This window comes from Streptomyces sp. NPDC003635 (assembly GCF_053587635.1).
Map to the genome: position 1 here is coordinate 1 of NZ_JBSFOK010000018.1, position 54,909 is coordinate 54,909.

Below are 54,909 nucleotides of genomic sequence, written 5' to 3' on the forward strand. Positions count from 1 at the left end.
TGAGTTCTCAAGGAACGGTCGCTTCCTTTGTACTCACCCTCTCGGGCTTTCCTCCGGGCTTCCCTTCGGTCTTGCGTTTCCGACTCTATCAGATCCTTTCGGCTCCGATTCCCGGTCGGCGGGATTTGCCTTTTGGCCTCGCGGCCTTTTGGCATTCACTACGTTAGCCGATTCCCCGGCCGACTCATAATCGAGTCTCGCGGCTTCCGAATTCAGGCATGCGGGCACGCCGGAATCGTCCCCGCTGAGGGAAGACGTAGGTAGTGGTTTTGGCCGCTCCGGCTGCTGGCGATTGCCGTACCCGGTTCAGCGGCTCGGGCTACGTTACGCGCCTCCCAAGGGCGAGTCAACTTCGGCGCCGCCTGGGGACATGGGCCCGATACGGGCTCACCGTGGGGTCGTTGGCGACCCAGTAGCGCCAAGGGTGGACGTCTCCGTTGCCCCCGTCGCCGGACACCCCGGTGCGCGGTCCGGTCCGCACCTGGTCAGAGGGGACCGGGGTGCCGGTCAGCATCCTCAGTTCGGTGGTGCCGGAGGCGCAGGCGTCCGTGCCGTCGAGGGCTCGGTCCACGCCCAGGGCCGTCGCCAGGCGTGCCGGTCCTTTGGCCAGTTCCTTGTCATTTCGGGCCGAGAGTCGACGTTTGCGAGCCAGCTCGGCGCCCTCGACGATCTCGCCGGCGCGCAGCAGGACCGCGCTCGCGGTGCCGTCAGGGCCGCACACCAGGTTCATGCAGTGCCACATGCCGTACGTGAAGTAGACGTACACGTGCCCGGGCGGACCGAACATCACCCCGTTGCGGGCCGTGCGGCCGCGATAGGCGTGGGAGCCGGGGTCGTTCGGACCGTCGTAGGCCTCGACCTCTGTGAGGCGGAGGGCGATCGGACCGTGCGACGTCGTGCGCACCAGGATGCGGCCCAGGAGGTCGGGGGCGACTTCCAGGACGGGCCGGTCGAAGAAGTCCCTGGGGAGCGGCGTACGGTCAGGGGTCGCGATCATGCCGTCCGAGGGTAGTGCAGACGGGTGGCGGTCACGGGGTGGCCAGGCGCCCATCCCCTTGCGAGGGTGAGGGTGCGGAACCGGCCAGGGCCGGATCGCGTTTGTAGGGATCAAGGATGCAGTCGTAGAGGGAGAGTCATGGGGTTCAAGAAGCTGCTCGCGAGTCTGGGGGCCGGTGGGGCTTCGGTCGAGACGGTGCTGACCGAGGTCAACGTCGTTCCGGGCGGTGTCGTCCAGGGTGAGGTGCGGATCCAGGGTGGTTCCGTCAGCCAGCAGATCGAGGCGCTCTCGGTCGGGCTGCAGGCCAAGGTCGAGGTCGAGAGCGGCGAGGAGGAGTACAAGCAGGACATCGAGTTCACCAAGGTGCGGCTCGGCGGTGCCTTCGAGCTCCAGGCCGAGGCCGTGCACGCGGTGCCGTTCGGTCTCGAGATTCCGTGGGAGACCCCGATCACGACGATCGACGGGCAGACGCTGCGCGGGATGCACATCGGTGTGAGCACCGAGCTGGAGATCGCGCGTGCCGTGGACTCCGGTGACCTGGACCCGATCAACGTGCACCCGCTGCCGGCGCAGAAGGCGATCCTGGACGCGTTCATCCAGCTGGGCTTCCGCTTCAAGAGCGCGGACATGGAGCGCGGCCACATCCGCGGTACGCGCCAGAAGCTGCCCTTCTACCAGGAGATCGAGTTCTTCCCGCCGCAGCAGTACCGGGGCATCAACCAGGTCGAGCTGAGCTTCGTCGCGGACCAGAACGCGATGGACGTCGTGCTGGAGATGGACAAGAAGCCGGGTCTGTTCAGCGAGGGCAGCGACACCTTCCGCTCCTTCCAGGTGGGTCTGAACGACTTCCAGGGCACCGATTGGGCGGCGTACCTCAACCAGTGGCTGTCCGAGGTCGGCAGCAAGCGGAACTGGTTCTAGGCTCGGAACCCACTGAACATCCGATCCAGGAGGTACCGAGGTGACCGAGCTCAAGAGGCGGCCGCTCCCCCACGACTTCCACCCGCCCGTGCCGTCGTTCACGGTCACGAGTGAGGACGTCTCGGAGGGCGCGACCCTCAAGGACGCTCAGGTCCACGCGGCCGGGAACACCTCGCCGCAGCTGCGGTGGGAGGGCTTCCCGTCCGAGACCCAGAGCTTCGCCGTGACCTGCTACGACCCCGACGCCCCCACCGGCAGCGGGTTCTGGCACTGGGTCGTGTTCGACATCCCGGCCTCGGTGACCGAGCTGCCCGCGGGTGCCGGCAGCGGCAGGTTCGAGGGACTGCCCGAGGGCGCGGTGCAGGCCCGCAACGACTACGGGTCGAAGGACTTCGGTGGCGCGGCGCCGCCCCCCGGGGACGGTCCGCACCGCTATGTGTTCACGGTGTACGCCGTGGACCAGGAGAAGCTCGGTCCGGACTCCGACGCCTCGCCGGCGGTGGTCGGGTTCAATCTGCGGTTCCACGCGCTGGCGCGCGCCCAGCTCGTCGGTGAGTACGAGGTGCCCGCCGAAGCCTGACGTTCATTGAACGTTTGCCCGCCCCTGGTCATGGAAGTGATCAGGGGCGGGCACTTTTTATTTCGTTGTCCATCTCGGCGTGCCCGGCCAGAGTTGATCCCAGCCCGCCAGGGGGTGGGCTGCTGCGCATAGGAGGTGGGCTGGTCATGCGGGACACGCTGGTACTGAACGCGAGCTTCGAGCCGCTGTCGACGGTGACGTTGAACCGAGCCGTCGTTCTGGTGCTTCAGGACAAGGCCGTTGTGGAGCAGTCCCACCCCGAACTGCGCATGCGCGGAGCCGCGGTCGACATACCGGCGCCCCGGGTGATCCGGTTGTGCAGGTACGTGCGGGTGCCCTTCCGAAGACGAGCCCCGTGGTCGAGGCGGGGTGTGCTGGTCAGGGACCGGCACCGGTGCGCGTACTGCGGCCGGCGGGCGACGACCGTGGACCACGTGGTGCCGCGGTCGCAGGGTGGGCAGGACACCTGGCTGAACACGGTGGCCTCGTGCGCTGAGGACAATCACCGCAAGGCGAACCGGACTCCGGCGGAGGCGGGGATGCCGTTGCTTCGGGAGCCGTTCGAGCCGACTCCCGCGGACGCCATGCTGCTGTCGTTGGGCCACGAGGACTTCGCGGCTCTGCCGGACTGGCTCGGGGTTGATGCCGCGTAGCGTGTGACGAGTTGGGGGCCGCCCTCTTCCTGGGCGGCCCCCTGTGTCGTACGTCAGTCGATGTTCGGCTTTTCGCGGCGTTCCGTGCCTTGGTTGGGGATCGTTCCGCCTGAACCGGAACCGCCGCCCAGGGGGCCGAAGTTGCCCATCGCGCCCGAGAGGCCCTTGAGGGCGTCGCCGATTTCGCTGGGGACGATCCAGAGCTTGTTCGCGTCGCCCTCGGCGATCTTGGGGAGCATCTGGAGGTACTGGTAGCTGAGGAGCTTCTGGTCCGGGTCGCCGGCGTGGATCGCCTCGAAGACGGTACGGACCGCCTGGGCCTCGCCCTCGGCGCGGAGGGCCGCGGCCTTGGCCTCACCCTCGGCGCGCAGGATCTGGGACTGCTTCTCGCCCTCCGCGGTGAGGATGGCGGCCTGGCGCGTACCTTCGGCGGTGAGGATGGCGGCGCGCTTGTCGCGGTCGGCGCGCATCTGCTTCTCCATCGAGTCCTGGATGGAGGTCGGCGGCTCGATCGCCTTGAGTTCGACGCGGTTGACGCGGATGCCCCACTTGCCCGTGGCCTCGTCGAGGACGCCGCGCAGGGCCGCGTTGATCTCCTCGCGGGAGGTCAGGGTGCGCTCCAGGTCCATGCCGCCGATGATGTTGCGCAGGGTGGTGACCGTGAGCTGCTCGATCGCCTGGATGTAGCTGGCCACTTCGTACGTGGCCGCGCGGGCGTCCGTCACCTGGTAGTAGATGACCGTGTCGATGTTCACGACCAGGTTGTCCTGGGTGATCACCGGCTGGGGCGGGAAGGGCACGACCTGTTCGCGCAGGTCGATGCGGTTGCGGATGGTGTCTATGAACGGGACGACGATGTTGAGTCCCGCGTTCAGGGTCCGCGTGTAGCGGCCGAAGCGCTCGACGATGGCGGCGCTGGCCTGTGGGATGACTTGGATCGTCTTGATCAGGGCGATGAAGACCAACACCACCAGAATGATCAAGACGATGATGACCGGTTCCATCGTCGGCTCCCCGTACCCTTCTCCGCCTCAGCGCGCTGTCGCGGATCCTGCGGATCCTAACTGGTGCAGATCTTATGCTTGTTGAAGATCTTGCCGGTCGAGTCTGACAGAAACGTCGGGGGCCCGGTGGGGTGTTCCCCCAGTTACGTCGCCCGAGGTCACATGACGATCGCCGTGGCCCCCTCGATATCCACGACGTCCACTTCCTCGCCGACTTCGTGGGCCCGGCCGCTGTCGAGGGATCGGGCCGACCAGACCTCCCCGGCGAGCTTGATACGGCCGCCCGAGCCGTCCACACGCTCGAGTACGATGGCCTGCTTGCCCTTCAACGCCTCGACCCCGGAGACGAGTTGGGGTCGCTGGGAGCGGTGCCGGGCGGCCAGGGGGCGTACGGCGAGGGTCAACGCGACCGATACGGCCGCGAATACGAGGACCTGGAGGACAACTCCGCCGCCGAGTCCGGCCACACCCGCGGCGGCCACGGCGCCGAGTGCGAGCATGCCGAGTTCGAGCATCGCGGTCATCACGAGCGGGATTCCGAGCGCGGCCGCGCCGATGAGCCACCACACCCATGCGTCGATGTCGTTCACATGGTCATGGTAGGACCGCACAACCTGCCGCCGACAGGGCGCAGATCAGGTGGATCAGGACAGCGGCAGGCCCTGGGCGGTCCAGCGCTCGCCGACCTGCTCGACGACGAGGGGGAGGCCGAAGCACATGGAGAGGTTGCGGGAGGTGAGTTCGAGCTCCAGCGGTCCCGCGGCGAGGACCTTGCCCTGACGGATCATCAGGACGTGGGTGAAGCCGGGGGCGATCTCCTCGACGTGGTGCGTGACCATGAGCATCGAGGGAGCGATGGGGTCGCGGGCGAGTCGGCCGAGGCGGCGGACGAGGTCCTCGCGGCCCCCGAGGTCGAGGCCGGCGGCGGGCTCGTCGAGCAGGAGCAGCTCGGGGTCGGTCATCAGGGCGCGGGCGATGAGGGTGCGCTTGCGCTCGCCCTCGGAGAGGGTGCCGAACTTGCGGTCGAGGTACTCGCTCATGCCGAGGCGGTCGAGGAAGGCGCGGGCGCGCTGCTCGTCGATCTCCTCGTACTCCTCCTGCCAGCCGGCGGTCATGCCGTATGCGGCGGTCAGCACGGTCTGCAGGACGGTCTGGCTCTTGGGGAGCTTGTCGGCCATGGCGATGCCGGCCATGCCGATGCGCGGGCGCAGTTCGAAGACGTCGACCTTGCCCAGGGTCTCGCCGAGGATCGTGGCGGTGCCCTTGCTGGGGTAGAGGTAGCTGGACGCGACATTGAGGAGGGTGGTCTTGCCGGCGCCGTTGGGGCCGAGGATCACCCAGCGCTCGCCCTCCTTGACCGACCAGGAGACCTGGTCCACCAGAGCCCGGCCCTCACGGACCACGGATACGTCCTGAAGCTCCAGAACATCGCTCATGAGCGCGTTGTCTCCCCTTGCAGTGTGACCGGTCTCGGCGTCTCGGTGGTCGCGTGCGCGTTGTGGGCGCACTCATGGGCGCACCCCTCAACGAAATCTACGCCACCGGTGCGGCGCTTCATTCCATCGGTCCGGTCCTTAGGGTGGAGGCATGCTTTCGGAACCGCGTTCAGGACGCCTTGCCGCTTGGGGAAATGCCCTTTTGGCCGGACTTGTGTCTCCGGATGACTGTGTACTCGCGGTCGTCGGGGACGACGCCGTGCACCGGGTGGAGGGGCTGCCGGGCGAGTCGGGGCCGGTCGGACTGACGCTGGCCCTCGGGCGGCTGCGGGCGCTCGGGGTGTCGGGGATGCGGGTCGCGTTGCCGGCGCCGGGGCATCCGCTGGGGCTCAGCGGACCGCCGGAGTTCAACGCGCGGGCCCTGGAGGCCGAGGAGGCCGTCGTCTGTCATGGGGCGGCGTTCGGGTTGGTGCCCGAGGTGTACGCGGCCGGGCCCGACGGTGATGAGCATGTCGAGGTCGTCTGGCATGTGCTGCCGGTGCGGGAGGCGCCGCCCGCGGACGTGCCCTCGCTAGGGGAGGCGGAGCGGGAGCTGGCGGAGGCCCTGCGGGAGGCGACGGAGGTGTTGTCCCGGCTGGACGTGGCCGGATCGGGGCCGGTGGCCGAGGCGGCCATCGACGCGTACCGGGCCCGGGCCGAGCGGGGCCGGGAGGTGTTGGCGCCGGGGTATCCGCCGCGGGCGGTGCGGGTGCTGGAGCTGGCGCAGCGGGTCGGGATGCTGGTGGCGCTGGCGTCCGGCAACGGGCACGGGGCCGCGGTGACGTCCGGGGAGATGGCGGCGCGGGCCGCCGCGCTGCGGCCGGTGGAGCGGACGGCTCGGCGGGCGCAGGTGGCCGCGTACAACGCGTATGTGGAAGAGCGGGAGCGGGGGGTGCGGTGAGCGCCGGTCCGATGTGAACGCAGTCGGCGTGAACGTGTCTGGGGGGCTTCGCCCCCAGACCCTCCTGTCGGCCCTGGTCGGGCCTCGTCCTCAAACGCCGGACAGGCTGAAGACGCGCCGACGTCATGCCTGTCCCGGCCTCCCGCGTGGGGGTGGAAGGCCGGGTCGGGGCTTGGGGCCCTGGGTCAGTGGTTGAGGCCCAGGTTGCCGAAGGCCGGGTTCAGGACGCCGATGACGTTCACGCTGTTGCCGACGGCGTTGACCGGGATGTGGATCGGGGCCTGGACGAGGTTGCCCGAGATGACACCCGGCGACCCGACGGCCTGGCCATCGGCGTGTGCGTCGGTGGCGGAGGCCATTCCGGCACCCGCGGCGACCAGACCGCCGGCCACCATCGTCACGGCCGCTGCCTTCTTCAGGATCTTCACTTTCTGAGCCCTCCCTGGTGTCCGCCGCGGCACTCGCCGCAGCACGCACTGGAGAACGCCCGAGATCCCCGGAGGATGCGCCATCCGGGGGACATTCCCACTACGGTATGAATCTCAGTCCGGAGTGGGACGCTCCGTATTGCCTCAGGCCAAGGCTATTAGCCCGTCACCCCGTGCCGTACCGCCCAGAGCGCCGCCTGGGTGCGGTCCGCCAGGTCGAGCTTCATCAGGATGTTCGAGACGTGGGTCTTCACCGTCTTCTCGGAGAGGACCAGCGCTCTGGCGATCTCCCGGTTCGAGCGGCCGTCCGCTATCAGGCCCAGCACCTCGCGCTCCCGCTCGGTCAGCGAACCCGCCCTGCCCTGGCCGGGCCCCGTGTCCTCCTGGGACAGCAGCGCGCCGGCGACCTCGGGCTGGAGCAGGATGTGCCCGGCGTGGACGGAACGGATGGCGCCGGCCAGCGCGTCCGGGTCGACGTCCTTGTAGACGTAACCGGCGGCGCCCGCGCGCAGGGCCGGGACCACCGTGCGCTGTTCGGTGAAGCTGGTGACGATCAGCACCCGCGCGGGGTTGCCCAGCTCGCGGAGTTTGCGCAGGGCGTCGACGCCGTCCATGCCCGGCATCTTGACGTCCATGAGGACGACGTCGGGCCGCAGTTCCTCCGCGCGGGCGACTCCCTCGGCTCCGTCGGCCGCCTCGCCCACCACCTCGATGTCGTCCTGCACTTCGAGGAACGTGCGCAGGCCCCGGCGGACGACCTGGTGGTCGTCGACGAGCAGCACCTTGATTGCGTCAGCCACCGGGCACCTCCATCTCGATCATGGTGCCCTTGCCGGGCGCCGATTCCACGGTCAGTGTGCCGCCGACGCCGCTCGCCCGGTCCCGCATGGAGACAAGGCCGAGATGGCGGCCGGCCCGGCGCACGGTCTTCGGGTCGAAACCGCTGCCGTCGTCCGTGACCCGCAGCACCGCCCCACCGCCGCGGCGGTGGAGGGTCACCTCGACGCCTTCCGCGCCCGAGTGGCGCAGGGCGTTGTGCAGGGCCTCCTGGGCGACGCGCAGGAGTGCCTCCTCCTGGGCGGCGGGCAGGGCCCGCACCCCGGATCCGTCGAAGCTCACGCGCGCGCTGTGGGCGCGGTCGAGGACCTGGACGTGGGTGCGCAGGGTGGCGACCAGGCCGTCCTCGTCCAGGGCCGCGGGGCGCAGCTCCACGACGGCGGCGCGCAGTTCGTCGGCCGCCTCCGCGGCGAGCGCCGCGACCTGCTGGAGCTCACCCTTGGCGCGGGACGGGTCGCGATCGACGAGTGCCGCCGCGGCCTGGGCGGTCAGGCGGAGCGAGAACAGCTTCTGGCTGACGGCGTCGTGCAGTTCGTGCGCGAGCCGGGAGCGCTCCTCGGCGATGGTCAGTTCGCGGCTGCGCTCGTAGAGGCGGGCGTTGGTCAGGGCGATCGCGGCGTGCTGGGCGAGGATGGAGAGAAGTTCCTCGTCCTCGGCCGTGAAGCCGCAGCTGCCCTCCGGCTTGGGGCAGTTCTTGTTCGCGAGGAACAGGGCGCCGATGACCTCGTCGCCGTCGCGGATCGGCAGGCCCAGAAAGTCGGACATGTCGGGGTGAGCCGACGGCCAGCCCTCGAAGCGGGGGTCCTTGCGGACGTCGGCCAGGCGCTCGGCCTTGGCCTGCTGGAGCATCGCGGCGAGGATGCCGTGCTGGCGGGGCAGCGGGCCGATCGCCTTCCACTGCTCGTCGCTGACGCCGTCGACCACGAACTGGGCGAAGCCGCCGTGGTCGTCCGGGACGCCGAGGGCGGCGTACTGCGCGTCGAGCAGCTCGCGGGCCGAGGCGACGATCGTCTTGAGGACGTCGCGCACCTCCAGATGCCTGCTCATGGCCAGCAGCGCGGAGCTCACCGCCGCGAGGCCGGACCCTGGACCTTGATTCATGCCCTCACGGTACCGGCGGGGTGTGACAGCGCGGATCGGACCAGTGACCGCCCCAGCCTAGGCCCGTGGGCCTAGGGCTGAGGTCCCCGGGCGCAGGCCCCCCGCCAAAGGGACCCGGTGTTCTGCGGCCCGCGTCCGAGGCGCCGGGGGCGGGCCCGTTCCTAGGTTGAGGGCACATCACCGCGGCACATCACATCGGGTGAGTGAGGGGACGTGTCATGCCGGTAGCGATCATCACGGGGGCCTCGAAGGGGCTGGGACGGGCGTTGGCCGAGGCACTGGCCACGCGCGGCTGGGATCTGGTGCTCGACGCCAGGACCGAGGAGGTACTGAAGGAGACCGCGGCGGCCGTCTCGGCGCACGGCACGCGCGTGGAGGCGCTGCCGGGCGACGTCACGGACGCCGGGCACCGGTCGGCGCTGGTGGCCACCGCCTGGCGGCTGGGCGGGGTCGATCTGCTCGTGCACAACGCGAGCGCGCTGGGCGCCGAGCCGCTCGTACGTCTGGAGGAGTTGCCGCTGGAGGGGCTGCGGCGGGCGCTGGAGGTGAACACCGTGGCCGCGCTGGGCCTGGTCCAGGAGGCGCTGCCGCTGCTGCGGGCGGCCCCGGCCGGGGCCGTCGTCACCGTGAGCTCGGACGCGGCCGCGGAGGCGTACGAGACCTGGGGCGGCTACGGCGCCTCGAAGGCGGCCCTGGACCAGCTGGCGGCCGTGCTGGGTGCGGAGGAGGCCGGGCTGCGGGTCTGGGCGGTGGACCCCGGGGACATGGCCACGGACCTGTACGCGGCGGCCGTACCGGAGGACGACGCGCCGCGTCCGGAGCCGGTGAGTGTGGTGCCGGGGTTCCTGCGGTTGCTGGACGAGCGGCCGGCCAGCGGGCGGTACGCGGCTCCTGCGCTGGCGGAGGGACGGCGATGACGCTGGCGGTCCGGGTGCCCGAGGAACTGTCGGCGCGGGTCCCGGCCGAGCAGCGCGGGCCGGGGCTCGGGCGGGACTCGGTACGGCTGCTCGTGTCGCGGGGGACGCGGGTGACGCACCACGCGTTCCGGGAGCTGGCCGGGCTGCTGCGGGCCGGGGACCTGCTGGTGGTGAACACCTCCCCGACGCTGGCCGCCGCCGTGGACGGGGAGCTCGGGCACGCGCGCGTGGTGGTCCACTTCTCCACGCGCGGGGACGACGGGCGGTGGGCGGTCGAACTACGGGATCCGGACGGCAGGGGCACCACGCGCCCGCGTGCGTGCGGGCCCGCGGGGACGGAGGTACGGCTGCCGGGGGGCCTGCGGCTGGTACTGGAGGAGCCGCTCAGCGCGGACGGCGAGCGCCTGTGGTGGGCCCGGGTGGACGAGGTGGGCGGCCTCCCCGGCATGCTGCGGGAGCACGGGCGGCCCATTCGCTACTCCTATACGGCACGCGATCAGCCGCTGTCCGCGTATCAGACGGTGTTCGCGCTGCCCTCGGTCGACGACGACGGCAGCGCGGAGATGCCGAGTGCCGCGCGGCCCTTCACGGCGGGGACGGTGGCGGAGCTGGTGCGCCGAGGGGTGCAGTTCGCGCCGGTCACGCTGCACACCGGGGTGGCCTCGGCGGAGGCGCACGAGCCGCCGTATCCGGAGCGGTTCGCGGTGCCGGAGGCGTCGGCGCGGCTGATCAACGCGGTCAGGGCCGGGGACGGGCGGGTCATCGCGGTGGGGACGACCGCGGTACGGGCCGTGGAGTCGGCGGCCGACGCGGACGGCGTCGTCCGCGCGCGTGCGGGGTGGACGGATCTCGTGGTGACCCCCGCGCGTGGGGTGCGGGTCGTGGACGGGCTGCTGACCGGGCTGCACGAGCCTGAGGCCTCGCATCTTCTGATGTTGGAGGCGGTGGCGGGACGGGCCGCGATAGAGCGCGGGTACGACGAGGCGCTGCGCGGGCGCTACCTCTGGCACGAGTTCGGGGACGTGCATCTCCTCCTGCCGGCGGAGGCTCCTCACCCAGAGCATTGCTCCAGCAACTGCCGGTGAGACCGGCACCCGGCCCATGTGAGGCCGCGCATAGGACCCACATCACGTACGAGGGTGCATAGGAGATAAAGGGTCCCTGTGTGAGCGGGAAGGACGTTCCTGTCTGTCCTGATTTGCCCTTCCCTGATCCACTATCGGGGATCGTACGTCACACCTTTGCCTGGCCATTTTGCGGCCGCTAAGAATGGCTGCCGTCGCTCAGCGCCGCGGGTTCCCCCGCGGCGTTTGTGCCGGAAGCACCAGTGTCCCCACCGGACAGCGAGCGACCTCCGCGCTATTCGAAGAGGTCCCCCCGCAATGCCCAAGAACACTTTCGCCGGTCATCGTCGTGCGCTGACCAAGCACCACAAGATCGCTGTCGCCGGTGTCGCCACGCTCGGCGCCGCCGCCCTCGCCTTCTCCGCCGTTCCGGGCAACGCGCAGACCACGACGAACGCCGAGCCCGCCGCCGCCCAGGTGGCCTTCAAGTCCGAGCAGATCAAGGACGTCAAGGCCAGCGTCACGGACCAGCTCGCGAGCGCCAGCCTCAAGGCCGAGGCCATCGCCGCCAAGCAGAAGGCCGCCGCCGACGCCGCCGCGAAGAAGAAGGCGGAGGCCGCGAAGAAGGCCGCCGCCGAGGCCGCGGCCAAGAAGAAGGCCGAGCAGGAGCGCAAGGCCAAGGAGGCCGCGAGCCGCTCCGCCAAGCGTGTCCAGGCCAAGCCGGTCGCCGTCAAGAAGACCTACGCCAACAACCTCGACGGCTGGATCCGTGAGGCCCTGGACATCATGAAGAAGCACAACATCCCGGGCACCTACCACGGCCTGCACAAGAACATCATCCGCGAGTCCTCGGGCAACCCGAACGCCATCAACAACTGGGACATCAACGCCCAGAACGGCGTTCCCTCGATCGGTCTGCTCCAGGTCATCAAGCCGACGTTCGACGCGTACCACGTCCCGGGCACCGCCTGGAGCCAGTACGACCCGGTCGCCAACCTGACCGCCGCCGCCAACTACGCGGCCGACCGGTACGGCTCGATCGACAACGTCAACAGCGCGTACTGAGGTCGGCGCGGACCTCGTACGAACGCCGAAGGGCGGCACCTCCTGACGGGTGCCGCCCTTCGGCGTTCGCATGGGACCTGCTACTTGCGCATGACCTCGGGCTCGTGGCGGCGCAGGAAGCGCGCCACGAAGAAGCCGCAGATCACGCCGAGGACGATCAGGGCGGCCATGTCCATGCCCCAGGCGCCGATGGTGTGCTCCCACAGCGGGTCGTCGCTGTCGCCCTTGGCGGGCGGGCTGATGTTGTTGAAGTCGAGCGTGGCGCCCGCGGCGGCGACCGCCCAGCGCGACGGCATCAGGTACGAGAGCTCGTTCACGCCGACCGAGTTGGCCAGCGGGAACAGACAGCCGGTGAAGACGACCTGGACGATCGCGAACATGACCAGCAGCGGCATGGTCTTCTCGGCGGTCTTCACCAGGGCCGAGATGATCAGGCCGAACATCATCGCGGTGAAGCCCAGCGCCATGATCGGGATGCACAGCTCCAGCAGGATCTGGCTGCCGAGGACCAGGCCCTCGTCCGGGATCGTGCGGCTGGAGAAGCCGATGACGCCGACCATCAGGCCCTGGAGCACGGTGATCAGGCCGAGCACGAACACCTTGGACATCAGGTACGCGGACCGGGACAGGCCGGTCGCGCGCTCCCGCTCGTAGATGACCCGTTCCTTGATCAGCTCACGGACGGAGTTCGCGGCGCCGGCGAAGCAGGCGCCCACCGCGAGGATCAGCAGGACCGTCAGGGCCGTGCCGTTGGCGACGGGCTTGCCGGTGCTCGGGTTGATCTCCGTGTTGACCAGCAGGTCCTTGCCGGAGTCGATGAGCAGGCTCACCGAGCCGAGGACGAGCGGCAGGATGATCGACAGGGCCAGGAAGCCCTTGTCCGAGGCGATGACCGAGACATAGCGGCGCACCAGCGTCCCGAACTGGGACGCCCAGCCCTGCGGCTTGGGCGGCTTCATCGCCTGCATCGGCGGCATCTGTACGGACTGCGGCGCGATGGCGTCGATGTCCGCGGCGTACATCTGGTAGTGCTGCGAGCCCTTCCAGCGGCCCGCCCAGTCGTAGTCGCGGTAGTTCTCGAAGGCGGAGAAGACATCGGCCCAGGTGTCGTAGCCGAAGAAGTTCAGCGCCTCCTCCGGCGGACCGAAGTACGCCACCGCGCCACCCGGCGCCATCACCAGGAGCTTGTCGCAGATCGCCAGCTCGGCCACCGAGTGGGTGACGACGAGGACCGTACGGCCGTCGTCGGCGAGGCCGCGCAGCAGCTGCATGACGTCGCGGTCCATGCCCGGGTCGAGGCCCGAGGTGGGCTCGTCGAGGAAGATCAGCGACGGCTTGGTGAGCAGCTCCAGGGCCACCGACACGCGCTTGCGCTGGCCACCGGAGAGGGAGGTGACCTTCTTCTCCTTGTGGATGTCCAGCTTCAGCTCGCGCAGCACCTCGTCTATGCGGGCCTCGCGCTCCTGCGCCGTGGTGTCGGCGGGGAAGCGGAGCTTGGCCGCGTACTTGAGGGCCTTCTTGACGGTCAGTTCCTTGTGCAGGATGTCGTCCTGCGGGACCAGACCGATGCGCTGGCGCAGCTCGGCGAACTGCTTGTACAGGTTCCGGTTGTCGTAGAGGACATCGCCCTGGTTGGCGGGGCGGTAGCCGGTGAGCGCCTTGAGCAGCGTCGACTTGCCGGAGCCGGACGGTCCGATGACCGCGATCAGGGACTTCTCGGGGACGCCGAAGGAGACGTCCTTCAGGATCTGCTTGCCGCCGTCGACCGTGACGGTCAGATGGCGGGCCGAGAAGGAGACCTCACCGGTGTCGACGAACTCCTCGAGACGGTCACCGACGATGCGGAACGTGGAGTGACCGACGCCGACGATGTCGGCGGGGCCGAGCAGTTGGGAGCCGCCCTTGGGAATCGGCTGACCGTTGACGTAGGTGCCGTTGTGCGAGCCGAGGTCGCGGATCTCCATGCGGCCGTCGGGCGTCGAGTGGAACTCGGCGTGGTGCCGGGAGACCTGGAGGTCGGAGACGACCAGCTCGTTCTCCAGGGCACGGCCGATGCGCATCACGCGGCCGATGGAGAACTGGTGGAACGTGGTGGGGCTGCGGTCGCCGTAGACCGGCGGCGCCCCCGCGCCGACGCCGGGGCCCTGCTGCTGGGGGATGTTGGGCGCGGCCTGCTGCGACTGCTGCCAGCCGGCCTGCGGCGCCTGCTGCTGCGGGGCCTGCTGAGCCCAGCCCGGGTTCGCGCCCTGGGCCGCGTACGGCTGCTGCTTGGCGACGGAGGCCGCGGAGCCGGACAGGCTCAGCCGCGGTCCGTCGGTCGCGTTGCCCAGGTGGACGGCCGAGCCGGGGCCGATCTCCAGCCGGTGGATCCGCTGCCCGGCCACGAACGTGCCGTTGGTGGAGCCGTGGTCCTCAATGGCCCAACTGTGGCCGCTCCAGGTGATCGTGGCGTGCCGCCAGGAGACCCTGGCGTCGTCCAGCACGATGTCACCCTGCGGATCACGGCCGAGGGTGTATGTCCTGGACGGGTCGAGCGTCCAGGTTTGTCCGTTCAATTCCAGTACGAGTTCCGGCACTCCATGCCCCACTGAGTAGTCCCCCGAGTAACGCCCCATCACAGGGAGTCTAGGGATGTCGAACATCGTCGGGAACTATTTCAGGCTTGCCCCCTTGACCGAAAGTCGGGCCTTGTGAAGACCACGCGCACACGCATCGACTGGTTCCGTTGACGGGGTTGAAACCGGGCCGGAGAGTGGTAATCCACGCGAGGGGGACATGCGCGGCGAGTGCGCCGCCTGCGGATCGGGGGGTCTGCCATGAGCGCGTCCAGGAACGTCGAGAGCGCCAAGGTGCCATGGGTGGACGTCCTGCTGTCCGCGGTCGCCGCCGTGAGCTGGGCGTTGATCGGGATGGTGGCCACGGCCGCCCTGGGGTTGCATCTGCTGGAGGCGGACTCGGCGGGTTCGCTGGGTCCGATGACCGCTGCCGCCGTGGCGCTCGGGGCGGGTGGTTCGGTCACGCCGTCGGGCGATGTGTCCGCGTTCGGTCTGACCGGGGCGGAGGCGACGACCGCCATCGACATCACGCCATTGGGCGTGAGCCTGGTCGGCGCCCTGCTGCTGTCGTGGTTCTTTCTACGGTCCTTGCGCGCGGCGGGCGTTGTGATCGCACCGGCCGAACTGCTCGCGCGCGCGGGCACGGTGGTCGCGCTGTTCGTGGCGATGCTCGGCGGTCTGGCCTGGGCGGGACACGACGTCATCACGTTCGACGGCGGCGCCCTCGGGCTCGACGACCTGCCCGGCGGTGCGGGCGGGGGCGGCGTCGAGATTCCGGGACTCGGCGACGTCGGGGACATCGGCGGGCTGCTGCCCGACCAGATCGGCGACCTGATCGACGCCGAGGCGGCGGTCGGCTTCACGGTCGACACGGCCCCGACGCTGCTCGGCGGGGCGTGCTGGTCGGCCGGGATCCTGCTGATCGCGCTGCTGGCCTCGCGGCGCACCCCCCTGCCGGCCGGCTGGACGGCCCTGCACCGGGTGGTGCGGCCGGCCGTGTCCGCGCTCGTCGGGGTGCTGCTGATGGCGGTCCTCGCCGGGTTCGCGGCGGCGGCGTACGCGCTGATCGGCGACGCCAACCCGAAGCGGATCGCGGGCGCCGCGCTGCTGGGGGCGCCCAACGGGGTGTGGCTGGGCATCCCGATCGGCCTGTTCGTGCCGTGGGACGGCGAGGCGAGCGGGCCGCTGGCGCGGTTCCTGCCCGATCCGCTGGACGATCTGCTGGTCGACTCCGACCGGGCGGTGACGCTGGCGCGGCTCGCGGAGCTGGACGAACGGGTGTGGCTGCTGGGGGTCGCGGCCGTGATGGCGATGTTGCTGGCCGGGGTGCTCACGGCCGTGCGGACCCCGGTGGAGACGGGCACCCTCGGTTTCGCCGGCCGGTGCGCGCTGCGGCTGGGCATCGTCACCGCGCTGGCGCTGCCGCTGCTGGCATGGCTGACGGAGGTGTCCGTGGACGCGTCCCTGGCGGTGCTCGGCATCGACGCCTTCGACGCCGGGATCGAACTGCACGGGCAGCTAGGAATGGCACTGGTGCTCGGGGCGCTGTGGGGGGCGGCGGCCGGGGGCGCGGGGGCGCTGCTCGCCAGGGCCACGGGGGCCGCGGGGCAGCGGGCGGCGCCGCTGGCACTGGGTGACGGGGCTACGGCGGGGCAGGCGGCCGGGGTTCCTGGGCAAGCCGTCGGATCGGGACAGGCGGCCGGGGTTCCCGGGCAAGCTGTCGGATCGGAGCAGGCCACGGGGTCCGGGCAGGCCGCGGGATCCGGGCCGTACGTGCCGGGTACGCCGTATCGACCGCCGAATCCGGACACCAATCCGTATCTGCGGGTGCCCGAGGGCCTGCGGAAACCGGGCGAGCCCGAGGACGCGCGGCCGGGGCGGCCGGAGGAGACGCGGCCGGGCAGGCCCGACGACACGCGGCTGAGGCGGCCGGAGGACGGGTCTTCGCGGAGGCCGGAGGACGGGTCTGCGCGGGGGCCGGAGTCCCCGCCTCCCGGTGACGCGGGCCGCGGCGGCGATGACGTGTACGGCGCTCCCACCGTGGTGCGGCCGATGGGCCCGCCGCCCAGGTCGTCGCGGTGGTCCCCGCGTGGGCGGGCCGACGGCGGACGACCGCCTTCCCAGGGGCAGGGCGACGGACCGCCCCCTCCCCCACCGCCCCCTCCAGCGCCGCCTCGCGGCCCCAAGGGACGCGGCTGACGGGCGCGCCGCACAGGAAAGGGCCGAGACTTGATCGCCCCGTAAGGCGTGGGCCACCGGGCCGACACCCAGTGTTCCCTGTCCGCTAGGCGGACCACTGGGGCGGAAGGCACTGCGTGCCGGATACGGTGGAAGCACCATGAGCGCTTCGCAGACCTCCGACGTCCCCACCCTTCTCGTCAAGATCTTCGGGAAGGACAGGCCGGGCATCACGGCCGGCCTCTTCGACACCCTCGCCGCCTACTCTGTCGACGTGGTCGACATCGAGCAGGTCGTCACCCGTGGCCGGATCGTGCTGTGCGCGCTCGTGACCGAGCCGCCGCGCGGTCTGGAGGGGGATCTGCGGGCCACCGTCCACAGTTGGGCGGAGTCCATGAAGATGCAGGCCGAGATCATCTCCGGCCTGGGCGACAACCGGCCGCGCGGGCTCGGCCGTTCCCTGGTCACGGTGCTCGGGCATCCGCTCACCGCGGAGGCGACGAGCGCCATCGCCGCGAAGATCACTCATGCGGGCGGCAACATCGACCGCATCTTCCGGCTGGCCAAGTACCCCGTGACGGCGGTCGAGTTCGCGGTCTCCGGCGTGGAGACCGAGCCCTTGCGCACGGCGCTGGTGACCGACGCGGCGAAGCTCGGGGTCGATGTCGCGGTCGTCGCGGCCGGACTCCACCGACGGGCCCAGCGGCTGGTCGTCATGGACGTGGACTCCACGCTGATCCAGGACGAGGTGATCGAGCTCTTCGCCGCGCACGCGGGCTGCGAGGACAAGGTCGCCGAGGTGACGGCGGCGGCGATGCGCGGGGAGCTGGACTTCGAGCAGTCGCTGCACGCGCGCGTGGCGCTCCTGGAGGGCCTGGACGCCTCGGTCGTGGACAAGGTGCGCAGCGAGGTGCGGCTGACGCCGGGCGCGCGCACGCTGATCCGTACGCTGAAGCGGCTCGGCTACCAAGTCGGTGTCGTCTCCGGCGGGTTCACCCAGGTCACCGATGATCTGAAGGAGCGGCTCGGTCTGGACTTCGCCCAGGCCAACACGCTGGAGATCGTGGACGGGAAGCTAACCGGCAAGGTCACCGGCGAGATCGTGGACCGCGCGGGCAAGGCGCGGCTGCTGCGCCGCTTCGCCGCCGAGGCGGGCGTGCCGCTGGCACAGACGGTGGCGATCGGCGACGGCGCCAACGACCTGGACATGCTGAACGCGGCCGGGCTGGGGGTCGCCTTCAACGCCAAGCCGGTGGTCCGGGAGGCCGCGCACACCGCGGTGAACGTGCCCTTCCTCGACACGGTCCTGTATCTGCTGGGCGTCACCCGCGAAGAGGTCGAGGCCGCCGACACCCACGACGAGGAGTGAACGCCCGCATCACGCGGCTGATCCCTCGCGTCACGCGGGACTGAGATCCGGCCCCCCGCAGGGCTGATCCCCCTGCACGCAGGAATGCCATCCGGCGTCACGCCGGGCTGGTCCCCCCGCACGAAGGCCTGAGCTCCGGCGTCACGCAGGGCTGAGCGCACGCACCGCGGAAGGGGGCCCGGTGCGGCACTGGGCCCCTTCCGTGTGCCGGACTCACTCCGAGGGCGCCCAGTATTCGGCCAGCGTGGCCGTGCCGGGCTCCAGGGCCTTCCAGGAGCCGGTGAAGGTCAGCACGGCGAAGGCGGCGGCCGGGAAGCCACGGCGGCTCAGCCGCTCGCGGGCCTCCTCGTCGGCCGCGCCGGAGAGGACCTCGGCAAGGCCCTGGACGCCGGGGTTGTGGCCGATCAGGACGGCGTTCTGCACCTCGTCCGGGGTCTCGTTGAGCAGGGCGATCAGCTCGCCGGGCGAGGCCTCGTAGATCCGCTCCTCGTAGACGGTTTTCGGCCGGTGCGGGAACTCGTGGACGGCGAGCTTCCAGGTCTCCCGGGTCCGGGTCGCGGTGGAGCAGAGGGCCAGGTCGAAGGGGACACCGGTGTCGGCGAGCCTGCGTCCGGCGACGGCCGCGTCCATGCGGCCCCGCTCGGCGAGCGGCCGCTCGTGGTCGGTCACCTGTGGCCAGTCGGCTTTCGCATGCCGGAAGAGGACGATCCTGCGGGGTTCTGCGACGCTCATGCGTCCCAGCTTCGCATGAAACAGGCCATGGGGCGCCAGGAGTTGACGGGCGACCGCACGGCTGCTCAGCGGCCCATCAGCTGCTGGACCCGCTCCAGGAGCTGGGTGATCGCCGGATCGGCGGTCGCGGCATGGGCCTCGGCCGGGTCGAGTATCAGCATCAGCAGGGTGACGAAGGCCAGCACCGGCAGGGCCAGGGCCCACCAGGGCAGCCGGATGTCGGCACGGCCCTTGGACACCGGGTGGGGCGGGGTGTGCGTGGCCGACATGACGCCTCCGTGAGTCCTCGAACGGTCTGTGCCCGCCTCTCGCGGCCACAACTCGAAGCTACGGAATCCGAAGCCGTCAACCCATCCGGTGATCCACCCAGTTGACCCTGACCTACACCCCCTAGGGGATGGTGGTGCTAGCCCCACCATCGGCGCCGCGGCGGGCACCGTCACGGCAAGGCGATCGTCACGGCGAGGCGATCGTCGCGATGACGGCGATGATCACGAAGACGGCGAGGAACGAGCCGAAGACGAGGAGCATCTTCTTCTGGCCGTTCTGCGGGTTCGGGTCGAGCACTGGCGCCATACGGCAAGTCTGACACCCTCCGGCCGGAGGCGGACCCGCGGGGTCCGGCTCAGCGGGCGGCCTCGTCCTCCACCGTGCGGTCGCGCCCGGCCAGGAGGCCCACCGCCATCTGCGGGATCATCAGGGCGGCCATGAGCGCGATCGGCAGGCCCCAGCCCCCGCTGTGCTGGTAGAGCACGCCGACCAGGAGCGGGCCCGGGATGGAGATCAGATAGCCGGTGCTCTGCGCGAAGGCGGACAGCTGGGCCACGCCCGCGCCGGTCCGGGCCCGCATTCCGACCATGGTCAGGGCCAGTGGGAAGGCGCAGTTGGAGACGCCGAGCAGCAGGGCCCAGGCCCAGGCTCCGGCGGCGGGCGCGAAGTACAGACCGGCGTATCCCGCGAGGCCGCAGACGCCGAGCACGAGGGCGATCGGGCCCTGGTGGGGCAGCCGGGTGGCCACGCGCGGGATGACGAAGGCCAGCGGGACGCCCATCACCATGGTGACGGCCAGCAGCAGTCCCGCCGTGCTCGCGGGCACGCCCGCGTCCCGGAAGATCTGCGCCATCCAGCCCATGGTGATGTAGGCGGCGGTCGCCTGAAGGCCGAAGAACACGGCGAGCGCCCAGGCCGTACGGCTGCGGGTGATCCGCAGGGCGGGCGCCTCCTCGCGCCCGGCCGCTCGCCCGCGCGCGGGCTCCCGCTCGGCGGCGGGTTTCTCTCGCCGGTCCCGCGCGAACGGCAGCCAGGGCACTACGGCGGCCGCCGCGAGGCCCGCCCACACGACGAGCCCGGACTGCCAGTTCCCGCCGAGCGCGTCCGTCATCGGCACGGTGACGGCCGCCGCGGCCGAGGTGCCGAGGGCGAGAGCCATCGAGTACAGGCCGGTCATGGAGCCGACGCGGTCGGGGAACCAGCGCTTGACGATGACCGGCATCAGGACGTTGCTCACCGCGATGCCCATCAGGGCGAGGGCGCTGGCGGCCAGGAACGCGGGCGTGCTGCCCGCGTACGGGCGGATCAGCAGCCCCGCGGTGATCGCGGCCATGCCGGCGCAGACGACGGCGCCGGGGCCGAAGCGGCGCGCGAGACGCGGTGCCATGACGCCGAAGACGGCGAAACAGAGCGGGGGCACGGAGGTGAGCAGCCCGGCGACGCTGCCGCTCATCCCGAGGCCGGTGCGGACCTCCTCCAGCAGGGCGCCCAGGCTGGTGATGGCGGGGCGGAGGTTCAGCGCGGCCAGCACGATGCCGACGACGACCAGACGGGTCCGCCACGCGCGCGTGGACGACGTCGCTGACGCCTCGGCCGTCCGGGCCGCCTGGGCCGAACCGGGCAGGGTCGTGGGTGTCGTCGTCCGGGTTTCCTCGCTCGCCATGAGGCCCATCATAGAATCATGGGATGAATGGCTGTCCATCCCCCGGCTGCCTCCGGCCGCCCGTCCCGTGCGAAGGTGTGCCATGCCCCTGAGCCATCAGCGTCGTTCGGCCCTGTCCGAGCAGGTCATCGCCGCGTTGCGGAACCAGATCACGTCGGGCGAGTGGCCCGTCGGCTCCCGGATCCCGACCGAGCCCGAGCTGGTGGAGCAGCTGGGGGTCGCCCGCAACACGGTTCGCGAGGCCGTCCGGGCCCTCGCCCACAACGGCCTGCTGGACATCCGTCAGGGCTCGGGCACCTACGTGGTGGCGACCAGTGAGCTGGCCGGGGTGATGCACCGCCGCTTCGCCGACGCCGACCCGCGGCACATCGCCGAGCTGCGTTCCACGCTGGAGTCGGGCGCCGCGAAGCTGGCCGCCGAGCGACGCACCGAGAAGGACCTCAAGCAGCTGGACGCGCTCCTGGCGCGGCGCGAGGAGACCTGGGCGTCGGGCGACGCGGAGGCGTTCGTGGCGGCCGACGCCACCTTCCACCTGGCGGTGGTGGCCGCGTCCCACAACGACGCGATGACGGCCATGTACGCCGACCTGGGCGAGGTGCTGCGGGACTGGCTGCGCGAGGACGTCGGCGAGGAGCTGACGCCGGAGACGTACATGGACCACACCCGGCTGCTGGACGCGATCCGCGCGGGCGACGCGGTGACGGCCGCCGAGGAGGCGGCCGGCTATCCCTTCCAGTGCCGCCCGGGGAAGTTCAGCGCTTCTGGTGGCTGACCCACGCCGAGCCGACCTCTTTCCAGCACCGGCCGGTCAGCCGTACGGTCACGGCCGGCCCGGCGTCGACCGGGGTGCTGTCGGTGTCCAGGTCCCACCAGCGGGCGCACTCTATGTGCAGGCGCACCCGGTCCACGTCGACGTACGCGTTGTGGCAGTGGGCGACCACGTGGGAGCCGCGGACGCTCGTACGGCACTCGGCGCCGAACGGCGGCGCGCTGCTCTCCACGCGCGCGTGGGCCGTCGCTTCGTACGGTGTGCCGAACGCGAGGGCGAGAGCGAGGGGCACCGGGGCCAGGCTGCGGGACAGGTACACAAGGGGACCTCCTCGGCCGGGCTGGGGAGGGAAATCACGCGGTGAACGCGTAATCCAGAGTGCCCAGTCGTCGTGCCGCTCCGCCCGATCGGCTAGGCCGAACGAGGGACACCCGACAAGAAGACGACTAACGGCGAGAAGAGACGACCGAGGGCCCCGCACCGGCCGGGTGCGGGGCCCTCGAGATCGGCCGGGCCGCGGCCGGGGCCGAGGCCGAGCGGCGGCGTCAGGCGCCGATGGCGTGCAGTCCGCCGTCGACGTGGATGATCTCGCCCGTGGTCTTCGGGAACCAGTCGCTCAGCAGGGCGACGACGCCCTTGCCGGCCGGCTCCGGGTCCTTCAGGTCCCACTCCAGCGGGGCGCGGGTGTCCCACACGGAGGCGAGCTCCGCGAAGCCCGGGATGGACTTGGCGGCCATCGAGCCGATCGGGCCGGCCGAGACGAGGTTGCAGCGGATGTTCTGCTTGCCCAGGTCACGCGCCATGTAGCGGCTGGTGGCCTCCAGGGCGGCCTTGGCCGGGCCCATCCAGTCGTACTGCGGCCAGGCGTACTGCGCGTCGAAGGTGAGACCGACGACCGAGCCGCCGTTCTGCATCAGCGGCAGGCAGGCCATGGTCAGCGACTTCAGGGAGTACGCCGAGACGTGCATGGCCGTGGCGACCGACTCGAACGGGGTGTTCAGGAAGTTGCCGCCGAGCGCGTCCTGGGGCGCGAAGCCGATGGAGTGCACGACGCCGTCCAGGCCGCCCAGCTCCTCGCCGACGACGTCGGCGAGCCGGCCGAGGTGCTCGTCGTTGGTGACGTCCAGCTCGATGACCTTGGTGGGCTTGGGGAGCTTGCGGGCGATGCGCTCGGTCAGCGTGGGGCGCGGGAAGGCGGTCAGGATGATCTCGGCGCCCTGCTCCTGGGCCAGCTTGGCCGTGTGGAAGGCGATGGAGGACTCCATCAGCACGCCGGTGATCAGGACGCGCTTGCCCTCGAGAATTCCGCTCATGGTGATCAGTGACCCATTCCCAGTCCGCCGTCAACGGGAATGACGGCTCCAGTGATGTACGAGGCGTCGTCCGAGGCGAGGAACCGCACCGTCGCGGCGATCTCGTCCGGCTGCGCGTACCGGCCGAGCGGGACCTGCGACACGATGTTCGCGCGCTGCTCGTCGGTGAGCGCCTTGGTCATGTCGGTGTCGACGAAGCCGGGCGCGACGACGTTGAAAGTGATGTTGCGCGACCCGAGCTCACGGGCGAGGGAGCGCGCGAAGCCGACCAGGCCGGCCTTGGAGGCGGCGTAGTTCGCCTGACCGGGACCGCCGAGCAGGCCGACGACCGACGAGATGAGGACGACGCGGCCCTTCTTGGCGCGCAGCATGCCGCGGTTGGCGCGCTTGACCACCCGGAAGGCGCCGGTGAGGTTGGTGTCGACGACCGAGGTGAAGTCCTCCTCGGACATCCGCATCAGGAGCTGGTCCTTGGTGACGCCGGCGTTGGCGACGAGGACCTCGACCGGGCCGTGCTCGGCTTCGATCTCCTTGTAGGCCTGCTCCACCTGCTCGGTGTCGGTGATGTCGCACTTGACGGCGAGGAAGCCGGCCGGCGGCTCACCCGAGCGGTATGTGATGGCGACCTTGTCGCCGGCGTCGGCGAATGCGCGGGCGATGGCGAGGCCGATGCCCCGGTTGCCTCCGGTGACGAGAACCGAGCGGCTCAACGGATCACCCTTTCGATAGCGGTCTGTCTGACCCGCCCGAACACCTGGATGACAGGCGGCTTCCCCGAAAACCTATCGGGCCCGGGGCTCTCGCGGAGAAGCGGGCACCGACAGTGGCGCGCGGGCGTCACTGTCGGGTCCCTACAGAAGGGAACCGGCCGCGGCTCGCAAACGTGTGGTCCGCGGGCCGGGCCTCGCGACATGATCGGGGCGACCACGGTAACGGCGACAGGAAGAGACCCAGGTGCCTCATACCATCGACGAGTCCTTCACGGCACTCCCCCTACGCGCCCTGGCGGACGCCGCGCTGGCACGCGCGCGTGCCCTCGGTGCCGAGCACGCGGACTTCCGGTTCGAGCGAGTGCGCAGCGCGTCCTGGCGGCTCAGGGACGCCAAGCCCGCGGGCTCCTCGGACACCACCGACCTCGGCTACGCGGTGCGTGTCGTGCATGGCGGGACCTGGGGTTTCGCCTCCGGGGTGGATCTGACCATGGACGCGGCGGCGCGGGTCGCCTCGCAGGCCGTGGCGATGGCGAAGCTGTCGGCTCAGGTGATCAAGGCGGCGGGCTCCGAGGAGCGGGTGGAGCTGGCCGACGAGCCCGTGCACGCGGACCGGACGTGGATCTCGTCGTACGAGATCGATCCGTTCACCGTGCCCGACGAGGAGAAGTCGGGGCTGCTCGCCGAGTGGAGCACGCGGCTGCTCGCGGCGAACGGGGTGAACCATGTCGACGCCTCGCTGCTCACCGTGCACGAGAACAAGTTCTACGCCGACACCGCCGGGACCGTGACCACCCAGCAGCGGGTACGGCTGCATCCGCAGTTGACGGCCGTCTCGGTCGACGAGTCCAGCGGCGAGTTCGACTCCATGCGCACCATCGCGCCGCCCGTCGGGCGCGGCTGGGAATACCTCAGGGGCACCGGCTGGGACTGGGACGCGGAGCTCGAGCGGATCCCGGAGCTGCTCGCCGAGAAGATGCGCGCGCCGAGCGTCGAGGCGGGCGTGTACGACCTGGTCGTCGACCCCTCCAACCTGTGGCTGACGATCCACGAGTCCATCGGGCACGCCACCGAGCTGGACCGGGCGCTCGGCTACGAGGCCGCCTACGCGGGCACCTCCTTCGCCACCTTCGACCAGCTCGGCAAGTTGAGGTACGGCTCCGAGCTGATGAACGTCACCGGTGACCGCACCGCCGAGCACGGCCTCGCGACCATCGGCTACGACGACGAGGGCGTCGAGGGCCAGACCTGGGACCTGGTCAAGGACGGCACGCTGGTGGGCTACCAGCTGGACCGGCGGATCGCGAAGCTGACCGGGTTCGAGCGGTCCAACGGCTGCGCGTTCGCCGACTCCCCCGGCCATGTGCCGGTGCAGCGGATGGCCAACGTGTCGTTGCAGCCGGACCCGGCGGGGATGTCGACCGAGGATCTCATCGGGGGCGTCGAGCGCGGGATCTACGTCGTCGGGGACCGGTCCTGGTCCATCGACATGCAGCGCTACAACTTCCAGTTCACCGGCCAGCGGTTCTTCCGGATCGAGAACGGCCGGATCACCGGGCAGCTGCGGGACGTCGCCTACCAGGCGACCACCACCGACTTCTGGGGCTCCATGGCGGCCGTCGGCGGCCCGCAGACGTACGTCCTCGGCGGCGCCTTCAACTGCGGCAAGGCCCAGCCGGGCCAGGTCGCGGCGGTGTCCCACGGCTGCCCGTCGGCCCTGTTCCGGAGCGTCAACATCCTTAACACCACGCAGGAGGCCGGTCGATGAACAAGCCGCACGAGATCGTCGAGCGGGCTCTGGAGCTGTCCCGGGCGGACGGCTGTGTCGTCATCGCCGACGAGCAGTCCACCGCCAACCTGCGCTGGGCGGGCAACGCGCTCACGACCAACGGCGTCACGCGCGGGCGTACGCTCACCGTCGTCGCGACCGTCGACGGCAAGGAGGGCACCGCCTCGGGAGTCGTCACCCGGTCCGCGGTGACCACGGAGGAGCTGGAGCCGCTCGTGCGGGCCGCCGAGGCCGCCGCCCGGGGTGCCGGGCCCGCCGAGGACGCGCAGCCGCTGGTGGCCGACGTACCGGCGTCCCCCGACTTCACGGACGCCCCGGCCGAGACCTCCTCCGCCGTGTTCGCCGACTTCGCCCCGGCACTCGGCGAGGCCTTCGCACGCGCGCGTGCCGGCGGCCGCGAGCTGTACGGCTTCGCCAACCACGAACTCGTCTCGTCCTACGTCGGTACGTCGACCGGGCTGCGCCTGCGTCACGACCAGCCGAACGGGACGCTGGAGCTGAACGCGAAGTCCCCGGACCGCACCCGCTCGGCCTGGGCCGGCCGCTCCACGCGTGACTTCAAGGACGTCGACCCGGCGGCGCTCGACGCCGAACGGGCCGTACGCCTCGGCTGGGCCGAGCGCAAGGTGGCGCTGCCCGCCGGACGATACGAGACGCTGCTGCCGCCGACCGCCGTCGCGGACCTGCTGATCTACCAGATGTGGTCGGCGTCGGGCCGGGACGCGGCCGAGGGACGCACCGTGTTCTCCAAGCCGGGCGGCGGCACCCGCGTCGGCGACAGGCTGACCGAGCTGCCGCTGACCCTGCGCAGCGACCCGAACGAGCCGGGTCTGGAGGCGGCGCCCTTCGTGCTGGCGCACTCCTCCGGGGGCGACTCCTCGGTGTTCGACAACGGCCTGCCGCTCACGCCCACCGAGTGGATCCGCGAGGGCGAGCTGCGACACCTGCTGACCAGCCGGCACAGCGCGGACCTGACCGGGCTGCCGGTGGCGCCGGGCATCGACAACCTGATCCTGGACGGCGGCGGCGAGCGCTCGCTGGAGGAGATGGTGGCGGACACCGAGCGCGGGTTGCTGCTGACCTGCCTGTGGTACATCCGCGAGGTCGACCCGGCGACGCTGCTGCTGACCGGCCTGACCCGGGACGGGGTGTACCTGGTCGAGAACGGCGAGGTGACCGGCGAGGTCAACAACTTCCGGTTCAACGAGTCACCGGTGGACCTGCTGGGCCGGGCCACCGAGGCCGGGCGCACGGAAAAGACGCTGCCCAGGGAGTGGAGCGACTGGTTCACTAGGGCTGCGATGCCGGCCCTGCGGGTGCCGGACTTCAATATGAGCTCTGTCAGTCAGGGCGTATAACCTCGTACCTGACCCGGAGCACTCCTAAGGAGATACGAGAACCGTGACGGACATCGTCGACGAGCTGAAGTGGCGTGGCGTGATCGCCCTGTCCACTGACGAGGACGCTTTGCGCAAGGCGCTCGCGGACGGTCCCGTCACGTTCTATTGCGGTTTCGACCCGACCGCGGCCAGCCTGCACGTCGGCCACCTGGTGCAGGTCCTCACCATGCGCCGGCTCCAGCAGGCGGGCCTGCGTCCGCTGGCCCTGGTCGGCGGCGCCACCGGCCAGATCGGCGACCCGCGCCCGACGGCCGAGCGCACCCTGAACGACCCGGAGACGGTCGCGAACTGGGTGACCCGGCTGCGCGCGCAGATCGAGCCGTTCCTGTCCTTCGAGGGCGCGAACGCCGCGGTGATGGTCAACAACCTGGACTGGACGGCCGGGCTGTCGGCCATCGAGTTCCTGCGGGACATCGGCAAGCACTTCCGCGTCAACAAGATGCTCACCAAGGAGTCGGTCGCCCGGCGCCTGCAGTCCGAAGAGGGCATCAGCTACACGGAGTTCAGCTACCAGCTGCTCCAGGGCATGGACTTCCTGGAGCTGTACCGGCGGCACGGCTGCACCCTCCAGCAGGGCGGCAGCGACCAGTGGGGCAACCTCACGGCGGGTCTCGACCTGATCCACCGGCTGGAGCCGCACGCCCAGGTGCACGCGCTGGCGACCCCGCTGATGACCAAGGCGGACGGCACCAAGTTCGGCAAGACCGAGGGCGGCGCGGTCTGGCTCGACCCGGAGATGACGACGCCGTACGCGTTCTACCAGTTCTGGCTGAACGCGGACGACCGGGACATCTCGACGTACATGCGGATCCTGTCCTTCAAGTCCCGCGAGGAGCTCGAGGAGCTGGAGCGGCAGACCCAGGAGCGGCCGCAGGCCCGGGCGGCGCAGCGGGCGCTGGCCGAGGAGCTGACGACGCTGGTGCACGGCGCGGACCAGACGGCGGCCGTGATCGCCGCGAGCCGCGCCCTGTTCGGGCAGGGTGAGCTGGCGGACCTCGACGACCGCACGCTGGCCGCGGCGCTGTCCGAGGTGCCGCACATCAAGGTCGCGGAGCTGGCTCCGGTCGTCGATCTGTTCGCCGAGGTGGAGCTGGTGGCGAGCAAGTCGGCGGCGCGGCGGACGATCAAGGAGGGCGGGGCCTACGTGAACAACGTGAAGGTCACCGCCGAGGACGCGGTACCGCAGGCCGGGGAACTGCTGCACGGGCGGTGGCTGGTGCTGCGGCGCGGCAAGAAGAACCTGGCCGCGGTCGAGGTCACCGGCGCCTGAGCGCACACGACGGGGGCGGCTCTCCAGCGGAGGGCCGCCCCCGTCGGCGTAGGAACGCCGCTCGAAGCCTCAGGTGCGCTGTTTCCTCTTGCCCAGCGTCGCCATGTACGCCATGTCCCCCACGCCGACGATGATGAGCGCCGCGACGAGCTGGAAGGCGTGCCGGCTCCAGTCGATGCCGGAGGTCTCCTCGACGCCCGCCGCACGGGCGATGGCGTTGCCCACGATGGCGCCGAGCATGCCGAAGATGGTGGTCAGCCAGAGCGGGCTGTGCTGCTTGCCGGGCAGGATCGCCTTGGCGATCAGACCCAGCACGAACCCCACGATGATCGCCCACAACCAGCCCATGGCTGCCTCCTTGTACGGCTCGACGTGAGCATTGCGCCCAGTCTCCGGCCGTGGGCGGTACGCCGCATGTCGGGTGGGGCCGTACGCGGGACGGCCGAGGTCGTTCACCTGTGCGGAAGGTGCCCCGGTCTCGTAGACGGCGCAGGCCAGGCGTAACGTGGACGGCAGGGGAGAGTCCAAGGCCGGCGGATGGTGGAATGTGATGCGGAAGCAGCACGGCGCGGGCAACGGCCAGGTATTCCGGATCACCGGAGCCAGGGCGGGCCTGCAGGAGGACGTACGAGGGCGGCAGCGCCGGTACGTCATCTCGATGTCGATCCGTACGCTGTCGGTGATCCTCGCGGCGACCCTGTGGAACGTCGAACGGCACGTGGCCTTCGTGGCGTTGGTGCTCGGCGCGGTCCTGCCGTACATCGCGGTGGTGATCGCGAACGCGGGGCGGGAGAACGCGCCTTCGCTGCCCTCCACCTTCGTGACCGCGCCGACGCGTCCGATGATCGCGGGGCCGACGGCGGACGCCCCCTTCGCGGAACCCGTCCCGGAGGACGTGGTCGCCGACCAGACGCCGGGTGCGGCCCGCGAAACACATGACCGGAAATGACCTTGGCGGGGGCCTGGCAAACGGAACCCACCTCCGCACCAAGCTCAAGAAAAGCTCAGATCAATAGTGTTGTTCCGGTGCCGGGCGGCGGGTGACCCATGACATACTTCGTAGGCGCTCCGCATCCCCCGTCGGAGCGACGGACCGACGCCGGGCAGCTCCCCCCGTGGCTGCTCGGCGTCGCCATGTGTACGGGCCCTGTGAGACGAAATCCGTGACTGACGAGACGCCGATCTGTTCCGCCAAGGGCTGCCGTGCCGCCGCCGTATGGGTCCTGGCCTGGAACAACCCCAAGATCCATACGCCGGAGCGGCGCAAGACCTGGCTGGCCTGTGAGGAGCACCGGGAGCATCTCTCCCAGTTCCTGGGCGTGCGGGGCTTCCTGAAGGACGTCGTGGCGTTCTCGGAGTGGGAAGAGCCCAGCGCGCCGTAAGATTTCGGCCGCCGATCGCCTCGGCCGCCGGCCCGTTCAGCCGCCGATCGCCTCAGCCGCCGATGGCCGACATCGGGCGGTCCGGCTGGACGAAGGTCGGGTCGTCCAGGCCCGCGCCCGCCTTCTTGCCCCACATCGCCAGCCGCCAGATCCGGGCGATTTCCTCGTCGGGGGCACCGGAGCGAAGGGCGGCGCGCAGGTCGGTCTCCTCGCGGGCGAACAGACAGGTGCGGACCTGGCCGTCAGCCGTGAGGCGGGTGCGGTCGCAGGCCGAGCAGAACGGGCGGGTCACCGAGGCGATCACGCCGACGCGGTGCGGGCCGCCGTCGACCGTCCAGCGCTCGGCGGGGGCCGAGCCGCGCTCCTCGGAACCCTCCTCGGTCAGCTCGAAGCGGGTGCGCAGAGAGGTGAGGATGTCCCCGGCCGTGATCATGCCGTCGCGCTTCCAGCCGTGCTGGGCGTCCAGCGGCATCTGCTCGATGAACCGCAGTTCGTAGTCGTGTTCCACGGCCCAGGCGAGGAGGTCGGGGGCCTCGTCCTCGTTGAGCCCCGGCATCAGCACGGAGTTGACCTTGACGGGGGTCAGGCCCGCGTCGCGGGCGGCCTGAAGGCCCTCGATGACGTCCTTGTGCCGGTCGCGGCGGGTGAGGGTCTTGAAGACGTCCGGGCGCAGGGTGTCCAGGGAGACGTTGACCCGGTCCAGACCGGCCGCCTTCAGGGCCTGCGCGGTGCGCTTGAGACCGATGCCGTTGGTGGTCAGGGACATCTGGGGGCGGGGCTCCAGGGCCGCGACGCGCTCGACGATGCCGACCAGACCGGGGCGCAGCAGGGGCTCGCCGCCGGTGAAGCGGACCTCCTCGATGCCCAGGGAGGTGACCGCTATGTCGATCAGGCGGACGATCTCGTCGTCCGTGAGGAGATCGGGCTTGGCCAGCCACAGCAGGCCCTCCTCGGGCATGCAGTACGTACAGCGCAGGTTGCACCGATCGGTCAGGGAGACCCTCAGGTCGGTGGCAACTCGGCCGTAGGTGTCGATGAGCACGTGGGCCCCCTCCCTCGTCGCGGAGCACTCATTTTTCCGTCCCTTGCGAGCCTACGTGACCGCACTGACATCAACAGAGCCCGATCCCACGAGGTAAGACGCGGCCGCGTCGTAGTTCCCTACGACGCGGCCGCTTGGGGGGCCGTGCTCAGTGGGCGCCGGTGCCGGTCAGGGACCGGACCTCCAGCTCGGCGTACTTGCCCTTGTCCGGCTCCTCCTTCGACAGGTAGGTGCCGATGATGCCCAGGAGGAAGCCGACCGGGATGGAGATGATGCCGGGGTTCTCCAGCGGGAACCAGTCGAAGTTCGCGTCCGGGAACATCGAGGTGGGCTTGCCGGAGACGACCGGGGAGAAGAGCACCAGACCGACCGCCGTGGTCAGACCGCCGTAGATCGACCAGAGGGCGCCCTGGGTGGTGAACCGCTTCCAGAAGAGGCTGTAGAGGATCGTCGGGAGGTTGGCGGAGGCGGCGACCGCGAAGGCGAGGGCGACCAGGCCCGCCACGTTCAGGTCGCGGGCCAGGGCGCCGAGGCCGATGGAGACGACACCGATGCCGACGGTGGCCCAGCGGGCCGCGCTGACCTCCTCCTTCTCCGTGGCCTGGCCCTTGCGGATGACGTTGGCGTAGATGTCGTGGGCGAAGGACGACGAGGAAGCGAGCGTCAGGCCCGCGACCACCGCGAGGATCGTCGCGAAGGCGACCGCGGAGATGGTGGCCAGCAGGATGGCGCCCCAGGTTGAGTCGACGCCGCCCAGATGCAGCGCCAGCAGCGGGGCCGCCGTGTTGCCCGCCTTGTTGGAGGAGGTGATCTCCTCCTGGCTGATCAGCGCCGCGGCGCCGAAGCCCAGCGCGAGGGTCATCAGGTAGAAGGAGCCGATCAGGCCGATCGCCCAGATCACGGACTTACGGGCGGCCTTGGCGGTGGGCACGGTGTAGAAGCGGATCAGGATGTGCGGCAGACCGGCGGTGCCGAGGATCAGCGCGATGCCGAGCGAGAGGAAGTCCAGCTTGCTGGTGCCGGTGGCGCCGTACTTCAGTCCGGGCTCCAGGAAGGCGGCGCCCTTGCCGCTCTGGTCGGAGGCGGCACCGAGCAGGTCGGAGACGTTGAAGTCGAACTTCAGCAGGACCAGGAAGGTCAGCAGCAGGGCGCCGGTCATCAGCAGCACGGCCTTGACCATCTGCACCCAGGTGGTGCCCTTCATGCCGCCGATGCTGACGTACATGATCATCAGCACGCCGACCAGGGCGACGATGCCGATCTTGCCCGCGTCGCTGCTGATGCCGAGCAGCAGCGAGACCAGGACGCCCGCGCCGGCCATCTGGGCCAGCAGGTAGAAGATCGACACGACGATCGTGGAGGTGCCGGCAGCCGTGCGGACCGGGCGCTGGCGCATCCGGTAGGCGAGGACGTCGCCCATCGTGTAGCGACCGGAGTTGCGCAGCGGCTCGGCGACCAGCAGCAGGGCGACGAGCCAGGCGACCAGGAAGCCGATGGAGTACAGGAAGCCGTCGTAGCCGAACAGGGCGATGGCGCCCGCGATGCCGAGGAAGGACGCGGCGGACATGTAGTCGCCGGAGACGGCGAGGCCGTTCTGGAAACCGGTGAACTGCCGTCCGCCCGCGTAGAAGTCGGCGGCGTCCTTGGTCTGGCGACCCGCCCACACGGTGATGACGAGGGTCGCGACGACGAACACCCCGAACAGACTGATGATCAGCGTACGGTGCTCGCTCGCGGCGTCCGCCGCGAGCAGCGCGTCGCCTGCCAGAAACGTGTGCGCGCCGCTCATGCGCCGCCCTCCATCCGGGACTTGATCGCTTCGGCCTTGGGGTCGAGCTTGGCGGCGGCGTGCCGCGCGTACCACCAGGCGATGAGGAACGTGGTGAGGAACTGGGCGAGGCCGAGGACGAGGGCGACGTTGATGTTGCCGAACAGCTTGGTGCCCATGAAGTCGCCGGCGTAGTTCGACAGCAGGACGTACAGCAAGTACCAGACGATGAAGCCGACGGTCAGCGGAAAGGCGAAGGAGCGGTAGGAGCGGCGCAGTTCACCGAACTCCGCGCTCTCCTGCACCTCGGTGAACTCCTCGGTGGTCGGGAGTCGGTGTTGCTCTTTCGAGGGGGGCGGTGCGTCGGTAGCCACGGAGTCTCCTCGCGGTGCGGGCGCTGTTGCGACATCGGACGGGTTGGGTACGGACATGTGGCGGCTCTGTTCCTCGCGGTTACCAGGGGGCTCGATCGTGCTCGGGCCTCCTGTCCAACGTCACGGCGCCACGCGAGGACCGGTTCAACCCGGTTCACTTCTTTCCGAACTCACCTGTGGCTGGTCATTGCTGGCCAGCGAGGCGGGGAGATAGCTTCACCCTGCACGCCCGTCATGTACCTGCCCGAGCACCACCTGTGCCTCGGGCAGGTTCCGTTTCCGGATGATGTGGAGATCCCATGGCTCATCTGCCTTCCAGACGCCGACTCGCTCTGGCCGTCCCCGTCGTGCTGTCGCTGACCGCCTCGCTCGGCTTCCTGCCGACCGGTGCGACGGCCGCCCCGCTCGCGGAGACCACCGCGCAGACGGCGGACGCGCCGAAGCTGGCCTACGTCGTGAACACCACGACGGACCGCCGGACGCTCGAGTCGGTGAAGAAGGCCGTCACCACGGCCGGGGGAACCGTCGTGGTGTCGTACGACAAGATCGGGGTGATCGTCGCCCACTCCGCCAACCCCGACTTCGGCAAGCAGATGCGTGCCGTGCGCGGGGTCCAGTCGGCCGGTGCCACGCGTACGGCGCCGCTGACCGCCGCCGGCACCACCGACCAGGGCGCCGCCCAGTTCCTGACCGACGCTCAGGCCGCGCGGGCGGCCGACGCCGCCGCCCCCGACAGCGAGCCCCTCGAGGCCGACCAGTGGGACCTGCGGGCGATCGGCGCCGACAAGGCGGCGAAGATCAACCCGGGCAGCAGCAAGGTGACCGTCGCCGTGATCGACACCGGCGTCGACGACACCCACCCGGACCTCGCGCCGAACTTCTCCAAGTCCCAGTCGGCCAACTGCGTGGGCGGTGTCGCGGACACCAGCGAGGGCGCCTGGCGGCCGTACACCGCGGACGACTACCACGGCACGCACGTGGCCGGTGAGATCGCCGCCGCGCGTAACGGCATCGGTGTCGCGGGTGTGGCCCCGGGCGTCAAGGTGTCCGGCATCAAGGTGAGCGACCCGGACAACGGGCTGTTCTACCCGGAGAGCGTCGTCTGCGCCTTCGTGTTCGCGGCCGACCACGGAGTCGAGATCACGAACAACAGCTACTACGTGGACCCGTGGCTGTACAACTGCATGGACGACCCCGACCAGCGGGCCATCGTCGACGCGGTCAACCGGGCCCAGCTGTACGCGCAGAAGAAGGGTCTGCTCCACCTGGCCTCGGCGGGCAACTCCAACCACGACCTGGACTCGGACGCCATCGTGGACACCACCAGCCCGGACGACTCCACCCCGGTGGAGCGCACGATCGACCCGCACGAGTGCTACGACGTGCCCACCCAGTTGCCGGGCATCGTGACCGTCAGCGCGACGGGCGTGCAGAACCTGAAGTCCTACTACTCCTCGTACGGCAAGGGCGTCGTCGACGTCGCCGCGCCGGGCGGTGACCGGCTGTACCAGATACCCGACACGCCCTCGAAGAACGGGCGCATCCTGTCGACGATGCCGAACGGGCAGTACGCCTTCCTGCAGGGCACCTCGATGGCCTCGCCGCACGCCGCCGGTGTGGCCGCGCTGCTGAAGTCCAAGCACCCGTGGGCGACCGGATCCCAGTTGCAGGCGCTGCTCAAGGCGCAGGCGGACAACCCGGGTTGCCCCGAGTCCTACGACCAGAACGGCGACGGCACGCAGGACGCGGTGTGCGAGGGCGGCTCGCGCGTGAACGGCTTCTACGGGTTCGGCATCGTCAACGCGCTGCGCGCGGTCAAGTGACCCACCGGACAGGAGTGAAGGACACCATGACAGCGCACTTCCCGCGCTCTCGCCGTGCACTGGCCGTCCCCGCCGGGATGGTCATGGCCACGGCGCTCGCCCTCCTGCCGAACGTGTCGGTGGCGGCCGAGCCGGAGGCTGACGCGACCGCGCTCAGCTATGTCGTCAACCTCCGCTCCGGACACGGCCCTTCGCCGCGTGTGGAGCGGGCCATCGCCGAGGCCGGCGGCACGATCGTGTCGTCGTACGACCAGATCGGCGTGATCGTGGTCCACTCGGCGAACCCGGACTTCGCCAAGACGCTGCGCGAGGTGCCCGGGGTGGCCTCGGCGGGCAACACGCGGCACGCGCCGCTGCCCGCGCAGTCGACGACGGACGTCGGTACGCCGAAGGTGATCAGTGCGGCCGAGGCCGCGGCCGTCGAGGCCGTCGACGGCGAGGACCCGTTGCAGCCCCTGCAGTGGGACCTGCCCGCCATCAAGGCGGACCAGGCCCATGAGAAGTCGCTGGGCAGCAAGGACGTGACCGTCGCGGTGATCGACACCGGCGTCGACGACACCCACCCCGACCTGGCGCCGAACTTCGACCGTGAGGCGTCGGTCAACTGCGTGACGGGCAAGCCGGACACCTCCGAGGGCGCCTGGCGGCCGGGACCGACGGAGAGCGCGCACGGCACGCATGTGGCCGGGGAGATCGCGGCCGCCAAGAACGGCGTCGGCATGACCGGGGTCGCGCCCGGCGTGAAGGTCTCCGGGATCAAGGTGTCGACGACGGCCGGGTACTTCTACACGGAGGCCGTGGTGTGCGGCTTCGTGTGGGCGGCCGAGCACGGCGTCGACGTGACGAACAACAGCTATTACACCGACCCTTGGTACTTCAACTGCACGGACGACCCGGACCAGCGCGCGCTCGTCGACGCCGTCGCCCGGGCCTCGCGCTACGCGGAGAAGAAGGGCGCGGTCAACGTCGCCGCGGCCGGCAACGAGAACTACGACCTCGCGGCCGACGAGATCACCGACCCGGTGTCCCCGAACGACGGCACGCCCTCGGACCGGGTCGTCGACCCCTCCGAGTGCCTCGACATACCGACCCAGTTGCCGGGCGTCGTGACGGTGGCGTCGACCGGCGCGAAGGGCATCAAGTCGTCCTTCTCCAACCATGGCCTGGGCGTGATCGACATCGCCGCACCCGGCGGCGACTCGACCCGCTTCCAGACCCCGGCCCCACCGGCCACCAGCGGCCTGATCCTCGGCACGCTGCCCGGCGGCAAGTGGGGTTACATGGCCGGCACGTCGATGGCGTCCCCGCATGTCGCGGGTGTGGCTGCGCTGATCAAGTCGACGCACCCGAAGGCCCCTCCGGCCCTGGTCAAGGCCCTCCTGTACGCCGAGGCGGACGCCACGCCGTGCACGGACCCGTACGACATCGACGGCGACGGCAAGATCGACGCCGTGTGCGAGGGCACGAAGAACCGGAACGGGTTCTACGGGTGGGGCACGGCGGACGCGCTGGACGCGGTGACCAAGTAGCCGGTCCATACGTTGATTCGGTCAATACTGCATAGTGCAGTCATGACCGACGTCGCGTACGCCTGGTCCGCGCTGGGCGGTGACCCCGCTCTTCTCGCGCGGATCTCCACCGTGGTGCGGGGAGGCGCTCTTCAGGGGCGCCTCCCCGTACGTCAATTGGCCCGCGCGTGTGTGGGAGCGTGCGCGCTGGCCGCCGCCGAGCTGGGGGCACGGCGGGCCGGGCTCGCCGAAGTGCCGCACGTGCGCGTGGATGACGGGGCCGTCGCCACGGCGTTCCTGAGCGAGCGCCATCTGTTGATCAACGGGCGGGCGCCGGTCAACTTCGCCCCGCTGTCGCGGTTCTGGCGTACGGCGGACGGGTGGGTGCGCACGCACGCCAACTACCCGCATCACCGGGAGCGGCTGCTGGCGGTGACGGGGCACCCGGAGTCTGTGGCGGAGCGGTCCGCGCTGGAGGTCGAGGAGGCCGTGAACGCGGCCGGAGGGCTCGCCGTCGCCGTGCGTACGCCCGAGGAGTGGGCCGGACATCCGCAGGCGGCCGTGGTGGGCGGGCTGCCGTTGGTGGAACGGCAACGGCTGGACTCGGCACGCGCGCGTGCGCTTCCGGCGGGCGGTGCGGCGCTCCCGCTCGACGGGGTGCGCGTGCTGGACCTGACGCGGGTCGTCGCGGGACCCGTCGCCACCCGCACCCTGGCCCTGCTGGGCGCGGACGTGCTGCGCGTCGACTCGCCCCGGTGCCCCGAACTGCCCGACCAGCACGCCGACACAGGGTTCGGGAAGCGGTCCGCGGTGCTGGATCTCGTCGCGGACCGGCAGGCCTTCGAGGAACTGCTGGCGGCCGCGGACGTGGTCGTCACCGGGTATCGGCCGGGCGCCCTGGACCGGTTCGGGCTCGCTCCCGACGCCCTCGCGGAGCGTCGGCCGGGGGTGGTCGTGGCGCAGGTGTCGGCGTGGGGCGCCCACGGGCCCTGGGGTGGCCGGCGGGGCTTCGACAGCCTGGTGCAGGCGGCCACCGGGATCTCCCTCCTGGAGGGGGCGGGAGAGGCGCCGGGCGCGCTGCCCGCGCAGGCGCTCGACCACGGCACCGGGTACCTGCTGGCGGCGGCCGTCCTGCGCGCCCTGACCGAGCGGCACGAGGAGGGCGGCGGCAGGCTCGTACGGCTGGCGCTGGCGCGCACCGCGCACTGGCTCATGACCGGGATCGAGGCGGGGGACGCGGACGGGCCGGCTTACGGCGGGCCCGGACCCTGGCTGAGCGAGACCGACAGTGCGCTCGGGCGGCTGCGGTACGCCCTGCCGCCGGTGGCGTTCGAGGGCGGGCCGGCGGACTGGGCACGGCCGCCCGGGGTGTGGGGAACCGATCCCGCGCGGTGGACGTGAGTCGTAGCGGAGCCCGAAAACGTACTCATGGCCGGAATGCCGTACCGCCAGTTGTTTTCCTGCGCTTGCCCGGTTCTGGGACAACTGGTGAAGATCATGAGGTGACCTTGATACGACCCACGTCGGGGGCGGCCGACCCCGGCGAACGCCCGCGGCGCCCCGGTACGGGCCGGGCCGTCGCCGTCCTCGTCCTGGTGGCGCTCGGGGCGCTGATCCCGCTGCTCGGCCCGTCCGCCGCCCTGCACGACACCGGGGAGGCCGCCGCGCCCGGCACCCGCGGCATCACGCTGCTGCGGACGGTGCTGTTCGCCGCGCTGTGCGTTCAGCTGGGCGAGCTGTTCGTGAACCGGCTGGCCCGCTTCCTGCCCGGCGCTCCCCCGGCCGCGCCTCGCCCTTGGGCGCCGTACGCGGCCGGCGCCGGTTTCCTCGCCGCCCTCGGGCTCGCCTCGGTGGTGTCGACGGGCAATCTGGTGCCGGACAGCCTCTCCGACCTCGACGTGGGCGGCCTGTACGCCACCCGCGACGGCAAGCTGGCCCTGCTGGAGGTCAACGCCTTCGCCGTGGCGGGACTGTGCGCGCTGTCCCGGCGTCCGGGCACCCAGGTCTGGCCCCTGTCCGCGGTGGTCGTGGCCGAGGCGCTGCGCGCGCATCCGCCCACCGAGCACGCCCCGCTCCTCGGTTCCGGACTGACCCTGGTCCATCTGACGTGCGCGGCGCTGTGGGCGGGCGGCCTGCTGCACGTCCTGCGGCGCCTGCGGGCCGGGGCTCCGACGAAGGCGGGCGCGGCACTGCTCGGGCTCTACGCGCGCGTGGCGGCCGTTCTGCTCGCCGCCATCACGGCGACCGGGGTGTGCAGTTCGCTGCGCCGGATGCCGTCGGAGACGATCGTCGAGCAGCTGACGACCACGGCGTACGGGCGCGTGCTGCTGGCCAAGGTGCTGCTGGTGGCGGCCGTCGCGGCGCTCGCCCTGTGGGCGCGGGTCCGGCTGAGCCGGGCCCCCGACCCGCTCACGGCCTGCGCCCCCGCGCGCGTGGAGGTCGTCGCGCTGGGGGTGGTCGTGGCGGTGTCGGGGCTGCTGACGGCGCTGCCGGTGCCGATCAGATGGTGATCGTCGCCCGGGGTTTCAGAGGGTGACCATCACCTTGAGCGCCACCCGCTCGTCCATCGCCTTGTAGCCCTCGGGCACGCCCTCCAGGCCGACGGTCATGTCGAAGACCGGCGAGGGGTCGATGCGGCCCTCCAGCACGTCGGGCAGCAGCTCGGGCAGGTAGGCGCGGACCGGGGCGACGCCGCCACGCAGGGCGATGTTCCGGTCGAACATCACCCCGAGGTCGAGTCCGGTGCCGCTGCCGTGCGGCACGCCGACGAAGCCGATGCCGCCGCCGTCGCGGGCAATGCTCACGGCCGTACGCATGGACTGCTCGGTGCCGACCGCCTCGACGACGGCGTGCGCGCCCTGGCCGCGGGTGAGTGCGCGGACGGCCTCGACGGCGGCCTCTCCTCGCTCGGCGACGACGTCGGTGGCGCCGAAGCGGCGCGCGATGTCGGTGCGGACCTGGTGGCGGCCGAGTGCCACGATCCGCTCGGCGCCGAGCCGCTTGGCGGCCAGCACGGCGCACAGGCCGACGGCGCCGTCGCCGACCACGGCGACCGTGGCGCCGGGACGGGCGCCCGCGGCGAGGGCGGCGTGGTGGCCGGTGCCCATGACGTCGGACAGGGTCAGCAGGGCGGCCAGCAACCGCTCGTCGGAGACGGCGTCCTTGGGCAGCCTGACGAGGGTGCCGTCCGCGAAGGGCACGCGCACGGCCTCGCCCTGGCCGCCGTCGTAGCCGACGGAACCCCAGAAGCCGCCGTGCTCGCAGGAGGTCGTCAGGCCCTCCCGGCAGTAGTCGCACGAGCCGTCGGACCACATGAAGGGCGCGACGACCAGGTCGCCCGTGCGCACCCCGGAGACCTCGGAGCCGGTCTCCTCGACGACCCCGAGGAACTCGTGCCCGATCCGCTGCCCCGACTGCCGGGCCGCCTCTCCGCGGTAGGCCCACAGGTCGCTGCCGCAGATACAGGCGCGCAGCACCCGGACCACGGCGTCGGTGGGCCGCTGGACGACGGGGTCGGGTACGTCCGCCACCCGCATGTCGTACGGGGCGTGGATGGTGGTGGCGCGCATGGGAGGTTCTCCTGCGGTGTCGTGAACTGCGCTCAGGGGATGGTCGAGCGCACCTCACCGTACGTCGCCGCCGGGTAGGGACGCCCGTCGAGAGCTCTGAGTGTGCCCGTGCAGAGCAGGAACTGCGCGGCAATATAGGTGAGCATGATCCACAGGTCGGGCCGGGGCGGCTGCGGCCACTCCGCGACCCCGGTGGCGATGAGGGTGTCGGAGAGCATGAAGAGCGCGCCGCCGAGTCCCGCGACCGTGCCGAACCGGGCACCGGCCCGGTACGCCATGGCCGTGAGCAGCAGGCTGTACCCGGCGACCGGGACGCGCAGATCGGCCGGGAGGTCCGGCCAGAGGGCCGCGACGGTGGTGGTGAGGGCGACGCCGTACGCGGCGAGGAGGAACGGCTGGTGGCCACCGCGCCCCTTGAACAGCAGGAGATAGCAGACGTGCCCGGCGGCGAAGGAGCCCATGCCCGCGAGGAACGCGGGCTCGGCGTCGGACAGCAGCAGGACGTCGCCGCCCCAGCCGCACAGCAGGGCGGCGACCAGCAGCCGGGGCGCCCCCGACCGGGCGGCGTACCCGGCGAGCAGGGGCATGAGCAGCGGCTTGGCGACGAGATGCCCGGGGTCGTAGCCGGCCGCCAGGGAACCGAGGTCGACGACGGCGGCCAGGCCGAAGGCGAGCAGCAGAGCGCGTCGCGACGTCACGCGGAGACACTCTCCCGGGCCGGTTCGGCGGCGGCGGGCTGCCAGCCGGGTCCGCGCAGCAGGTGCCCGACCCGGTGCCGCCAACTGCGCGCCTTCTTCAGGTCCCGGGCGATGGAGACGTACTCGTGCGTGGCGACCTTGATCGGGTTGTACGTGTCGATGTTCTTGGTGAGACCGAAGACGGGACGGTCGGTCTCCGCGACGAAGGAACGGAACAGCCGGTCCCAGACGATGAGGATGCCGCCGAAGTTGCGGTCGAGGTAGCCGCCCTGCGAGGCGTGGTGGACACGGTGGTGGGAGGGCGTGTTGAACACGAACTCGAACCAGCGGGGCATCTTGTCGATGCGCTCGGTGTGGATCCAGAACTGGTAGACGAGGTTCGCCGAGGAGCAGAAGGCGAGCGCGGCCGGGTGCACACCGCAGGCGATGAGGGGGACGTAGAACGGCCAGACGGTCAGCGAGGTCCAGGGCTGGCGCAGCGCGGTGGTGAGGTTGAACTTCCGGCTGGAGTGGTGCACCACGTGGCAGGCCCACAGGATGCGTACGACGTGATGGCCGCGGTGGGACCAGTAGTAGAAGAAGTCCTGCGCGAGCAGCATGAGCAGCACCGTCCACCACAGGACGGGCACGCGCAGTGGTGTGAGCTCGTATATCGCGGTGTAGATCGCGACGATGGGGATCTTCCACAGGAAGTCGAAGAGCAGACTCCCGAGCCCCATGCCGAGGCTGGTCGCGGCGTCCTTCGTCTCGTAGCCCGCCGCCTCCTCGTCGGGATGGATCCGGACGCTGATCATCTCGACCACGGTGAGCAGGACGAAGGCGGGTATCGACCACAGCACGACATCGGGCAGGTTCGGCATGCTAGGCACCGTAGAACCGCTGGTCGGCCACGGCTAGGGGTTGTTACTCACAAGTATTACCGGGGGTACGCGCTTACTTGTTGGTGATCTCCGCCAATCGCCGCCGGCGATGTCAGTGGGCGGACCTACGATGCGGGCAGAGGGGGCGGTGGGATGCAGGGGTTCGAGGTCGTTCTGACGCGGCTGGCGTCGACGGTGGTCCAGACGGTCGTGAAGTCGGCCCTGGCGCCACGGCCGGGCGCGGGCCTGGTCGCGAAGCCGTTACGGCCGCTGCCGAAGCCCGCGGGCCCGGACCGGCTGGCGCGGGTGCTGGGCGAGCGCATCGCGGGGGCGTACGCGTCGCTGCCGGAGCACGAGCGGCTGGCGGCGGTGGCGGCCGTGCAGGACACGTTCGCGGCGGCGGGCCCGCTCGACGCGGACCGGCTGTTCGCGGTGGACCTCGATCCGGCGCGGCTGGCGCAGGAGCTTCGGCGGCCCGTCACCGACCTGGCCGACCGCGCCCGGGACCTGTACGGCGAACTGCTCGTCCTGTGCTGCGAGCACCTGGTCGAACAGCTCACCGCGCAGCCGTCGTTCCCCGCGCGGGCGGCGGTGGAACAGACGCGGCGCACCGGTGACCTGCTCCGCGGGCGCTCGCACGGGGAGACGTCGGACTTCGAGGGGCGGTACGCGCGCTTCGTCGCCGAGACGCACTCCCGGCTGGAGCTCTTCGGGCTCACCCTGGGCGGCCGGCGCCGGGCCGAGTGGGCGCTGGACACCGCCTATCTGAGCCTCGCGGTGAGCGGCGCCCGGCGCCACGAGCCGCAGCGCGACGGCATGCCCCAGGAGCCGCAGACGCCGGTGAAGGTGGAGCAGGCGCTCGCCACGGCGGGCCACCGGCTGCTGCTGCGCGGCCCGGCCGGCTCGGGCAAGTCGACCCTGCTCCAGTGGCTGGCTCTGAACGCCGCCCGGCAGAGCTTCGGTCCGCAGCTCGCGGACTGGAACCGCTGCGTGCCCTTCGTCCTGCGCCTGCGCTCCTTCCACGGGCCGGACGGGCTGCCGATGCCCGAGGACTTCCTCCCCGCCTCGGGCGTACCGCTGCGGGCCCCGGACGGCTGGGCGGAGGAACTCCTCGCCAACGGGCGGGCGTTGGTCCTGGTCGACGGCGTCGACGAAGTCCCCGTACGGCTGCGAGAGCGCACGGAGAAGTGGCTGAAGTCCCTCCTCACCGCGTTCCCCAGAGCGCGGTACGTGATCACCACCCGCCCCGCGGCGGTCCCCGAGGACTGGCTGGCCGCCCAGGGCTTCACGGCACAGACCCTGCTGCCGATGGAACGCGACGACATCAAGGCGTTCGTCCGGCACTGGCACGACGCGGCCCGCCTGGAGTGCGCCCCGGAGGCGGAGCGGGCCGAACTCGACCGGTACGAGGCGGGCCTGAGCGAGGCCCTGACCACTCGGCGCGACCTGGGTCGCCTCGCCACCAACCCGCTCATGTGCGCCCTGCTGTGCGCCCTGCACCGGGACCGACGGATGCACCTGCCCCGCGCGCGCAAGGAGCTGTACGACGCGGCACTGGACATGCTGCTGGTACGGCGGGACACCGAGCGGGAGATCACGTCCGTGGAGGGGGTGTCCCTGTCCCGGGACGAGCAGACGGCCCTGCTGCAGCGGCTCGCCTACTGGATGATCCGCAACCAGCAGGTGGAGGCGGACCGGCAGGACGTCGTCGCGATGCTGGACGAATGGCTGGCGGCCATGCCCCAGGTCCGTGAACAGGGCGACGCCGAGCAGGTCTTCACCCACCTCCTGATCCGCAGCGGACTGCTGCGCGAACCGGTGCCGGGTTATGTGGACTTCGTCCACCGCACCTTCCAGGACTACCTGGGCGCGAAGGCGGCGGTGGAGGCCCGCGACTTCGGCGTCCTGGTCCGCAACGCCCATGACGACCAGTGGGACGACGTGGTGCGCATGGCTGTCGGGCACGCGCGCGTGGAGGAACGGACCCGGTTGCTGAGGCAGTTGCTGCGGCGGGCGGACAAGGTACGGCGGTACCGGGAGCGGCTGGTGCTGTTGGCGGCGGCGAGTCTGGAGCATGCGCCGGAGTTGGATCCTGGGGTTCGGGGGGAGGTGGAGACGCGGACGGCGGAGTTGGTGCCGCCGAAGAGGCTCGAACAGGCGGAGCAGCTCGTCAGAGCCGGGGAGTTGGTACTGGAGCTGCTTCCCGGGCCGGATGGGCTGACGGAACACGAGGCGGCGGCCGTGGTCCGCACCGCCGGTCTGATCGGGGGTGAGGCGGCGCTGGAGGTCATCAGGCGCTTCCGTTCCGACCAGCGGCGGGATGTGCGCACCCAACTGAACGTCGCGTGGCCGTCGTTCGATACAGTCACCTACTTCGAGGCGATCCTCGAAGGCACCGTCCCGTCCGGCCAGTTCCTGACCATGGACGGGGCCGAGAAGCTTGCGCTCCTGCCTCGTCTGCCCGATCTCGCCGGGTTGCACCTGATCGGCGATCACGGAATCCCTTCGGCCGTCCTCGCGCACACGTCCCTGACGTTCCTGGGGCTCATTGATAATGGCCTGGTCAGCGACCTCTCGCCACTGCGAGCGCTGCCGAACCTGCGTGAGGTGACGCTGAACCGCTGCGCGTCCGTCACGGGCCTCGACACACTCGCCGACCTACCGTTGACCCACGTCCATCTCTATGAGCCCGCCAAAAGGCTGTCGCTGGCGCCTTTGTCCGACCTTCCCGGCCTCCGGCACCTCACCGTGGACTTCATACCGCTGGAAACGAGCCTGGACCAATGGGCCTTCGCTCCTCAGCTCACCGGACTTGGCTTCTTCAGTGAGTCCTGCGCCGTGCATCTCGACGGACTTGAGGCTCTGACGTCTCTCGAGTGGCTGAGCATCAACGAGGAGCACCAGTGGCAGGCGCTCATCTCGGCAGGGGCCTTCGCCCCGTTGAGAACACTCCAGATCCTCGACGTGCCCCACGTCGACTTCGCTGCCCTCCTGCCCCACCAAGACCTGACCACGGTCTATCTCGCCAAGCCTCAGCACGTGGACAACGTCGCTGCCCTCACCGAGCTACCGGGACTACGACTCGTCCAACTCTCACGTTGCGGCCCCGTAGACCTGGCGCCCCTGGCTCACCTACCCCACATCCAGGTCGTTCTCTATGACTGCGATCAGGTCACCGGCACAGAGCTCATCCCCCCGGAACGCCTGACCATCGCCTGACCTCACACCCCCGCCGCCCCCAGCAAAGACCCCACCCCATACGTAACCCCCATGGCCAACGCCCCGCCCCCCACATTCCGCAGCACCGCCCGCCCCGGATCCGCCGCCCCCAACCGCGCGCTGCTCCACCCCGTCAGCACCAGTGCGGCGAGAACCGAGACCACCGTCACCGCCACCCGAGCCGAGGCCGGTGGAAGGACCATCGCCAGCAACGGCAGCAGAGCCCCCGCCGTGAACGCCACAAAGCTCGCCCACGCCGCGTGCCACGGGTTCGTCAGCCGGTCCGGGTCGATGCCGAGCTCCACGCGCGCGTGCGCCCGCAGGGCGTCCCGTTCGGTGAGCTGCAGGGCCGCCTCCCGGGCGACGTCCCCGGACAGGCCGCGCCGCCGGAGGAGGTCCGCCAGCTCGGCCAGTTCCTCCTCGGGCCGTTCGCGCAACTCGCGTCTCTCCGCGGCGAGCGCGGCCCGTTCCGAGTCGCGCTGGGTGGAGACGGAGACGTACTCGCCCGCCGCCATGGACATGGACCCGGCGAGCAGCCCGGCCAGGCCCGCCGTCAGCAGGGCCGCCCGGTCGTCGGTCGCGCCCGCGACGCCGACCACGAGCCCGGCGGTGGACACGATGCCGTCGTTGGCGCCGAGGACCGCCGCCCGCAGCCAGTTCAGCCGCTCACCGAGCGATCCGCCGCGGGCCTCGTCATGCGCTGGTTCCGTCACACCTGGAGAATGACATTCCGGACGGCCCGGTACGAGAAGGGACTTGGCGCCCGCTCCCGGTCCGCACTCGAACGGACGGGCGCGACCCGTCACCTGACGGGGTACCGAGCCGGGACCCCGGACGGCACTGTCAGTCCCGGCCCGTATCCTCAGTGACCATGCTCGAAGACCGCACGACCGAAGCGTCCTCCCCCACAGCGTGGCCGGCCGCGTATCCGAAGGGATACGCGGTCGTTGACGTGGAGACCACCGGACTGGCCCGGGACGACCGGATAATCTCGGCGGCCGTGTACCGGCTGGACGCGCGCGGCGAGGTCGAGGACCACTGGTACACGCTGGTCAACCCGGAGCGCGATCCGGGTCCGGTGTGGATCCACGGTCTGACGAGCGACGTACTGGAGGGCGCGCCCCTCTTCCCGGACATCGCCGAGGAGTTCTCCGCCCGTCTCGCGGACCGCGTGCTCGTGGCGCACAACGCCGTCTTCGACTGGCAGATGATCGCGCGCGAGTACGCGCGCGCGAAGCGCGAGGCCCCGGTGCGCCACCGGCTGTGCACCATCGCGCTCTCCAAGGAGCTGCGCCTGCCGCTGCCCAACCACAAGCTGGAGTCGCTGGCCGCGCACTTCGGTGTGGTCCAGCAGCGCGCGCACCACGCGCTGGACGACGCGCGCGTGCTGGCGGAGGCGTTCCGGCCGAGCCTGAAGGCCGCGGCCGCCGGGGGCGTACGGCTGCCGCTGCACGAGTGCCGCCCGCTGACGGAGTGGACGGACCACGCCGTGCCCCGCCAGCAGTCCGGCTACGGCGGCGGTTACCGGCCGACGAGTTGGCGCCCCTCCCGGAAACGGCCCGCATGCCCGTATCCCAACCCAGGTCGGTACGAAGAGGGCAAAAGGCTCAAGCAGGGCATGCGGATCGCCTTCTCCGGTGACACCTCCGTCGAGCGCGACCTCCTGGAGGACCGGGCGATCGAGGCCGGGCTGCATGTGGCGACCAGCATCTCCCGGCTGACCAGCCTCCTCGTCACCAACGACCCGGACTCGGGCACGTCCAAGGTGGTCAAGGCCCGGCAGTACGGCACGCCGGTGGTGGACGAGGCCGGGTTCGGGCAACTGCTCGGGGATGTGGAACCGGCGTCGGAGCAGTGACCGTACGGATGGGTGATTGCCGTGCGACTCGCCCCGCGCGCGCTCGCTCGTTCCGCGCCGACGGCCCACCCTGTGGCGCATGGCGAGATGCGAAGTTTGCGGCAATGACTACGGAATGACCTTCGAGATTCGTGCGCAGGGCGCTGTGCACGTCTTCGACTGCTTCGCGTGTGCGATCCATCGCATGGCACCCATCTGCGAGCACTGCCGCGTCCAGATCATCGGACAGGGCGTCGAGGTCGAGGGCCACTGGTACTGCGGCGCCCACTGCGCCCGCGCGGAGGGAAAGGTGGGAATCGTCGACAAGGTGTGACCCCCGACCCGCCTGACCGCACCCCACGACCGAGATGTACGGTCGTGGGGTGTACCGCTTCCTGTTGTCCCGGCAGTGGGTGATCCTCACGCTGGTCGCCCTGCTGCTCATCCCCACGATGATCAGGCTGGGCATCTGGCAGATGCACCGCTACGACGAGCGCACGGCCCGCAATCAGCTGGTCGCCGACGCGCTGCACGCGAAGCCGGTTCCGGTGGCGGAGCTGACCGCCCCCGGGCACACCGTCACCACCGATGAGCGGTACCGCACCGTCACCGCGAAGGGGCACTTCGACACCGACGACGAGGTCGTCGTCCGCCGTCGCACCAACGCCGACGACGAGGTCGGCTACCACGTCCTGACCCCGTTCGTGCTGAACGACGGCAAGGTGCTGCTGGTCAACCGCGGCTGGATCCCCGCCGACCGGGGCGCGAGCCAGACGGCGTTCCCCAAGGTCCCCGCCCCGCCGAGCGGCGAGCTCACCGTCACCGGCCGGCTGATGCCGGACGAGACGACCGAGGCGAGCGGCATCAAGGACCTCCCGGGGCTGCCGGACCGGCAGATCATGCTGATCAACAGCGAGCAGGAGGCCCGCCGCCTCGACGCCCAGGTGCTCGGCGGCTACATCGCGCAGACCGCGCCGCAGCCGAAGGGCGACACCCCGCAGCAGCTCGGCGAGCCCGGCGACGAGGACGCCGCGCTGAACTACGCCTACGCCATCCAGTGGTGGCTCTTCGCCGCGGGCGTCCCCGTCGGCTGGGTCGTCCTGGTCCGGCGCGAACAGCGCGACCGGCACCGGCGCGAGACCGAACAGACCACGGCGGAGGCCGAACCCGCGACGGTGTGAGCGCCGGGCGCCACCGGTCCCCACCGCGCGCCGGACACCACGCGAACCCACGCTCGCCTGACGTCATGTGAGCCGTACGGCCGGAACGCCCCCGCCCCCGGATTACCCCTCCGTTCTCGCGGGAAGCCGCTCCCCGTGCACCCGCGAATCGAGGACTACGCGCTCATCGGCGACGAGCAGACCGCCGCCCTGGTCGGCAAGGACGGATCCATCGACTGGCTGTGCCTGCCCCGGTTCGACTCGGCCGCCTGCTTCGCCAGGCTGCTCGGCGACGAGGAGAACGGCCACTGGCGCATCGCCCCCACGGGCGCAGACCGGTGTACCCGGCGGGCCTACCGGAAGGACACCCTTGTCCTGGACACCGAATGGGAGACCCCCGATGGGGCGGTACGCGTCACCGATCTGATGCCCCAACGCGACCGCGCGCCGGACGTCGTGCGGATCGTGGAGGGCCTGCGCGGTGAGGTGACCGTGCGCAGCACGCTCCGGCTGCGCTTCGACTACGGCTCGATCACCCCGTGGATACGGCGCTCCGACGGCCACCGGGTCGCCGTGGCGGGCCCGGACGCGACGTGGCTGCGCAGCGAGCCGGAGGTGCCCACCTGGGGCGCGGACCACTGCACGTACTCGGAGTTCACCGTGGCCGAGGGCGAGTCGGTGGCGTTCGTCCTCACCTGGCACCCCTCGCACGAGCCCCGCCCGCCGCTCATCGACCCCCACGAGGCCCTGGCGGCCAGCGTCGGGGACTGGAGGGCCTGGGCGTCCCGTTGCCGCTACGACGGTCCGCACCGGGACGCCGTGGTGCGCTCCCTGATCACGCTCAAGGCACTCACCTACGCCCCCACCGGCGGCATCGTCGCCGCGGCCACCACCTCGCTCCCCGAGGAGCTGGGCGGCGTCCGCAACTGGGACTACCGCTACTGCTGGCTGCGCGACTCCACCCTCACGCTCGGCGCGCTGCTGTCCGCCGGGTACCAGGAGGAGGCCGAGGCCTGGCGCAACTGGCTGCTGCGCGCGGTCGCGGGCGATCCGGCGGACCTGCAGATCATGTACGGCGTGGCCGGTGAGCGGCGGCTGCCCGAGATGGAGCTGCCCTGGCTGCCGGGCTTCGCCGAGACCGGCCCGGTGCGGATCGGCAACGACGCCGTGAACCAGCTGCAGCTCGACGTCTACGGCGAGGTCATGGACTCGCTGTCGCTGGCCCGGAGTTCGGGCCTGCCCTCCGAGCCGAACATGTGGGCGCTCCAGGTCGCGCTGATGGACTTCCTGCGCACGGCGTGGCGGCAGCCGGACGAGGGGCTGTGGGAGGTGCGCGGAGGCCGCAGGCAGTTCGTGCACTCCAAGGTGATGGCGTGGGTGGCCGCTGACCGCGCGGTGCGCGCGGTGGAACGCGACCCGGAGCTGGACGGCGACGTGGACGCCTGGCGCGCGATGCGCGACGAGGTGCACCGGGAGGTGTGCGAGCAGGGCTACGACCCCGAGCGGAACACCTTCACCCAGTACTACGGCTCGCGCGAGCTGGACGCCTCGCTGCTGCTCATCCCGCGCGTGGGCTTCCTGCCCCCGGACGACCCCCGGGTACTCGGCACCGTCGACGCGGTCCACGAGGAGCTGGGCCACAACGGCTTCCTGCGCCGCTACAGCGCCGAGAAGTCGGCCGTCGACGGGCTGCCCGGCGGCGAGGGCACCTTCCTGGTCTGTTCGTTCTGGCTGGCGGACGCGCTGCACATGACGGGCCGCACGAAGGAGGCGCGGGAGCTGTTCGAGCGGCTCGTCGGGCTCTGCAACGACGTCGGGCTGCTCTCCGAGGAGTACGACGCCGCGAGCGGCCGTCAGCTGGGCAACCTCCCGCAGGCGTTCAGCCACATCGGCCTGGTGAACACCGCCCTCGCCCTGTTCGGCCAGGACGATGCAGGATAGGGACCATGGATCTTGGACTGAAGGACCGGGTGTTCGTCGTCACGGGTGCCACGCGGGGTCTGGGCAACGCCACCGCGCGTGAGCTCGTCACCGAGGGCGCCAAAGTGATCATTTCGGGGCGGGAGGAGAAGACGGTCGCCGAGGCCGCGTCCGCGCTGGGCCCCAACGCGGTGGGGGTCGCCGCGGGCAATGCCGACCCGGACACGCCCGAGCGGTTGATCGCCGCCGCGCGCGAGCACTTCGGCGGCTTCGACGGTGTGCTGGTGAGCGTCGGCGGCCCGGCGCCCGGGTTCGTCGCCGACACCACCGACGAGCAGTGGCAGTCGGCGTTCGACTCGGTGTTCCTGGGCGCGGTACGGCTCGCCCGGGCCGCGGCGGCGGAGCTGGAGGCCGGCGGTGTCATCGGGTTCGTGCTGTCCGGTTCGGTGCACGAGCCGATCCCCGGCCTGACGATCTCCAACGGACTGCGGCCCGGCCTCGCCGGCTTCGCCAAGTCCCTCGCGGACGAGCTGGGTCCGCGGGGCATCCGGGTCGTCGGCCTGCTGCCGGGCCGTATCGACACGGACCGGGTCCGCCAGCTGGACGGCATGTCCGCGGACCCCGAGGCCACCCGGGCGGCCAGTGAGTCGCGGATCCCGCTGCGCCGGTACGGCACGCCGGAGGAGTTCGGCCGCGCCGGGGCGTTCCTGCTGTCGCCCGCGGCCTCCTACCTGACCGGCGTCATGGTGCCGGTGGACGGCGGGATGCGGCACGGGTTCTGAGGACCCGGGTCAACTCACGCGCTCCGCGCGGTGCTTGGCCGCCCTCAGCCTGACCTCCGCGGGGAGCGAGGCGAGCCCCGCCGACTCCCGCGCGTGGGTCAGGGCCCCCGCGGTCAGCTCCGCCAGGGCCGTGCCGGGGTCCACATGCGGTTCCAGCAGCAGTCGTACGCGGGCGGCGGGCGCGTTCCTCCGGCCCCTCAGGTGGGTTCGCGCCCGGTGCACGCCCTCCATCGTCGCCGCCTCATCGGTCAATACGGTCTCCAGGGCGCGGCCGCGCAGCAGGGCACCCTCTCCGTCGCCGGTGTCGACCAGGACCTCGGTCAGGCGCCGGCGCCGCAGGGCGGCGACGAACCACCACAGGAGGAGCAGCACCAGGACCGCGAGCACCGCGATGACGACCGGCCACCACCAGCCCTCGTCCCGCCAGCGGGTGCGCTCGGAGTCACTGAGCAGGACGTCGTCCGTGCCGTCGTGGATCCACCAGGACGGCGGGTCCAGACCGAGCCCGACGGCGAGTACGGAGCCGCCGAGGATCAGCAGGACGACGCCGATGACGGCGAGCAGGACGCGGTTGACGGTCCGCAGCACAGTCCTCACCCCTTCCGTCCGGGCCGCCGTACATGCACCGACAGCGAGGGCGGCCGGGACAGGCCGAGGCCCCGGACGGCGTCGGCGAGGGCGGCGTCGAGGTCGGTTCGTACGTCGTCCAGGTCGCGGAAGTGGGCGGTGGCACGGACGTCGGCCCGCTTCCGGCTCGACCGCACCCGCACCGACTGCACGCCCGAAATCTCCATGGCCCGGTCGCGCAGGACCTGGGCGGCGGCCTCCCGCTCGAGCCCGGCGCGTACGTCGGGATGCGTGCGGCGCATCGGCAGCAGGGCGCGCAGGCCGGGGGTGGCGGCCAGGAGGATCAGCCACAGGCCGAGGGCCGCGGCGACGCCGGCGCCGACGAGCACCCAGGTGTCGTCGAGGGGGCGTTCGGCGAGCTTATCGGCCAGTTCCTGGCGCCAGGTCATGGCGGACCGGCCGGCGCGCACGGCTGCGAGGTCGTAGAGGAACAGTCCGGCGAGTGCCAGGAGCAGTACGGCGACGATCGCGGCCGGAACCCGGCGGGCCGACCAGAAGCGGCCTTCGGATCCGTGGCCGTCCTTGTCCAGGAGGGGGGGCGGGTCGTGGTCGGCGCCCGGCCGGTCCGATCCGGCCTGCTCGATGACCGGCAGGCGTTGTGTGGTGCCTTCGGAGCCCTGGGGCTCGCTCATCGCGTCCTCCCCTGTGCCGCGCCGTGTGCCGAGTGCAGCCGCTCCACCTGGACGGCGACCTCCGGCACCTCCATGCCCACCAACGCGCCTACCCGCTGGGCGACATGACGACGCACGGCGGCGCAGCGGGCGCCGATGTCGGTGGGGTAGTCGAGTTCGAGGTGGACCCGGACGCGGGCCGTCCCGTGGGCGACGACGACCCCCGCGTGCGGGGGTGACGCGGCCCCGGGCAGGGGCCCCAAAGCCTCGCGGGCCGCCTGGGAGGCGATCTTCGCCACCACCCGGTCGGCGATCCGCGTGGCGCCGCGCTCGGCGGGCGGCACGACAGCGGCCCGCTCCGCGCGGACCTCGCCGGATTCGACGCTCACCTACGTCACCGCCGGTCGCGCCGGTCTTCGCGGGTGTGGAAGAAGTCGCCGAGCTCCCAGTCCCCCTCGAGGAACCGGCCGACGACGAAACCGACGGCCCCCAGGGCGGCCACCAGCAGAAAGGCGCCGAACCCGCCGAAATACCCGGCGAAGCCCAGTGCCATGCCGGCGATCATGCCGACCACGGCCATGCTCATCATGCGCTCCCCTCAGCGGTGCGTCGGCCGGTCACTGGATCCGTGGCTCCAGTTCCTCTTCCTCTTCCTCGGGCAGCTTCACATCGCTCACCGCGATGTTGACCTCCACCACTTCCAGGCCCGTCATCCGCTCCACCGCCGAGACGACGTTCTCCCGGACTGCCCGGGCCACGTCCGAGATGGAGACGCCGTAGTCGACGACGATCTCCAGGTCGAGCGCGGTCTGCACCTCGCCCACCTCGGCCTTCACGCCGCGGGTGACCGACTTCGAGCCGCCGCCCGGCACCCTGTCCCGCACCGCGCCGAAGGTGCGGCTGATGCCGCTGCCCATCGCGTGCACGCCGACCACGTCGCGCGCGGCGAGTCCGGCGATCTTCTCCACCACACCGTCGGCGATCGTGGTCCGCCCTCGGGTCGCCGGGTCACCGCCGCCGCGCCGGGTGGGCTTCCGGGTCGACACGGCCGTTTCATGCTCGGCCGCCTCGGCAGTCTGCTTACGCTCCGTGGTCTCACTCATGGCCGTACGTCCCCTTCGATTCGTCCTCCTTTGACCACGGTAAGTGCGGTTGCGCTCGAGCGCGCTGGGGATGCGGCAGGCTGGGGGAATGACAGCTGACGGATGGGCGCGGGCGGTGCGCCGGCAGTTGGGTCTCGGCAGGCTGGTGCCGCTCGGCGGGCCGCGGGACGGCGCGTGGATCACGGACGAGGCGGCCGCGGGCGCGTTGCGCCGCGCGGCCCATGAGAGGGAGGGCGTACGGCTCGGCGCGCTGCGGATCGCGCTGGCCGATCCGGAGCGGGCGCCCGAACCCGTCGTACCGCCGCCGCCGAGCGCGCTGCCGCCCGGTGCCCTGCGGGTGTCGGCGGACTTCGCGGCGACGGCGGTGGAGCCGTTGCCGGCGGCGGCGGAGCGGCTGCGGGCGACGTTGGCGGACGCGGCCGCACAACGGCTGGGGCTGATGGTCGCGGAGGTGGACCTGCGGGTGACGGCCCTGCTGGACGACTCGGCGGAGGCCGCGACCGCGGAGCCCGCCTCGGCGGAGCCGCCGTCGGCCGGCGAACCCGCGGACGGCGACGAGTCACGCGCCGCGAGGGCCGCGCTCGGGGTGCCGGGGGTCGCGGGCCTGACCGGTTCCCTGGGCGGCCTCGGCCGGCCGGTGCACATCGAGGAGCGGCAGGTCGAGGCCGCCCTGCCGACCCGTCATGTCCGGCTGGAGGTCGCGGTGGCCGCGGACCACCGGGCCGTGGACGTGGCCCGCGCGGTCCGCGCGGCGGTGGCGCAGGCCCTGCCGGATCACCCGACGGTGGCGGTGCTGGTCACGGCCGTCGTCGGGTGATCGGTCACTCGCACGGGTGCCTGCGAAAGGGGGTTTACTCTCCTACGCCGGCCAGGTCCCGGAGTCGGCGGGCCTGAGCGGCGCGTTCGGCGACGCGCTGGTCCTCGTAGGCGCGCTCGGTCGCGCCGCGCAGGAGTGCCTTGGTCTCGATGACCGCGTCCCGGGGGGCGGCGAGCAGGGCGGCCGCCAGGTCGCGCACCGCGTCGTCGAGCTGGTCCGCGGGCACGGCGACATTGGCCAGACCGGTGCTGACGGACTCCTCGGCCGTGACGAAGCGCCCGGTGGCGCAGATCTCCAGCGCCCGGGCGTAACCGACGAGGCCCACCAAGGGATGGGTGCCCGTCAGGTCCGGGACGAGGCCGAGGCTCGTCTCCCGCATGGCGAACTGCACGTCGTCCGCGACGACGCGCAGATCGCAGGCGAGCGCGAGCTGGAAGCCCGCCCCGATGGCATGTCCTTGGACGGCGGCGATGGACACGAGGTCACTGCGCCGCCACCAGGTGAACGCCTCCTGGTACTCGGCGATGGTCGCGTCGAGCTCGTCGTCGCTGCCGCGCGCGAGATCGATGAACGACGGCTCGCCGTCGAAGCCTTCCGGCGTGAACGCCTGCCGGTCGAGGCCGGCCGAGAAGGACTTGCCCTCGGCCCGCAGCACGACGACCCGGACGGACCCGGGCAGCAGCCGACCCGCCTCGGTCAGCGCGCGCCACAGAGCGGGGCTCTGCGCGTTGCGCTTGTCGGGGTTGGTCAGGGTCACCGTGGCGATCGTGTCGTCGACGGTGAGTCGTACGCCGTCCTTGTCGAGAGCCGGTTCGAGCGAAGCCATGGTGCGCCTCCGATGCTGTGCGGTCACTTAAGTGACTGCACAGTAACCACCCGGTCGGTCTGAGGGTCCCCCCGGGCCCGTTCCAGGGCTCAGGGGGAGAACGACCGGGTGGCCACCATCGAAGCCGATGGGCCGCCCGGGGTCAGCCCGCGGCTTTCTTGCCGCGCGTAGCCCCGCCACGCCCACGAAGCGTGACGCCCGACTCACTGAGCATCCGGTGCACGAAGCCATACGAGCGGCCGGTCTCCTCGGCCAGCGCCCGGATGCTCGCACCGGAGTCGTACTTCTTCTTCAGGTCTGCCGCGAGCTTGTCGCGCGCGGCGCCGGTCACCCGGCTGCCCTTCTTCAGAGTCTCGGCCACCCGTGCCTCCTCATGGGAAGTGCGCTCTGGTCTCCTCATGATCACCCCTCCCGGGCTTCATGGCCACCCATTCGGCAAGGTCCGTGCGACATGGATGTGACGACAGGAGCAGGTCCACACAAGGGGAATTCGAGATTCCGTGATGCCGCGTCCGTACCGCCGAACGGGTTGTTCCGCGAAGTGCCAGGTCAGGGATGCACGACGGCCGAGCCCTTGTCGACAAAGGGCTCGGCCGGAAAATGCATGTAGGACACACCTCGGTACGAGGAGATCTCACACAGATGATGGATCACGGATGGGCCGAATGATCCATACGCAGTGGATCACCGCCTCGATCACGCCAGGGCGACGAGATCCGCGTAGTCGGCCCCCCACAGGTCCTCGACGCCGTCCGGCAGCAGGATGATGCGCTCCGGCTGCAGCGCCTCGACGGCGCCCTCGTCGTGGGTGACCAGCACGACCGCGCCCTTGTAGGTGCGCAGCGCGCCGAGGATCTCCTCACGGCTCGCGGGGTCGAGGTTGTTCGTCGGCTCGTCCAGGAGCAGCACGTTGGCCGAGCTGACCACCAGGGTCGCGAGCGCCAGACGGGTCTTCTCACCGCCGGAGAGGACGCCGGCCGGCTTGTCGACGTCGTCGCCGGAGAACAGGAACGAGCCGAGTA

At 71.1% G+C, this 54,909-nt stretch carries 57 protein-coding genes (1 of these 57 only partly in view); 26 read left to right on the forward strand and 31 right to left on the reverse strand.

Translation table 11 applies throughout. The annotated features are described in order from the left end of the window. Window positions 1-346 precede the first annotated feature (346 nt). Complete coding sequence (locus ACWDRW_RS18570) at window positions 347-997, reverse strand: DNA-3-methyladenine glycosylase (RefSeq protein WP_451724429.1); 651 nt, start codon at window positions 995-997, stop codon at window positions 347-349. A 138-nt stretch (window positions 998-1,135) separates the two neighbouring features. Here ACWDRW_RS18570 and ACWDRW_RS18575 point away from each other — a divergent pair, with 138 nt between their 5' ends. From ACWDRW_RS18575 to ACWDRW_RS18585, 3 genes are all read left to right on the forward strand, one after another. Continuing rightward, a complete protein-coding gene (locus tag ACWDRW_RS18575; protein ID WP_451724431.1) occupies window positions 1,136-1,918 on the forward strand; it encodes a sporulation protein in 783 nt (260 codons plus the stop codon). A gap of 40 nt (window positions 1,919-1,958) precedes the next feature. Further along, complete coding sequence (locus ACWDRW_RS18580; protein WP_451724433.1) at window positions 1,959-2,498, forward strand: YbhB/YbcL family Raf kinase inhibitor-like protein; 540 nt, start codon at window positions 1,959-1,961, stop codon at window positions 2,496-2,498. Between the two features lie 146 nt (window positions 2,499-2,644). Beyond that, window positions 2,645-3,151: an HNH endonuclease gene (locus tag ACWDRW_RS18585; RefSeq protein ID WP_451724434.1), complete on the forward strand. Its 507-nt coding sequence runs from the start codon at window positions 2,645-2,647 to the stop codon at window positions 3,149-3,151. Window positions 3,152-3,204: 53 nt separating this feature from the next. On the opposite strand, the gene ACWDRW_RS18590 is transcribed toward ACWDRW_RS18585, so the two are convergent. From ACWDRW_RS18590 to ACWDRW_RS18600, 3 genes are all read right to left on the reverse strand, one after another. After that, window positions 3,205-4,155, reverse strand: coding sequence for an SPFH domain-containing protein (locus ACWDRW_RS18590; RefSeq protein ID WP_451724435.1), 951 nt, complete (start codon window positions 4,153-4,155; stop codon window positions 3,205-3,207). 158 nt (window positions 4,156-4,313) lie between these two features. Further along, window positions 4,314-4,745, reverse strand: a complete 432-nt coding sequence (locus ACWDRW_RS18595; RefSeq protein ID WP_451724437.1) for an NfeD family protein — start codon at window positions 4,743-4,745, stop codon at window positions 4,314-4,316. 54 nt (window positions 4,746-4,799) lie between these two features. After that, complete coding sequence (locus tag ACWDRW_RS18600; RefSeq protein ID WP_451724438.1) at window positions 4,800-5,591, reverse strand: ABC transporter ATP-binding protein; 792 nt, start codon at window positions 5,589-5,591, stop codon at window positions 4,800-4,802. 151 nt (window positions 5,592-5,742) lie between these two features. Here ACWDRW_RS18600 and ACWDRW_RS18605 point away from each other — a divergent pair, with 151 nt between their 5' ends. Further along, window positions 5,743-6,531 carry a hypothetical protein gene (locus tag ACWDRW_RS18605; RefSeq protein WP_451724439.1) on the forward strand — a complete coding sequence of 263 codons (789 nt, stop codon included), beginning with the start codon at window positions 5,743-5,745 and terminating at the stop codon, window positions 6,529-6,531. Window positions 6,532-6,716: 185 nt separating this feature from the next. Here the strand turns inward: ACWDRW_RS18605 and chpE are convergent, their stop codons facing one another. The 3 genes from chpE to ACWDRW_RS18620 all read right to left on the reverse strand — a co-directional run bounded on the left by chpE (window position 6,717) and on the right by ACWDRW_RS18620 (window position 8,897). Further along, the gene (gene chpE, locus ACWDRW_RS18610) at window positions 6,717-6,959 is read right to left on the reverse strand and encodes a chaplin ChpE (RefSeq protein WP_451724441.1); all 243 of its coding nucleotides are present in this window, start codon (window positions 6,957-6,959) and stop codon (window positions 6,717-6,719) included. A gap of 158 nt (window positions 6,960-7,117) precedes the next feature. After that, a complete protein-coding gene (locus ACWDRW_RS18615) occupies window positions 7,118-7,759 on the reverse strand; it encodes a response regulator (protein WP_451724443.1) in 642 nt (213 codons plus the stop codon). After that, a complete protein-coding gene (locus ACWDRW_RS18620; RefSeq protein ID WP_451724444.1) occupies window positions 7,752-8,897 on the reverse strand; it encodes a GAF domain-containing sensor histidine kinase in 1,146 nt (381 codons plus the stop codon). Before ACWDRW_RS18620 ends, ACWDRW_RS18615 begins: the two co-directional genes overlap by 8 nt. A gap of 218 nt (window positions 8,898-9,115) precedes the next feature. Here ACWDRW_RS18620 and ACWDRW_RS18625 point away from each other — a divergent pair, with 218 nt between their 5' ends. From ACWDRW_RS18625 to ACWDRW_RS18635, 3 genes are all read left to right on the forward strand, one after another. Further along, window positions 9,116-9,814, forward strand: a complete 699-nt coding sequence (locus ACWDRW_RS18625; protein ID WP_451724445.1) for an SDR family NAD(P)-dependent oxidoreductase — start codon at window positions 9,116-9,118, stop codon at window positions 9,812-9,814. Beyond that, entirely contained in the window at window positions 9,811-10,899 is a 1,089-nt protein-coding gene (locus tag ACWDRW_RS18630) for an S-adenosylmethionine:tRNA ribosyltransferase-isomerase (RefSeq protein ID WP_451724447.1), read from the forward strand. Before ACWDRW_RS18625 ends, ACWDRW_RS18630 begins: the two co-directional genes overlap by 4 nt. Window positions 10,900-11,196: 297 nt before the next feature. Then, window positions 11,197-11,943, forward strand: coding sequence for a transglycosylase SLT domain-containing protein (locus tag ACWDRW_RS18635; RefSeq protein ID WP_451724448.1), 747 nt, complete (start codon window positions 11,197-11,199; stop codon window positions 11,941-11,943). Window positions 11,944-12,023: 80 nt separating this feature from the next. Here ACWDRW_RS18635 and ACWDRW_RS18640 read toward each other — a convergent pair whose 3' ends face one another. Next, window positions 12,024-14,519 carry an FHA domain-containing protein gene (locus ACWDRW_RS18640; protein ID WP_451724663.1) on the reverse strand — a complete coding sequence of 832 codons (2,496 nt, stop codon included), beginning with the start codon at window positions 14,517-14,519 and terminating at the stop codon, window positions 12,024-12,026. Between the two features lie 240 nt (window positions 14,520-14,759). Between ACWDRW_RS18640 and ACWDRW_RS18645 the strand changes: the two genes are divergently transcribed. Both ACWDRW_RS18645 and serB read left to right on the forward strand, forming a co-directional pair. Beyond that, entirely contained in the window at window positions 14,760-16,697 is a 1,938-nt protein-coding gene (locus tag ACWDRW_RS18645; protein ID WP_451724449.1) for a streptophobe family protein, read from the forward strand. Between the two features lie 139 nt (window positions 16,698-16,836). Then, the gene (gene serB, locus ACWDRW_RS18650) at window positions 16,837-18,045 is read left to right on the forward strand and encodes a phosphoserine phosphatase SerB (protein WP_451724450.1); all 1,209 of its coding nucleotides are present in this window, start codon (window positions 16,837-16,839) and stop codon (window positions 18,043-18,045) included. A gap of 213 nt (window positions 18,046-18,258) precedes the next feature. Here serB and ACWDRW_RS18655 read toward each other — a convergent pair whose 3' ends face one another. The 4 genes from ACWDRW_RS18655 to ACWDRW_RS18670 all read right to left on the reverse strand — a co-directional run bounded on the left by ACWDRW_RS18655 (window position 18,259) and on the right by ACWDRW_RS18670 (window position 20,722). After that, window positions 18,259-18,777 carry a SixA phosphatase family protein gene (locus ACWDRW_RS18655; protein WP_451724451.1) on the reverse strand — a complete coding sequence of 173 codons (519 nt, stop codon included), beginning with the start codon at window positions 18,775-18,777 and terminating at the stop codon, window positions 18,259-18,261. A 65-nt stretch (window positions 18,778-18,842) separates the two neighbouring features. Then, window positions 18,843-19,046: a hypothetical protein gene (locus ACWDRW_RS18660; RefSeq protein ID WP_451724452.1), complete on the reverse strand. Its 204-nt coding sequence runs from the start codon at window positions 19,044-19,046 to the stop codon at window positions 18,843-18,845. Window positions 19,047-19,233: 187 nt separating this feature from the next. Then, on the reverse strand, window positions 19,234-19,353 hold the full coding sequence (locus ACWDRW_RS18665; RefSeq protein WP_451724453.1) for an SGM_5486 family transporter-associated protein: 120 nt from the start codon (window positions 19,351-19,353) through the stop codon (window positions 19,234-19,236). A gap of 49 nt (window positions 19,354-19,402) precedes the next feature. After that, window positions 19,403-20,722 (reverse strand): CynX/NimT family MFS transporter, encoded by a 1,320-nt coding sequence (locus ACWDRW_RS18670; RefSeq protein WP_451724454.1) that lies wholly within the window; start codon window positions 20,720-20,722, stop codon window positions 19,403-19,405. Between the two features lie 70 nt (window positions 20,723-20,792). Between ACWDRW_RS18670 and ACWDRW_RS18675 the strand changes: the two genes are divergently transcribed. Continuing rightward, a complete protein-coding gene (locus ACWDRW_RS18675; protein WP_451724456.1) occupies window positions 20,793-21,482 on the forward strand; it encodes a FadR/GntR family transcriptional regulator in 690 nt (229 codons plus the stop codon). Here the strand turns inward: ACWDRW_RS18675 and ACWDRW_RS18680 are convergent. The 3 genes from ACWDRW_RS18680 to fabG form a co-directional block, all read right to left on the reverse strand. Continuing rightward, window positions 21,463-21,798 (reverse strand): hypothetical protein, encoded by a 336-nt coding sequence (locus ACWDRW_RS18680; RefSeq protein WP_451724457.1) that lies wholly within the window; start codon window positions 21,796-21,798, stop codon window positions 21,463-21,465. The two genes, ACWDRW_RS18675 and ACWDRW_RS18680, sit on opposite strands and share 20 nt — an antisense overlap. Window positions 21,799-22,024: 226 nt before the next feature. Continuing rightward, entirely contained in the window at window positions 22,025-22,792 is a 768-nt protein-coding gene (gene fabI, locus ACWDRW_RS18685; protein WP_451724458.1) for an enoyl-ACP reductase FabI, read from the reverse strand. A gap of 5 nt (window positions 22,793-22,797) precedes the next feature. Next, on the reverse strand, window positions 22,798-23,502 hold the full coding sequence (gene fabG, locus ACWDRW_RS18690) for a 3-oxoacyl-[acyl-carrier-protein] reductase (protein ID WP_451724461.1): 705 nt from the start codon (window positions 23,500-23,502) through the stop codon (window positions 22,798-22,800). 244 nt (window positions 23,503-23,746) lie between these two features. Here fabG and ACWDRW_RS18695 point away from each other — a divergent pair, with 244 nt between their 5' ends. The 3 genes from ACWDRW_RS18695 to tyrS are packed head-to-tail and all read left to right on the forward strand — an operon-like array spanning window position 23,747 to window position 27,961. Continuing rightward, window positions 23,747-25,270: a TldD/PmbA family protein gene (locus ACWDRW_RS18695; protein ID WP_451724462.1), complete on the forward strand. Its 1,524-nt coding sequence runs from the start codon at window positions 23,747-23,749 to the stop codon at window positions 25,268-25,270. Further along, window positions 25,267-26,649, forward strand: a complete 1,383-nt coding sequence (locus ACWDRW_RS18700) for a metallopeptidase TldD-related protein (RefSeq protein WP_451724463.1) — start codon at window positions 25,267-25,269, stop codon at window positions 26,647-26,649. Before ACWDRW_RS18695 ends, ACWDRW_RS18700 begins: the two co-directional genes overlap by 4 nt. A 43-nt stretch (window positions 26,650-26,692) precedes the next feature. Next, entirely contained in the window at window positions 26,693-27,961 is a 1,269-nt protein-coding gene (gene tyrS / locus ACWDRW_RS18705) for a tyrosine--tRNA ligase (RefSeq protein ID WP_451724465.1), read from the forward strand. Window positions 27,962-28,030: 69 nt separating this feature from the next. Here tyrS and ACWDRW_RS18710 read toward each other — a convergent pair whose 3' ends face one another. Beyond that, on the reverse strand, window positions 28,031-28,309 hold the full coding sequence (locus tag ACWDRW_RS18710) for a GlsB/YeaQ/YmgE family stress response membrane protein (RefSeq protein ID WP_451724466.1): 279 nt from the start codon (window positions 28,307-28,309) through the stop codon (window positions 28,031-28,033). Between the two features lie 202 nt (window positions 28,310-28,511). On the opposite strand from ACWDRW_RS18710, the gene ACWDRW_RS18715 reads away from it, so the two are divergent. Beyond that, window positions 28,512-28,910, forward strand: a complete 399-nt coding sequence (locus ACWDRW_RS18715) for a DUF3099 domain-containing protein (protein ID WP_451724467.1) — start codon at window positions 28,512-28,514, stop codon at window positions 28,908-28,910. A gap of 214 nt (window positions 28,911-29,124) precedes the next feature. Beyond that, entirely contained in the window at window positions 29,125-29,343 is a 219-nt protein-coding gene (locus ACWDRW_RS18720; protein WP_451724468.1) for a hypothetical protein, read from the forward strand. A gap of 52 nt (window positions 29,344-29,395) precedes the next feature. Here the strand turns inward: ACWDRW_RS18720 and moaA are convergent, their stop codons facing one another. The 3 genes from moaA to ACWDRW_RS18735 all read right to left on the reverse strand — a co-directional run bounded on the left by moaA (window position 29,396) and on the right by ACWDRW_RS18735 (window position 32,527). Further along, entirely contained in the window at window positions 29,396-30,385 is a 990-nt protein-coding gene (gene moaA / locus ACWDRW_RS18725; RefSeq protein WP_451724470.1) for a GTP 3',8-cyclase MoaA, read from the reverse strand. 148 nt (window positions 30,386-30,533) lie between these two features. Continuing rightward, window positions 30,534-32,174, reverse strand: coding sequence for a solute symporter family protein (locus tag ACWDRW_RS18730; RefSeq protein WP_451724471.1), 1,641 nt, complete (start codon window positions 32,172-32,174; stop codon window positions 30,534-30,536). Further along, window positions 32,171-32,527 carry a DUF485 domain-containing protein gene (locus tag ACWDRW_RS18735; protein WP_451724473.1) on the reverse strand — a complete coding sequence of 119 codons (357 nt, stop codon included), beginning with the start codon at window positions 32,525-32,527 and terminating at the stop codon, window positions 32,171-32,173. Before ACWDRW_RS18735 ends, ACWDRW_RS18730 begins: the two co-directional genes overlap by 4 nt. A 299-nt stretch (window positions 32,528-32,826) precedes the next feature. On the opposite strand from ACWDRW_RS18735, the gene ACWDRW_RS18740 reads away from it, so the two are divergent. The 4 genes from ACWDRW_RS18740 to ACWDRW_RS18755 all read left to right on the forward strand — a co-directional run bounded on the left by ACWDRW_RS18740 (window position 32,827) and on the right by ACWDRW_RS18755 (window position 38,368). Beyond that, entirely contained in the window at window positions 32,827-34,350 is a 1,524-nt protein-coding gene (locus ACWDRW_RS18740) for a S8 family serine peptidase (protein WP_451724475.1), read from the forward strand. A 26-nt stretch (window positions 34,351-34,376) separates the two neighbouring features. Beyond that, the gene (locus ACWDRW_RS18745; RefSeq protein WP_451724476.1) at window positions 34,377-35,879 is read left to right on the forward strand and encodes a S8 family peptidase; all 1,503 of its coding nucleotides are present in this window, start codon (window positions 34,377-34,379) and stop codon (window positions 35,877-35,879) included. A 42-nt stretch (window positions 35,880-35,921) separates the two neighbouring features. Continuing rightward, complete coding sequence (locus ACWDRW_RS18750; RefSeq protein ID WP_451724478.1) at window positions 35,922-37,259, forward strand: CoA transferase; 1,338 nt, start codon at window positions 35,922-35,924, stop codon at window positions 37,257-37,259. Window positions 37,260-37,360: 101 nt separating this feature from the next. Further along, window positions 37,361-38,368 carry a CopD family protein gene (locus ACWDRW_RS18755; RefSeq protein WP_451724480.1) on the forward strand — a complete coding sequence of 336 codons (1,008 nt, stop codon included), beginning with the start codon at window positions 37,361-37,363 and terminating at the stop codon, window positions 38,366-38,368. A gap of 15 nt (window positions 38,369-38,383) precedes the next feature. Here ACWDRW_RS18755 and ACWDRW_RS18760 read toward each other — a convergent pair whose 3' ends face one another. Genes ACWDRW_RS18760 through ACWDRW_RS18770 form a run of 3 tightly spaced genes read right to left on the reverse strand, consistent with a single transcriptional unit; the run spans window position 38,384 to window position 40,985 of the window. Continuing rightward, entirely contained in the window at window positions 38,384-39,427 is a 1,044-nt protein-coding gene (locus ACWDRW_RS18760) for a zinc-dependent alcohol dehydrogenase family protein (RefSeq protein WP_451724483.1), read from the reverse strand. 32 nt (window positions 39,428-39,459) lie between these two features. Continuing rightward, window positions 39,460-40,125: a lysoplasmalogenase gene (locus ACWDRW_RS18765; protein ID WP_451724485.1), complete on the reverse strand. Its 666-nt coding sequence runs from the start codon at window positions 40,123-40,125 to the stop codon at window positions 39,460-39,462. Next, window positions 40,122-40,985, reverse strand: coding sequence for a sterol desaturase family protein (locus ACWDRW_RS18770; protein ID WP_451724486.1), 864 nt, complete (start codon window positions 40,983-40,985; stop codon window positions 40,122-40,124). The genes ACWDRW_RS18765 and ACWDRW_RS18770 overlap by 4 nt, the downstream gene beginning before the upstream one ends. 153 nt (window positions 40,986-41,138) lie before the next feature. On the opposite strand from ACWDRW_RS18770, the gene ACWDRW_RS18775 reads away from it, so the two are divergent. Next, window positions 41,139-44,204 carry an NACHT domain-containing protein gene (locus ACWDRW_RS18775; protein ID WP_451724488.1) on the forward strand — a complete coding sequence of 1,022 codons (3,066 nt, stop codon included), beginning with the start codon at window positions 41,139-41,141 and terminating at the stop codon, window positions 44,202-44,204. A gap of 2 nt (window positions 44,205-44,206) precedes the next feature. Here ACWDRW_RS18775 and ACWDRW_RS18780 read toward each other — a convergent pair whose 3' ends face one another. Then, on the reverse strand, window positions 44,207-44,917 hold the full coding sequence (locus ACWDRW_RS18780) for a VIT1/CCC1 transporter family protein (RefSeq protein WP_451724490.1): 711 nt from the start codon (window positions 44,915-44,917) through the stop codon (window positions 44,207-44,209). Window positions 44,918-45,075: 158 nt separating this feature from the next. On the opposite strand from ACWDRW_RS18780, the gene ACWDRW_RS18785 reads away from it, so the two are divergent. From ACWDRW_RS18785 to ACWDRW_RS18805, 5 genes are all read left to right on the forward strand, one after another. Continuing rightward, window positions 45,076-46,062: a DEDDh family exonuclease gene (locus tag ACWDRW_RS18785; protein ID WP_451724491.1), complete on the forward strand. Its 987-nt coding sequence runs from the start codon at window positions 45,076-45,078 to the stop codon at window positions 46,060-46,062. A gap of 79 nt (window positions 46,063-46,141) precedes the next feature. Further along, a complete protein-coding gene (locus ACWDRW_RS18790; RefSeq protein WP_315883292.1) occupies window positions 46,142-46,375 on the forward strand; it encodes a hypothetical protein in 234 nt (77 codons plus the stop codon). A 49-nt stretch (window positions 46,376-46,424) separates the two neighbouring features. Next, window positions 46,425-47,222: an SURF1 family cytochrome oxidase biogenesis protein gene (locus tag ACWDRW_RS18795; RefSeq protein ID WP_451724492.1), complete on the forward strand. Its 798-nt coding sequence runs from the start codon at window positions 46,425-46,427 to the stop codon at window positions 47,220-47,222. 135 nt (window positions 47,223-47,357) lie between these two features. Next, window positions 47,358-49,142 (forward strand): glycoside hydrolase family 15 protein, encoded by a 1,785-nt coding sequence (locus tag ACWDRW_RS18800; protein ID WP_451724493.1) that lies wholly within the window; start codon window positions 47,358-47,360, stop codon window positions 49,140-49,142. A gap of 5 nt (window positions 49,143-49,147) precedes the next feature. Further along, window positions 49,148-49,903, forward strand: coding sequence for an SDR family oxidoreductase (locus ACWDRW_RS18805; protein ID WP_451724494.1), 756 nt, complete (start codon window positions 49,148-49,150; stop codon window positions 49,901-49,903). Window positions 49,904-49,912: 9 nt separating this feature from the next. Here the strand turns inward: ACWDRW_RS18805 and amaP are convergent, their stop codons facing one another. The 5 genes from amaP to ACWDRW_RS18830 are packed head-to-tail and all read right to left on the reverse strand — an operon-like array spanning window position 49,913 to window position 52,244. Next, window positions 49,913-50,500 (reverse strand): alkaline shock response membrane anchor protein AmaP, encoded by a 588-nt coding sequence (amaP, locus tag ACWDRW_RS18810; RefSeq protein ID WP_451724496.1) that lies wholly within the window; start codon window positions 50,498-50,500, stop codon window positions 49,913-49,915. Then, window positions 50,497-51,162, reverse strand: a complete 666-nt coding sequence (locus ACWDRW_RS18815) for a DUF6286 domain-containing protein (protein ID WP_451724497.1) — start codon at window positions 51,160-51,162, stop codon at window positions 50,497-50,499. The genes amaP and ACWDRW_RS18815 overlap by 4 nt, the downstream gene beginning before the upstream one ends. Next, complete coding sequence (locus ACWDRW_RS18820; RefSeq protein ID WP_451724498.1) at window positions 51,159-51,530, reverse strand: Asp23/Gls24 family envelope stress response protein; 372 nt, start codon at window positions 51,528-51,530, stop codon at window positions 51,159-51,161. Before ACWDRW_RS18820 ends, ACWDRW_RS18815 begins: the two co-directional genes overlap by 4 nt. A 5-nt stretch (window positions 51,531-51,535) precedes the next feature. Next, on the reverse strand, window positions 51,536-51,727 hold the full coding sequence (locus ACWDRW_RS18825) for a hypothetical protein (protein WP_451724665.1): 192 nt from the start codon (window positions 51,725-51,727) through the stop codon (window positions 51,536-51,538). 31 nt (window positions 51,728-51,758) lie between these two features. Next, window positions 51,759-52,244, reverse strand: a complete 486-nt coding sequence (locus ACWDRW_RS18830; protein ID WP_451724501.1) for an Asp23/Gls24 family envelope stress response protein — start codon at window positions 52,242-52,244, stop codon at window positions 51,759-51,761. An 88-nt stretch (window positions 52,245-52,332) separates the two neighbouring features. Between ACWDRW_RS18830 and ACWDRW_RS18835 the strand changes: the two genes are divergently transcribed. Continuing rightward, window positions 52,333-53,061 carry a nucleopolyhedrovirus P10 family protein gene (locus ACWDRW_RS18835; RefSeq protein ID WP_451724503.1) on the forward strand — a complete coding sequence of 243 codons (729 nt, stop codon included), beginning with the start codon at window positions 52,333-52,335 and terminating at the stop codon, window positions 53,059-53,061. A 34-nt stretch (window positions 53,062-53,095) separates the two neighbouring features. Here the strand turns inward: ACWDRW_RS18835 and ACWDRW_RS18840 are convergent, their stop codons facing one another. The 3 genes from ACWDRW_RS18840 to ACWDRW_RS18850 form a co-directional block, all read right to left on the reverse strand. Further along, entirely contained in the window at window positions 53,096-53,887 is a 792-nt protein-coding gene (locus tag ACWDRW_RS18840; protein WP_451724506.1) for an enoyl-CoA hydratase/isomerase family protein, read from the reverse strand. 142 nt (window positions 53,888-54,029) lie between these two features. Further along, window positions 54,030-54,248 (reverse strand): helix-turn-helix domain-containing protein, encoded by a 219-nt coding sequence (locus ACWDRW_RS18845; RefSeq protein WP_019758351.1) that lies wholly within the window; start codon window positions 54,246-54,248, stop codon window positions 54,030-54,032. A gap of 335 nt (window positions 54,249-54,583) precedes the next feature. After that, window positions 54,584-54,909, reverse strand: partial view of an ABC-F family ATP-binding cassette domain-containing protein gene (locus ACWDRW_RS18850; RefSeq protein ID WP_451724508.1) — the final stretch only. 1,273 nt of this gene lie beyond the right edge of the window; only the last 326 of its 1,599 coding nucleotides appear in the window; its start codon lies off the right edge, out of view — the gene reads right to left on this strand; the stop codon is at window positions 54,584-54,586.

Bases quoted from the DNA above. Each gene is read 5' to 3' on its own strand.
- ACWDRW_RS18570 (WP_451724429.1), bottom strand. From the start codon at position 997: ATGATCGCGACCCCTGACCGTACGCCGCTCCCCAGGGACTTCTTCGAC.
- ACWDRW_RS18575 (WP_451724431.1), top strand. From the start codon at position 1,136: ATGGGGTTCAAGAAGCTGCTCGCGAGTCTGGGGGCCGGTGGGGCTTCG.
- ACWDRW_RS18585 (WP_451724434.1), top strand. From the start codon at position 2,645: ATGCGGGACACGCTGGTACTGAACGCGAGCTTCGAGCCGCTGTCGACG.
- ACWDRW_RS18590 (WP_451724435.1), bottom strand. From the start codon at position 4,155: ATGGAACCGGTCATCATCGTCTTGATCATTCTGGTGGTGTTGGTCTTC.
- ACWDRW_RS18600 (WP_451724438.1), bottom strand. From the start codon at position 5,591: ATGAGCGATGTTCTGGAGCTTCAGGACGTATCCGTGGTCCGTGAGGGC.
- ACWDRW_RS18605 (WP_451724439.1), top strand. From the start codon at position 5,743: ATGCTTTCGGAACCGCGTTCAGGACGCCTTGCCGCTTGGGGAAATGCC.
- ACWDRW_RS18620 (WP_451724444.1), bottom strand. From the start codon at position 8,897: ATGAATCAAGGTCCAGGGTCCGGCCTCGCGGCGGTGAGCTCCGCGCTG.
- ACWDRW_RS18625 (WP_451724445.1), top strand. From the start codon at position 9,116: ATGCCGGTAGCGATCATCACGGGGGCCTCGAAGGGGCTGGGACGGGCG.
- ACWDRW_RS18630 (WP_451724447.1), top strand. From the start codon at position 9,811: ATGACGCTGGCGGTCCGGGTGCCCGAGGAACTGTCGGCGCGGGTCCCG.
- ACWDRW_RS18635 (WP_451724448.1), top strand. From the start codon at position 11,197: ATGCCCAAGAACACTTTCGCCGGTCATCGTCGTGCGCTGACCAAGCAC.
- ACWDRW_RS18645 (WP_451724449.1), top strand. From the start codon at position 14,760: ATGAGCGCGTCCAGGAACGTCGAGAGCGCCAAGGTGCCATGGGTGGAC.
- serB (WP_451724450.1), top strand. From the start codon at position 16,837: ATGAGCGCTTCGCAGACCTCCGACGTCCCCACCCTTCTCGTCAAGATC.
- ACWDRW_RS18655 (WP_451724451.1), bottom strand. From the start codon at position 18,777: ATGAGCGTCGCAGAACCCCGCAGGATCGTCCTCTTCCGGCATGCGAAA.
- ACWDRW_RS18660 (WP_451724452.1), bottom strand. From the start codon at position 19,046: ATGTCGGCCACGCACACCCCGCCCCACCCGGTGTCCAAGGGCCGTGCC.
- ACWDRW_RS18665 (WP_451724453.1), bottom strand. From the start codon at position 19,353: ATGGCGCCAGTGCTCGACCCGAACCCGCAGAACGGCCAGAAGAAGATG.
- ACWDRW_RS18670 (WP_451724454.1), bottom strand. From the start codon at position 20,722: ATGATGGGCCTCATGGCGAGCGAGGAAACCCGGACGACGACACCCACG.
- ACWDRW_RS18675 (WP_451724456.1), top strand. From the start codon at position 20,793: ATGCCCCTGAGCCATCAGCGTCGTTCGGCCCTGTCCGAGCAGGTCATC.
- fabI (WP_451724458.1), bottom strand. From the start codon at position 22,792: ATGAGCGGAATTCTCGAGGGCAAGCGCGTCCTGATCACCGGCGTGCTG.
- ACWDRW_RS18700 (WP_451724463.1), top strand. From the start codon at position 25,267: ATGAACAAGCCGCACGAGATCGTCGAGCGGGCTCTGGAGCTGTCCCGG.
- ACWDRW_RS18710 (WP_451724466.1), bottom strand. From the start codon at position 28,309: ATGGGCTGGTTGTGGGCGATCATCGTGGGGTTCGTGCTGGGTCTGATC.
- ACWDRW_RS18715 (WP_451724467.1), top strand. From the start codon at position 28,512: ATGCGGAAGCAGCACGGCGCGGGCAACGGCCAGGTATTCCGGATCACC.
- ACWDRW_RS18730 (WP_451724471.1), bottom strand. From the start codon at position 32,174: ATGAGCGGCGCGCACACGTTTCTGGCAGGCGACGCGCTGCTCGCGGCG.
- ACWDRW_RS18740 (WP_451724475.1), top strand. From the start codon at position 32,827: ATGGCTCATCTGCCTTCCAGACGCCGACTCGCTCTGGCCGTCCCCGTC.
- ACWDRW_RS18745 (WP_451724476.1), top strand. From the start codon at position 34,377: ATGACAGCGCACTTCCCGCGCTCTCGCCGTGCACTGGCCGTCCCCGCC.
- ACWDRW_RS18750 (WP_451724478.1), top strand. From the start codon at position 35,922: ATGACCGACGTCGCGTACGCCTGGTCCGCGCTGGGCGGTGACCCCGCT.
- ACWDRW_RS18760 (WP_451724483.1), bottom strand. From the start codon at position 39,427: ATGCGCGCCACCACCATCCACGCCCCGTACGACATGCGGGTGGCGGAC.
- ACWDRW_RS18770 (WP_451724486.1), bottom strand. From the start codon at position 40,985: ATGCCGAACCTGCCCGATGTCGTGCTGTGGTCGATACCCGCCTTCGTC.
- ACWDRW_RS18775 (WP_451724488.1), top strand. From the start codon at position 41,139: ATGCAGGGGTTCGAGGTCGTTCTGACGCGGCTGGCGTCGACGGTGGTC.
- ACWDRW_RS18785 (WP_451724491.1), top strand. From the start codon at position 45,076: ATGCTCGAAGACCGCACGACCGAAGCGTCCTCCCCCACAGCGTGGCCG.
- ACWDRW_RS18790 (WP_315883292.1), top strand. From the start codon at position 46,142: ATGGCGAGATGCGAAGTTTGCGGCAATGACTACGGAATGACCTTCGAG.
- ACWDRW_RS18805 (WP_451724494.1), top strand. From the start codon at position 49,148: ATGGATCTTGGACTGAAGGACCGGGTGTTCGTCGTCACGGGTGCCACG.
- ACWDRW_RS18815 (WP_451724497.1), bottom strand. From the start codon at position 51,162: ATGAGCGAGCCCCAGGGCTCCGAAGGCACCACACAACGCCTGCCGGTC.
- ACWDRW_RS18825 (WP_451724665.1), bottom strand. From the start codon at position 51,727: ATGAGCATGGCCGTGGTCGGCATGATCGCCGGCATGGCACTGGGCTTC.
- ACWDRW_RS18830 (WP_451724501.1), bottom strand. From the start codon at position 52,244: ATGAGTGAGACCACGGAGCGTAAGCAGACTGCCGAGGCGGCCGAGCAT.
- ACWDRW_RS18835 (WP_451724503.1), top strand. From the start codon at position 52,333: ATGACAGCTGACGGATGGGCGCGGGCGGTGCGCCGGCAGTTGGGTCTC.
- ACWDRW_RS18840 (WP_451724506.1), bottom strand. From the start codon at position 53,887: ATGGCTTCGCTCGAACCGGCTCTCGACAAGGACGGCGTACGACTCACC.